This window comes from Cobetia sp. 4B, assembly GCF_018831605.1.
Lineage (GTDB): Bacteria > Pseudomonadota > Gammaproteobacteria > Pseudomonadales > Halomonadaceae > Cobetia > Cobetia amphilecti.
Genome location: NZ_CP059843.1, coordinates 688,159 through 745,829, shown reverse-complemented (window position 1 = coordinate 745,829; position 57,671 = coordinate 688,159). Strand labels below are relative to the sequence as shown.

48 protein-coding genes and 1 pseudogene (2 of these 49 only partly in view) are annotated in these 57,671 nt (G+C 64.0%); 28 read left to right on the top strand and 21 right to left on the bottom strand.

What is annotated here, in order from left to right; genetic code table 11:
* The 7 genes from ugpB to H2O77_RS03105 all read left to right on the top strand — a co-directional run.
* A protein-coding gene (gene ugpB, locus H2O77_RS03135; protein ID WP_215823888.1) for a sn-glycerol-3-phosphate ABC transporter substrate-binding protein UgpB crosses the window boundary here: on the top strand, positions 1 to 972 show its 3' portion. It extends 399 nt beyond the left edge of the window; only the last 972 of its 1,371 coding nucleotides appear in the window; its start codon lies off the left edge, out of view; its stop codon occupies positions 970 to 972.
* 200 nt (positions 973 to 1,172) lie between these two features.
* Positions 1,173 to 2,048, top strand: coding sequence for a sn-glycerol-3-phosphate ABC transporter permease UgpA (ugpA, locus tag H2O77_RS03130; protein WP_043335922.1), 876 nt, complete (start codon positions 1,173 to 1,175; stop codon positions 2,046 to 2,048).
* Positions 2,048 to 2,893 carry a sn-glycerol-3-phosphate ABC transporter permease UgpE gene (ugpE, locus tag H2O77_RS03125; protein WP_043335925.1) on the top strand — a complete coding sequence of 282 codons (846 nt, stop codon included), beginning with the start codon at positions 2,048 to 2,050 and terminating at the stop codon, positions 2,891 to 2,893. Before ugpA ends, ugpE begins: the two co-directional genes overlap by 1 nt.
* A 102-nt stretch (positions 2,894 to 2,995) precedes the next feature.
* A complete protein-coding gene (locus H2O77_RS03120; RefSeq protein ID WP_215823887.1) occupies positions 2,996 to 4,117 on the top strand; it encodes a sn-glycerol-3-phosphate import ATP-binding protein UgpC in 1,122 nt (373 codons plus the stop codon).
* Positions 4,118 to 4,297: 180 nt separating this feature from the next.
* Entirely contained in the window at positions 4,298 to 5,125 is an 828-nt protein-coding gene (locus tag H2O77_RS03115) for a glycerophosphoryl diester phosphodiesterase (protein ID WP_215823886.1), read from the top strand.
* Positions 5,122 to 5,943 (top strand): DeoR/GlpR family DNA-binding transcription regulator, encoded by an 822-nt coding sequence (locus H2O77_RS03110; protein WP_215823885.1) that lies wholly within the window; start codon positions 5,122 to 5,124, stop codon positions 5,941 to 5,943. The genes H2O77_RS03115 and H2O77_RS03110 overlap by 4 nt, the downstream gene beginning before the upstream one ends.
* A gap of 105 nt (positions 5,944 to 6,048) precedes the next feature.
* Positions 6,049 to 6,867, top strand: coding sequence for an HAD-IIB family hydrolase (locus tag H2O77_RS03105; protein ID WP_107335461.1), 819 nt, complete (start codon positions 6,049 to 6,051; stop codon positions 6,865 to 6,867).
* 135 nt (positions 6,868 to 7,002) lie between these two features.
* Here the strand turns inward: H2O77_RS03105 and trpC are convergent, their stop codons facing one another.
* From trpC to H2O77_RS03080, 5 genes are all read right to left on the bottom strand, one after another.
* Positions 7,003 to 7,827 (bottom strand): indole-3-glycerol phosphate synthase TrpC, encoded by an 825-nt coding sequence (trpC, locus tag H2O77_RS03100; protein WP_215823884.1) that lies wholly within the window; start codon positions 7,825 to 7,827, stop codon positions 7,003 to 7,005.
* Positions 7,827 to 8,873, bottom strand: a complete 1,047-nt coding sequence (trpD, locus tag H2O77_RS03095) for an anthranilate phosphoribosyltransferase (protein ID WP_043335260.1) — start codon at positions 8,871 to 8,873, stop codon at positions 7,827 to 7,829. The genes trpC and trpD overlap by 1 nt, the downstream gene beginning before the upstream one ends.
* A gap of 77 nt (positions 8,874 to 8,950) precedes the next feature.
* Positions 8,951 to 9,586, bottom strand: a complete 636-nt coding sequence (locus H2O77_RS03090; RefSeq protein ID WP_107336649.1) for an aminodeoxychorismate/anthranilate synthase component II — start codon at positions 9,584 to 9,586, stop codon at positions 8,951 to 8,953.
* A gap of 322 nt (positions 9,587 to 9,908) precedes the next feature.
* Positions 9,909 to 11,396 (bottom strand): anthranilate synthase component I, encoded by a 1,488-nt coding sequence (gene trpE, locus H2O77_RS03085; protein ID WP_043335326.1) that lies wholly within the window; start codon positions 11,394 to 11,396, stop codon positions 9,909 to 9,911.
* Between the two features lie 187 nt (positions 11,397 to 11,583).
* Entirely contained in the window at positions 11,584 to 12,288 is a 705-nt protein-coding gene (locus tag H2O77_RS03080) for a phosphoglycolate phosphatase (protein ID WP_043335263.1), read from the bottom strand.
* A 251-nt stretch (positions 12,289 to 12,539) separates the two neighbouring features.
* On the opposite strand from H2O77_RS03080, the gene H2O77_RS03075 reads away from it, so the two are divergent.
* Positions 12,540 to 13,841 (top strand): NAD(P)/FAD-dependent oxidoreductase, encoded by a 1,302-nt coding sequence (locus H2O77_RS03075; RefSeq protein ID WP_153635139.1) that lies wholly within the window; start codon positions 12,540 to 12,542, stop codon positions 13,839 to 13,841.
* A gap of 87 nt (positions 13,842 to 13,928) precedes the next feature.
* Here the strand turns inward: H2O77_RS03075 and H2O77_RS03070 are convergent, their stop codons facing one another.
* A complete protein-coding gene (locus tag H2O77_RS03070) occupies positions 13,929 to 14,249 on the bottom strand; it encodes a GIY-YIG nuclease family protein (RefSeq protein WP_346428198.1) in 321 nt (106 codons plus the stop codon).
* Between the two features lie 19 nt (positions 14,250 to 14,268).
* Positions 14,269 to 14,976, bottom strand: coding sequence for a ribulose-phosphate 3-epimerase (gene rpe, locus H2O77_RS03065; protein WP_043335268.1), 708 nt, complete (start codon positions 14,974 to 14,976; stop codon positions 14,269 to 14,271).
* A gap of 367 nt (positions 14,977 to 15,343) precedes the next feature.
* On the opposite strand from rpe, the gene ggt reads away from it, so the two are divergent.
* The 3 genes from ggt to H2O77_RS03050 all read left to right on the top strand — a co-directional run bounded on the left by ggt (position 15,344) and on the right by H2O77_RS03050 (position 19,354).
* Positions 15,344 to 17,104: a gamma-glutamyltransferase gene (gene ggt, locus H2O77_RS03060; protein WP_215823882.1), complete on the top strand. Its 1,761-nt coding sequence runs from the start codon at positions 15,344 to 15,346 to the stop codon at positions 17,102 to 17,104.
* Positions 17,105 to 17,269: 165 nt separating this feature from the next.
* Positions 17,270 to 18,553: an MFS transporter gene (locus H2O77_RS03055; RefSeq protein ID WP_240548694.1), complete on the top strand. Its 1,284-nt coding sequence runs from the start codon at positions 17,270 to 17,272 to the stop codon at positions 18,551 to 18,553.
* Positions 18,554 to 18,748: 195 nt separating this feature from the next.
* The gene (locus H2O77_RS03050) at positions 18,749 to 19,354 is read left to right on the top strand and encodes a YajG family lipoprotein (RefSeq protein WP_052384762.1); all 606 of its coding nucleotides are present in this window, start codon (positions 18,749 to 18,751) and stop codon (positions 19,352 to 19,354) included.
* A gap of 136 nt (positions 19,355 to 19,490) precedes the next feature.
* Here the strand turns inward: H2O77_RS03050 and tmpT are convergent, their stop codons facing one another.
* The gene (tmpT, locus tag H2O77_RS03045) at positions 19,491 to 20,162 is read right to left on the bottom strand and encodes a thiopurine S-methyltransferase (RefSeq protein ID WP_225996460.1); all 672 of its coding nucleotides are present in this window, start codon (positions 20,160 to 20,162) and stop codon (positions 19,491 to 19,493) included.
* Positions 20,163 to 20,202: 40 nt separating this feature from the next.
* Positions 20,203 to 20,901: a TIGR04211 family SH3 domain-containing protein gene (locus H2O77_RS03040; RefSeq protein ID WP_082388145.1), complete on the bottom strand. Its 699-nt coding sequence runs from the start codon at positions 20,899 to 20,901 to the stop codon at positions 20,203 to 20,205.
* A gap of 834 nt (positions 20,902 to 21,735) precedes the next feature.
* On the opposite strand from H2O77_RS03040, the gene miaB reads away from it, so the two are divergent.
* The 6 genes from miaB (at position 21,736) to H2O77_RS03010 (ending at position 28,786) form a co-directional block, all read left to right on the top strand.
* The gene (miaB, locus tag H2O77_RS03035) at positions 21,736 to 23,085 is read left to right on the top strand and encodes a tRNA (N6-isopentenyl adenosine(37)-C2)-methylthiotransferase MiaB (RefSeq protein WP_215823881.1); all 1,350 of its coding nucleotides are present in this window, start codon (positions 21,736 to 21,738) and stop codon (positions 23,083 to 23,085) included.
* A gap of 273 nt (positions 23,086 to 23,358) precedes the next feature.
* Positions 23,359 to 24,468, top strand: coding sequence for a PhoH family protein (locus H2O77_RS03030; protein ID WP_131431329.1), 1,110 nt, complete (start codon positions 23,359 to 23,361; stop codon positions 24,466 to 24,468).
* A 113-nt stretch (positions 24,469 to 24,581) separates the two neighbouring features.
* Positions 24,582 to 25,289: an rRNA maturation RNase YbeY gene (gene ybeY / locus H2O77_RS03025; protein ID WP_240548782.1), complete on the top strand. Its 708-nt coding sequence runs from the start codon at positions 24,582 to 24,584 to the stop codon at positions 25,287 to 25,289.
* Between the two features lie 128 nt (positions 25,290 to 25,417).
* The gene (locus tag H2O77_RS03020; RefSeq protein ID WP_052384764.1) at positions 25,418 to 26,326 is read left to right on the top strand and encodes a transporter associated domain-containing protein; all 909 of its coding nucleotides are present in this window, start codon (positions 25,418 to 25,420) and stop codon (positions 26,324 to 26,326) included.
* Positions 26,327 to 26,412: 86 nt separating this feature from the next.
* Positions 26,413 to 27,930, top strand: a complete 1,518-nt coding sequence (gene lnt / locus H2O77_RS03015; RefSeq protein ID WP_215823879.1) for an apolipoprotein N-acyltransferase — start codon at positions 26,413 to 26,415, stop codon at positions 27,928 to 27,930.
* A 103-nt stretch (positions 27,931 to 28,033) separates the two neighbouring features.
* Positions 28,034 to 28,786, top strand: coding sequence for a YdcF family protein (locus H2O77_RS03010; protein ID WP_043335281.1), 753 nt, complete (start codon positions 28,034 to 28,036; stop codon positions 28,784 to 28,786).
* 124 nt (positions 28,787 to 28,910) lie between these two features.
* On the opposite strand, the gene H2O77_RS03005 is transcribed toward H2O77_RS03010, so the two are convergent.
* Complete coding sequence (locus H2O77_RS03005) at positions 28,911 to 30,128, bottom strand: hypothetical protein (protein ID WP_215823878.1); 1,218 nt, start codon at positions 30,126 to 30,128, stop codon at positions 28,911 to 28,913.
* Positions 30,128 to 30,808 carry a zinc ribbon-containing protein gene (locus H2O77_RS03000; protein WP_324691608.1) on the bottom strand — a complete coding sequence of 227 codons (681 nt, stop codon included), beginning with the start codon at positions 30,806 to 30,808 and terminating at the stop codon, positions 30,128 to 30,130. The genes H2O77_RS03005 and H2O77_RS03000 overlap by 1 nt, the downstream gene beginning before the upstream one ends.
* 319 nt (positions 30,809 to 31,127) lie before the next feature.
* Here H2O77_RS03000 and leuS point away from each other — a divergent pair, with 319 nt between their 5' ends.
* The 4 genes from leuS (at position 31,128) to H2O77_RS02980 (ending at position 36,218) form a co-directional block, all read left to right on the top strand.
* Positions 31,128 to 33,728, top strand: a complete 2,601-nt coding sequence (leuS, locus tag H2O77_RS02995; protein ID WP_215823877.1) for a leucine--tRNA ligase — start codon at positions 31,128 to 31,130, stop codon at positions 33,726 to 33,728.
* Positions 33,729 to 33,913: 185 nt separating this feature from the next.
* A complete protein-coding gene (gene lptE / locus H2O77_RS02990; RefSeq protein ID WP_215823876.1) occupies positions 33,914 to 34,459 on the top strand; it encodes an LPS assembly lipoprotein LptE in 546 nt (181 codons plus the stop codon).
* Between the two features lie 328 nt (positions 34,460 to 34,787).
* The gene (gene holA / locus H2O77_RS02985; RefSeq protein ID WP_043335288.1) at positions 34,788 to 35,846 is read left to right on the top strand and encodes a DNA polymerase III subunit delta; all 1,059 of its coding nucleotides are present in this window, start codon (positions 34,788 to 34,790) and stop codon (positions 35,844 to 35,846) included.
* Positions 35,847 to 35,867: 21 nt separating this feature from the next.
* Entirely contained in the window at positions 35,868 to 36,218 is a 351-nt protein-coding gene (locus tag H2O77_RS02980) for a DUF6482 family protein (RefSeq protein ID WP_215823875.1), read from the top strand.
* Between the two features lie 237 nt (positions 36,219 to 36,455).
* Here the strand turns inward: H2O77_RS02980 and H2O77_RS02975 are convergent, their stop codons facing one another.
* The 3 genes from H2O77_RS02975 to fadB all read right to left on the bottom strand — a co-directional run bounded on the left by H2O77_RS02975 (position 36,456) and on the right by fadB (position 41,002).
* Positions 36,456 to 37,388: an amidohydrolase family protein gene (locus H2O77_RS02975; protein WP_107335475.1), complete on the bottom strand. Its 933-nt coding sequence runs from the start codon at positions 37,386 to 37,388 to the stop codon at positions 36,456 to 36,458.
* A gap of 191 nt (positions 37,389 to 37,579) precedes the next feature.
* A complete protein-coding gene (fadA, locus tag H2O77_RS02970) occupies positions 37,580 to 38,758 on the bottom strand; it encodes an acetyl-CoA C-acyltransferase FadA (RefSeq protein ID WP_043335293.1) in 1,179 nt (392 codons plus the stop codon).
* 93 nt (positions 38,759 to 38,851) lie between these two features.
* Entirely contained in the window at positions 38,852 to 41,002 is a 2,151-nt protein-coding gene (fadB, locus tag H2O77_RS02965) for a fatty acid oxidation complex subunit alpha FadB (protein ID WP_215823874.1), read from the bottom strand.
* 425 nt (positions 41,003 to 41,427) lie between these two features.
* Here fadB and H2O77_RS02960 point away from each other — a divergent pair, with 425 nt between their 5' ends.
* Positions 41,428 to 42,540, top strand: coding sequence for a DUF5924 family protein (locus H2O77_RS02960; RefSeq protein ID WP_043335301.1), 1,113 nt, complete (start codon positions 41,428 to 41,430; stop codon positions 42,538 to 42,540).
* A 217-nt stretch (positions 42,541 to 42,757) separates the two neighbouring features.
* The gene (gene slyA / locus H2O77_RS02955) at positions 42,758 to 43,204 is read left to right on the top strand and encodes a transcriptional regulator SlyA (RefSeq protein WP_043335305.1); all 447 of its coding nucleotides are present in this window, start codon (positions 42,758 to 42,760) and stop codon (positions 43,202 to 43,204) included.
* A gap of 124 nt (positions 43,205 to 43,328) precedes the next feature.
* Here slyA and H2O77_RS02950 read toward each other — a convergent pair whose 3' ends face one another.
* Positions 43,329 to 43,877: a preprotein translocase subunit YajC gene (locus H2O77_RS02950; RefSeq protein WP_215823873.1), complete on the bottom strand. Its 549-nt coding sequence runs from the start codon at positions 43,875 to 43,877 to the stop codon at positions 43,329 to 43,331.
* A 209-nt stretch (positions 43,878 to 44,086) separates the two neighbouring features.
* On the opposite strand from H2O77_RS02950, the gene H2O77_RS02945 reads away from it, so the two are divergent.
* Positions 44,087 to 44,539 carry a universal stress protein gene (locus H2O77_RS02945; protein WP_043335309.1) on the top strand — a complete coding sequence of 151 codons (453 nt, stop codon included), beginning with the start codon at positions 44,087 to 44,089 and terminating at the stop codon, positions 44,537 to 44,539.
* 167 nt (positions 44,540 to 44,706) lie between these two features.
* On the opposite strand, the gene H2O77_RS02940 is transcribed toward H2O77_RS02945, so the two are convergent.
* On the bottom strand, positions 44,707 to 46,644 hold the full coding sequence (locus H2O77_RS02940; RefSeq protein ID WP_215823872.1) for an ATP-binding cassette domain-containing protein: 1,938 nt from the start codon (positions 46,642 to 46,644) through the stop codon (positions 44,707 to 44,709).
* Positions 46,645 to 46,970: 326 nt separating this feature from the next.
* Here H2O77_RS02940 and H2O77_RS02935 point away from each other — a divergent pair, with 326 nt between their 5' ends.
* Both H2O77_RS02935 and H2O77_RS02930 read left to right on the top strand, forming a co-directional pair.
* On the top strand, positions 46,971 to 47,921 hold the full coding sequence (locus tag H2O77_RS02935; RefSeq protein ID WP_215823871.1) for a TatD family hydrolase: 951 nt from the start codon (positions 46,971 to 46,973) through the stop codon (positions 47,919 to 47,921).
* 48 nt (positions 47,922 to 47,969) lie between these two features.
* The gene (locus tag H2O77_RS02930; protein ID WP_240548693.1) at positions 47,970 to 48,536 is read left to right on the top strand and encodes a hypothetical protein; all 567 of its coding nucleotides are present in this window, start codon (positions 47,970 to 47,972) and stop codon (positions 48,534 to 48,536) included.
* A gap of 583 nt (positions 48,537 to 49,119) precedes the next feature.
* On the opposite strand, the pseudogene H2O77_RS02925 reads toward H2O77_RS02930, so the two are convergent.
* From H2O77_RS02925 to H2O77_RS02905, 5 genes and pseudogenes are all read right to left on the bottom strand, one after another.
* Positions 49,120 to 50,277 (bottom strand): annotated as a pseudogene (locus H2O77_RS02925) (DEAD/DEAH box helicase); the annotation flags it as partial.
* A gap of 216 nt (positions 50,278 to 50,493) precedes the next feature.
* A complete protein-coding gene (locus H2O77_RS02920; RefSeq protein WP_166019098.1) occupies positions 50,494 to 51,030 on the bottom strand; it encodes an HPP family protein in 537 nt (178 codons plus the stop codon).
* Positions 51,031 to 51,143: 113 nt separating this feature from the next.
* On the bottom strand, positions 51,144 to 52,952 hold the full coding sequence (locus H2O77_RS02915) for an iron ABC transporter permease (protein ID WP_240548692.1): 1,809 nt from the start codon (positions 52,950 to 52,952) through the stop codon (positions 51,144 to 51,146).
* A 141-nt stretch (positions 52,953 to 53,093) separates the two neighbouring features.
* A complete protein-coding gene (locus tag H2O77_RS02910) occupies positions 53,094 to 54,140 on the bottom strand; it encodes a Fe(3+) ABC transporter substrate-binding protein (RefSeq protein WP_225347558.1) in 1,047 nt (348 codons plus the stop codon).
* 236 nt (positions 54,141 to 54,376) lie between these two features.
* Positions 54,377 to 54,949: an elongation factor P hydroxylase gene (locus H2O77_RS02905; RefSeq protein ID WP_107335481.1), complete on the bottom strand. Its 573-nt coding sequence runs from the start codon at positions 54,947 to 54,949 to the stop codon at positions 54,377 to 54,379.
* A gap of 378 nt (positions 54,950 to 55,327) precedes the next feature.
* Here H2O77_RS02905 and H2O77_RS02900 point away from each other — a divergent pair, with 378 nt between their 5' ends.
* Both H2O77_RS02900 and H2O77_RS02895 read left to right on the top strand, forming a co-directional pair.
* The gene (locus H2O77_RS02900) at positions 55,328 to 56,767 is read left to right on the top strand and encodes an MATE family efflux transporter (protein WP_240548781.1); all 1,440 of its coding nucleotides are present in this window, start codon (positions 55,328 to 55,330) and stop codon (positions 56,765 to 56,767) included.
* A gap of 317 nt (positions 56,768 to 57,084) precedes the next feature.
* On the top strand, positions 57,085 to 57,671 hold the 5' portion of the coding sequence (locus H2O77_RS02895) for a hypothetical protein (RefSeq protein WP_215823868.1). 148 nt of this gene lie beyond the right edge of the window; the window shows 587 of its 735 coding nt (coding positions 1-587); it begins with the start codon at positions 57,085 to 57,087; the stop codon falls past the right edge of the window.

Below are 57,671 nucleotides of genomic sequence, written 5' to 3'. Positions count from 1 at the left end.
GCCTTCGACCCGAACGCCTACCTGTCTGCCGTCACCGGCTATTACACCGACACCGACGGCAAGATGCTGTCGATGCCGTTCAACTCCTCCACGCCGGTGACCTACTACAACAAGGACGTGCTGGCCAAGGCGGGCGTCGACTCCCTCCCGCAGACTTGGCAGGAAATGGGCGCCGCGCTCAAGAAGGTCGTCGATTCCGGCGCCGCCAGCTGTGGCCTGACCACCACCTGGCCGTCCTGGGTGATGCTGGAAAACTTCTCGGCGCGCAACGATGTGCCCTTCGCCAGCCAGGCCAATGGCTTCGCCGGCACCGATACCCGCCTTGAATTCAACACGACCGCCGTGGTCGACCACATCCAGCGTCTCGATGACTGGCAGGCCGACAAGCGCTTCGTGTTCGGCGGTCGCTTCGATGACGCGGCACCCAAGTTCTACTCCGGCGAGTGCGCGATGATGATGGGCTCTTCCGCCAGCTATGCCGGCGTCAAGGAAAGCGCCAAGGGCTTCGAGTTCGGCGTGGCACCGCTGCCCTATGACAGCGACGTGATCGAGACACCGCAGAACTCCATCATCGGTGGCGCCTCGCTGTGGGTGCTGTCCGGTCACAGCGATGAGGAATACCAGGGCGTCGCCAAGTTCTTCCAGTACCTCTCAAAGCCTGAAGTGCAGGCCGACTGGCACCAGTTCACCGGCTATCTGCCGATCACGACTGCCGCGGCAGAACTGACGCGCGAACAGGGCTTCTACGCCGAGAACCCGGGCACCGACGTCGCCATCACCCAGATGACCTCCGCGACGCCGACCGAGAACTCCAAGGGCCTGCGCCTGGGCAACATGGTGCAGATTCGTGACGTGATCAATGAAGAGCTGGAGAAGATCTTCTCCGGCAAGGAAAGCGTGCAGGACGGTCTCGACAACGCCGTCAAGCGCGGCGATTCGCTGCTCGAGAAGTTCGAACGCGCCAACGGCTGATCATCGCCACACCGGGGGCGGGCCCATGCCGGGCTCGCCCTCCCGCTATTTTCTCCAGCCAGAGAGCGGAAAGCGCATCCGACATCCGGTGTCCTTTCCCTTCTCTCACGGCTTGATGGCGCAGGAGCGGCCGAGACTTGCCGACTCCGTGCTACCGACGGAACCACCCAGTCCCTCCTTGCTTGCGAGACCCCTGCTGCATGGCCCATTTCAATCGACACCCCATCACGCCCTGGATACTGCTGGCGCCTCAGCTGCTGATCGTGGCCGTGTTCTTCTTCTGGCCGGCCTACCAGGCCATCGAACAGGCCTTCTATGTCGAGGATGCCTTCGGGCTCTCGCGGGAATTCACCGGGCTGAGCAACTTCGTCAGCGTGCTGAGCGAGCCGGAATATCTCACGACACTATGGACGACCACCTATTTCTCCTTTGCGGTAGCCTTCGGCGCCATGGCACTGGCGCTGGGACTGGCCGTACTGGCGGACCGCGTGCTGCGCGGCGCACACGCCTACAAGACCCTGCTGATCTGGCCCTACGCCGTGGCGCCCGCCGTGGCCGGGGTGCTATGGCTGTTCCTGTTCGACCCGACGCTGGGCATTCTGCCGGAGCTGCTGTCCGCCATCGGCATCGACTGGAATCACAAGCTCAATGGCGATCAGGCCATGTTGCTGGTGGTGCTGGCCTCGATCTGGAAGCAGATGAGCTACAACTTCGTGTTCTTCCTCGCAGGTCTCCAGGCGATCCCCAAGAGCCTGCTGGAAGCGGCCGCGATGGACCGCGCCGGCCCCTGGCGGCGTTTCTGGACCATCACCTTCCCGCTGCTCTCGCCGACCAGCTTCTTCCTGCTGGTGATGAACGTGGTCTACGCCTTCTTCGAGACCTTCGGCACCATCGATGCCACCACCCAGGGCGGCCCGGCCGGCTCGACCCGTACCCTGGTCTACAAGGTCTATGAAGATGGTTTCGTCGGGCAGGACCTGGGCTCGAGTGCTGCCCAGTCCGTGCTGTTGATGGTCATCGTCGGCGTGCTGACGCTGATCCAGTTCAAGTATGTCGAGAAGAAGGTGCAGTACTGATGCGCTACAACCGCCCCGGGCTTGATATCGCAAGCCATGCCCTGCTGATCGTCGGCTGCGCACTGTTCTTCCTGCCGGTCTGGATCGCCTTCAGCGCCAGTACCCACGAGATGGGTGACCTCTACTCCAACGTCGCCCCCGTCTGGATCGGCGAGGCTGGCCTGGACAACTATCGCCAGCTGCTGGCAGACCCGGTCAGCAGTCTCGGCGCCGACGTGATGACCCTGCTGTTCAACTCGATGCTGATGGCACTGGGCATCGCCATCGGCAAGATCATCATCTCGGTGCTGGCCGCCTACGCGATCGTCTTCTTCGAGTTCCGCTTCCGCAAGCTGTGCTTCTGGCTGATCTTCATCACCCTGATGCTGCCGGTGGAGGTGCGTATCCTGCCGACCTTCAAGGTGGTGGCCGACCTCAACATGCTGGACAGCTACGCCGGCCTGATCCTGCCGCTGATCGCCAGCGCCACCGCGACCTTCCTACTGCGCCAGTTCTACCTGACCATTCCGGCGGAACTGGTCGAGGCCGCGCGCATCGATGGCGCCGGGCCGTGGCGCTTTCTCAAGGACATCCTGCTGCCGCTGTCGAAGACCAACATCGCGGCACTGTTCGTGATCATGTTCATCTACGGCTGGAATCAGTATCTGTGGCCACTGTTGATCACCACCGATGCCGACTACCTGACCATCGTCGTCAGCCTCAAGCGCATGCTGACCACCGGTGATGGGCTGGTTCCGTGGCAGGACGTCACCGCCACCACGCTGCTGGCCATGGGCCCGCCGGTACTGGTGATCCTGTTCATGCAGCGCTACTTCATCAAGGGCCTGGTGGACAGCGAGAAGTAATCTCGCGCTCCGACCCGCGACACATCGCCCCAAGCCCCCTGATTCCGTTACGTCGTGATGGACAGACTTGCCCGTCACGCCACCGCTCTGGATACACAACTCATGGCAACACTGGCGCTCAAGCAGCTCAAGAAGCAGTACCCCAATGGCTACAAGGCCCTGCATGGCATCGATCTGGCCTTCGGCGAAGGCGAGCTGATCGTCATCGTCGGCCCTTCCGGCTGTGGCAAGTCGACCCTGCTGCGCACTCTGGCGGGCCTGGAGGACATCTCCGAGGGCGATCTGGAGATCAACGGCAAGCGCGTCAATGAGCTGGAACCCGCCGAGCGCGACATCGCGATGGTGTTCCAGAACTACGCGCTCTACCCGCATATGAGCGTGTTCGACAACATGGCCTACGGCCTCAAGAACCGGCGCACGCCCAAGGACGAGATCCAGCAGCGCGTCAGCGAGGCCGCCGAGCTGCTGGGCCTGACCGAGCTGCTCGATCGCCGCCCCAAGCAGCTCTCCGGCGGCCAGCGTCAGCGTGTCGCCATGGGACGCGCCATCGTGCGCAAGCCGCAGGTCTTCCTGTTCGATGAGCCACTCTCGAATCTGGACGCCAAGCTGCGTGTGCAGATGCGTCTCGAGATCCGCCGCCTGCAGAAGCGTCTCAAGGTCACTTCCGTCTACGTGACCCATGATCAGACCGAGGCCATGACCCTGGCAGACCGCCTGGTGGTGATGAATGGCGGCCATGTCGAGCAGTTCGGCACGCCGATGGCGCTCTACGATCAGCCCGCCAGCCAGTTCGTCGCCGGCTTCATCGGCTCGCCGGCGATGAACTTCCTGAGCGCCACCCAGGCAGAGGCAGGCCTTGCGCTGCCGTGTGGCGCAACCATTGCCCTGCAGGGTGAGGGCGAAGGCCTGGCCACGGGTGATGAGCTGACCCTCGGCATTCGCCCCGAGCACCTGCAGGTGCTGGAAGCAACCGACGCCCTGCCCGCAGGGGCCGCGGAGCTTGAGGCGCGCATCGAGCTGGTCGAGCCGCTGGGCGCGGACACCCTGGCGTACTGCCGACTGCAAGGCCAGAGCGAGCCGCTGGTGGTGAGACTGGATGGCGAGCACGCCGTCGCGGAAGAACAGACGCTGCGCCTGGCAATCCTTCCGGCGCGTGCCCATCTGTTCGGCGCCGACGGCAAGCGGCTGGCAACCCGCGAGCAGGCGACAGCGGCCATCGAATGAGCGCTTTCGTACTGTCGCGGGCCGACGGAACCCCTTGCCCTGATAACGTCATCATTGGATGGTAATGCTTGAGACCTGCCCTGATCAGTCTCGCGCCTGAGCATCAGTGATCCGCCTCGACCGATCAGCGCCACAGCTGCGTAGCGGGCAGACATGCCATTCTTTCTGTGAGGATTCACCATGGTTTCATCGTCACATTCAGCCGACGCATCACATTCAACTGACAGCGTCCTGTCCCTGCCCCTGGCGATCGCACATCGCGGCCTGTCGGCCTATGCGCCGGAAAACACCCTGGCCGCCATTCAGGCGGCGCATGAGGCAGGCTTTCAATGGGTGGAACTGGACGTGCAGTTGCTGGGCGATGGCACGCCGGTCATCTGGCACGATGCCGGCGTGAATCGCTGCTCGGATGGGCGTGGCAAGCTCAAGAATCTCGATTGGGACAGCGTGCAGACCTTCGATGTCGGCAGCTGGTTCAATGCGTGCTTTGCTGGTGAGCGGATGGCCTCGCTCAAGCAGGCGCTGGAGCTGATCGCACGCCTGGACATGCGCCTGAATCTGGAGCTCAAGCTCAGCCCTGGCCACGATGCCCAAGCGCTGGTCGATGCCGCCATCCCGATGGCCAGTGCTCATCTGCCCGCCTCACATCTGATCATCTCGTCGTTTGATCCCCAGGCGCTGCGGTTGACGCGTCAACGCGACCCGCAGGTGCATATCGGCCTGCTCTACGATGACATCCCCGACGACTGGCAGAGCCTGGCCGATGAGCTGAACGCAAGTTCCGTGCATGCCGATTGGCGCGCCCTGACTCGCGCCGCGGCCAGTGACATCACCAGCCGTGGCCACAAGCTGCTCTGCTATACGCCCAACGATGCAGCCGCCTTTGCACCGCGCTGGGCCTGGGGTGTGGATGCCGTCATCAGCGATGACCCGGCCATCTTCAGCGAGGAGGATCGCGAGCCCACTCTACCGAACGACACCACCACGCAAGGGCTACCCCAGACATGACCCCGGGCATCGAGCGCGACAGTCGCAGCGTCGAACACGCAAGCAATGAGGCATTGACGCCGCGCCAGCAACAGATTCTCGAGCGACTGGCCCGCGAGGGCCAGCTGGCCGTCGACCCGCTGGCCCACGCCTTCGACGTCACGCCCCAGACCATCCGGCGCGACCTGGGCGTGTTGTGTGAGCGCGGGCTGGCGCGGCGGCGCCACGGCGGCATCGAGCGCCCACCGGGCGGCTACAACCTGGGACACACCCAGCGCATCATGCTGGCGCGCACTGCCAAGCAGGCCATGGCCGCCAGCGTGGTCGCCGAGATTCCCGATGGCGCCACGCTGGCGCTGGGCATCGGCACCAGCGTGGTGGCGGTCGCCGAAGCCCTGCTTGCCCGGCGCGGCCTGCGCGTGATCACTAACAATCTGCAGGTGGCGCAGGCGCTCTCGACTCATCCGGATGTCGCCGTCCAGTTGGCGGAAGGACAACTGCGCCCGCAGGATCTCGACGTGGTCGGCAGCGCCACCGTGGCCTTCTTCGCGCGTCATCAGGTCGATATCGCGGTCCTCGGCTGTGGCGGTCTCGATGCCGGTGGGCTGCTCGATTTCGATCCGGAAGAGGCCGCGGTCAGCCGTGCGCTGGTCCATCACGCCCAGCGCCGGATTCTGGTCGCCGATGCCAGCAAATGGGGGCGCGCCGCCATGTGCCGCATCGCCCCGCTCGAGGAGATCGACCTGCTGGTCACCGATGAGCTGCCCCATCAGCCCGATTATCGCAGCGCGCTTGAGGCTGCCAGCCAGCAGAGCCTGTCGGTGCGCTTCACTGCCTGAACAGAGGCGCGTCGCGCAAGCCGGCACGCATCGACGATACTGAAGGGACACGCGACTGATGACAGCCGCGCGCCCGCTTACCTTCTGAGGATTTCTGGAATCACCATGCAAGCCTTCGCCCACTGTCCTGCCAGCACCCTGTCGGGTATCCGGTATCTGTTGACCGATATCGATGACACCCTCACCCATGAAGGGCGTCTCGCGGCATCGACGCTGGCGGCGCTGGAGCGTCTGGATGCCGCCGGCATCAAGGTCATCCCCGTCACGGGCGGCTGTGCGGGCTGGTGCGATCACATCGCACGCGCCTGGCCGGTCGCCAGCGTGATCGGTGAGAACGGCGCCTTTGCCTTCCGCCGTCAGGGGCAGCGTATCCTCACCACCTGGTGGGAAGACGAGCAGCGCCTGCGCGCTCGTCAACGCCATGTCATGACCGTCGCCCGCCAGCTGCTGCTCAACCATCCACGCGCAGCACTGGCCCAGGACCAGCCCTTCCGCTTCGCCGATGTCGCGGTGGACCACTGTCAGGCGGTCGGCCCGCTGGCCCAGAGCGAGATTCGCGCCATCATCGCCGGCTTCACGGCCGCCGGTATTCAGGCGCGCGCCAGCTCCATCCACATCAATGCATGGCAGGGCGAGTTCGACAAGGCGCGCATGGCGGTGCGGGTCCTCACCGAGACCTTTGGCCTGGACCGCATGCAGCTGGAACAGGAGGTGATGTACGTCGGCGATGCCCCCAATGATGCGCCGATGTTCGCCACCTTCCGCCACACCGTGGGCGTGGCCAACATCATCCAGCACCGTGCGGCACTGGGCTGGGAGCCCAGCTGGGTGACACGCCACAGTCATGGCGCCGGGGTCGAGGAAATTGCCGAGGCTCTGCTCACGGCACGCAAGGGAGTCGAGAGCGTCAAGACAGACGCCTGAGCCTGTGACTGATGGCGGCCACAGGCCTTTGGACAGAAGACAGAAGACAGAAGACAGACATGAAAAAGCCCGCATGGCAATGCCATGCGGGCTTTTGTTATCCATAAGATAACAAGTGGCGTTAACTGCCGACCATCAGTCAGCGAAGAACAACCCCCGCAGACCCTCGCCCGGATCATCAAAGCGCATGAAGGCCTCCCCTACCAGGAAGCCGTGGACGCCAGCGTCGCGCATCTTCGCCACATCGTCACGGGTATGGATGCCGGATTCGGTGACCACGCGCACGCCCTGCGGCATGTCGGCCAGCAGGTCCAGCGTCGTCTCCAGCGACGTCTCGAAGGTGCGCAGGTCGCGGTTGTTGATGCCGACCAGTTCGATGCCCAGCGCCAGTGCACGCTTGAGCTCTTCGCCGTCATGCACCTCGACCAGCACATCCATGCCCAGCTCGCGCGCCTGACGATACAGAGCGCTCAGGCGCGCATCGTCCAACGCCGCAACGATCAACAGGATACAGTCGGCACCGATGGCACGTGCTTCCAGCACCTGATACGGGTGGATGATGAAGTCCTTGCGAATCACCGGAATCGAGACGGCGTCGCGCGCCTCGATCATGAAGTCCTCATGCCCCTGGAAGAAGTCGGCATCGGTGAGCACCGACAGACAGGCGGCGCCGGCCTGCTCGTAGGCCACGGCGATCTCGGCGGGCACGAAGTCTTCACGGATCACGCCCTTGGAAGGGGACGCCTTCTTCACTTCGGCGATGATGGCCGGCTCGCCACGGTCGATAAGCGACGTCAGCGCCTCGATGAAGCCGCGCGGCGCGCTCTGTTTCTCGATCAGGGCCTGCAGGTCCGCCTCGCTCACCGCGGCGCTGCGCTCGGCGATCTCTTCTTCCTTGCGCGCCAGAATCCTGGCCAGGATGGTCGGCAATGCCTTGTCAGTCGTCTGCTCGGTGCTCATCAGCGGGTCGCTCCTTCATCATTGACCTGGGCGTAGACACGGGTGAAATCCGCCAATTCCTTCATCTTCTCGAACGGCAGCTTGCTGGCCTGCACGTCCTCGGCAATGCTGACACCCTCCTTGAGACTGTCCGCGATGCCCGCCACGTAAAGGGCCGCACCGGCATTGAGTGCCACGATGTCACTGGCCGGGCCTTCATCACCGCGCAGCGCCTGCTGCACCAGCTTGAGGCTGGCGTCCGAGGTCTCCACCGCCAGACTTTCCAGCGACTGGCGCGCGATGCCGAAGTCTTCCGGCGCGATGCGGTATTCGCGGATCTCGCCATCCTTGAGCTCATTGACCAGCGTCGGTGCCGCCAGCGAGATCTCGTCCAGACCATCATCGCTGTGCACCACCAGCACATGCTCGGCCCCGAGGCGCTTGAGCACCTCGGCCATCAGCGGCACCAGCGCCGGGTCATAGACCCCCAGCACCTGACGGGTGGCGCCGGCCGGATTGGTCAGCGGACCGAGGATGTTGAACATGGTACGCACACCCATCTCGCGGCGCGGGCCGATCACGTGCTTCATGGCGGCGTGATGATTGGGCGCGAACATGAAGCCGACCCCGATATCATCGATGCAGCGTGCGACCTGCTCGGCGTCCAGCGCCAGATTGATGCCGGCCGACTCAAGCAGGTCGGCACTGCCGGACGATGACGAGACACTGCGGTTGCCATGCTTGGCCACATGACCACCGGCGGCCGCCACCACGAAACTTGCCGCCGTGGAGACATTGAACAGGTTGGCACCATCACCGCCGGTGCCGACGATATCCACTGCATCGGTGGCACGCACCGTGACGCGCGTCATCAGCTCACGCATCACCTGGGCGGCGGCGGCCAGCTCATCGACGGTCTCGCCCTTCATCGACAGCGCCATCAGCAAGGCCCCGATCTGCGCCTGGGTCGCCTCGCCGGTCATGATGGCCGTCATGACCGCATGAGTGTCGTCGTAGCTCAGGTGCTGGCGGCGCATCACGGCGCCAATCGCCTCACGCATCTGCATGTTGTGTCTCCGCAGGCGCCAGCCTCGGCGGCTGACGCATGAAAAAATAGGATGTGACTCTTGCAATCAACGCCCGCTCAGGCGGCTTTCGCAGCCTCGCCGCGACGCAGGAAGTTAGCCAGAAGCTCATGACCCTGCAATGTCAGGATCGACTCAGGGTGGAACTGGACGCCTTCGACATCCAACTCGCGATGGCGCAGGCCCATGATCAACTGCGGCGTGACATCGTCATCATCCGTCCAGCTGGTGACGATCAGACACTCGGGCAGGCTCTCACGATCGACCACCAGCGAGTGATAACGCGTGACTTCCAGCGGCTCGGCCAGCGCAGCGAAGACACCGCTGTTGTCGTGACGCACGGCAGAGGTCTTGCCGTGCATCACCTGGGGCGCACGTACCACCTTGCCACCGTAGACCTGACCGATGGCCTGGTGACCGAGGCACACGCCCAGAATCGGCAGCTTGCCGGCGAAGTGGCGAATGGTTTCCAGCGTGATGCCGGCCTCGTTGGGCGTACACGGGCCCGGGCCCAGCACCAGATGTGATGCACCGAGCGCCTCGATCTGCTCGAGCGTGATGGCGTCATTGCGCACGGTCAGCACTTCCGCGCCCAGCTCACTCAGATACTGGACGATGTTGTAGGTGAAGCTGTCAAAGTTGTCGATCATCAGCACGCGTGGCGTGCTGGCGTCCTGCGAAGTGAATGTCTGCATGGTCAGTGTCCATTCTCGGGAGCGGATCATGCGCCGTGATTGACCGGCCTGCCCGCTCTCCTGTGGTGTCGTTCCCGCCGTCCAGCAACAAAAATGCCGCCCTGGTCGGCGGCATTCTTCTGGTCGTACGTCCTCGAACTTCAGACATGCGAAAGCCGCCCCCTTGTCAGGAGCGCCACCACTGCTGGCTGAGGTCGTGCGGGTTACGTAGCGTCATGGGTCAATAGTGCGTTGAGCTGCCAGGAGTGTCAATCACATGCGCCGTTGCAGGAAGTGACCCGCGAACACTGGCGAGTCACTCCCGAAATGCGTGGCGCGCCGATCAGTCCAGATTGTCCAGACCGCGCTCCGCCATCGCCACGGCACGGAACAGGGCACGCCCCTTGTTGAGTGTCTCGTCCCACTCGGACTGCGGCACGGAATCGGCCACGATGCCGGCGCCGGCCTGAACGTGCAGCACCTTGTCCTTGAGCACCGCGGTGCGGATCGCGATGGCGGTATCCATGTTGCCGTGCCAGGAGAGATAGCCCACCGCGCCGGAATAGATGCCGCGCTTGACCGGCTCCACCTCATCGATGATCTCCATGGCGCGAATCTTCGGCGCGCCGGACAGGGTGCCGGCCGGGAAGGTGGCCCGTAGCACGTCCATCGGCCCCAGGCCTTCCTTCAGCTTGCCGGTGACGTTGGAGACGATGTGCATGACGTGGGAATAGCGCTCCACCACCATCTGGTCCGTCACCTTGACGCTGCCGGTCTGGCTGATGCGACCGGCATCGTTGCGACCCAGGTCGATCAGCATCAGGTGCTCGGCGACTTCCTTGGGGTCTGACAGCAGGTCCTTCTCCAGCGCCAGGTCTTCCTCTTCGGTGGCGCCGCGCACGCGGGTACCGGCGATCGGGCGCACCGCGACCTCGCCATCCTCGAGACGCGAGAGAATCTCCGGCGACGAGCCGATGACATGGTGGTCATCCAGATTGAAGAAGAACATGTACGGCGAGGGATTCAGGCTGCGCAGTGCACGGTAGAGATCCAGCGGCGCGGCGCGGTAGGGAATCGACATGCGCTGCGACGGCACGCACTGCATGACATCACCGGCCAGCACGTATTCCTTGATCTTCTCCACTGCACCCTTGAAGCCTTCCTCGGTGAAGCCGGAGGTGAAGTCGGTCTCCTTGACCGGCTCGCCGCCGGTGCCGGGGCTGACGGTATTCAGGGTCGCGCTGCGCAGCTGGATCTCGAGGCGCTCGAGACGCTCGCAGGCGGCCTCGTAGGCGTTCGGCGTTGCCGGGTCGGCGTGGGTCAACAGCGTCAGACGCCCGGACAGGTTGTCGAAGATCACCAGCTCGTCGGCGACCATCAGCAGGATGTCCGGCACGCCCAGCGGGTCCGGCTTCTCGACGCCGCGCAGGCGCGGTTCGATATAACGCACGGTGTCATAGCCGAAGTAGCCGACCAGGCCGCCATTGAAGCGCGGCGCACCGTCGATGACCGGCACACGGAAGCGGGTCTGGAACTGCTCGATCCAGTCGAGGGGGTCCTCGACCTCGGTCATGCCGGTCTGCTCGCCATTGATCAGATGCGAGACCACCTGGCCACGCACCTCGATGCGCTCACGACACGGCAAGCCGATGATGGAGTAGCGCCCCCACTTCTCTCCGCCCTGCACGGACTCCAGCAGGAAGGTCCACGGCATGTCGGCCAGCTTGAGATAGGTAGACAGTGGCGTGTCGAGATCCGCCAGCACGTCACGGGTGACGGGAATGCGGTTGTAACCGGCTTCGGCCAGTTCAGCGAAGTGTTGTGGGGTCATCATGACCTGCAGTTCCTTCCACGGAGGGTGCGTTGCCGACACGGGGCCGGCTTGTCTGGGACTCAGTCTATCATCGCGGATCGCTGGCGGCAGCGCTGGTGGAGGCAAGTTCTGCCATCTCATGCCTCACTGTGCGCCCGAGCGGGACACCAGCCTCGCTCTGTCAATTCCCATCAATCAGCGTCACTCAGCCAGCCACGACCAGCTCGGCGAGTGAGTCGACGAGGTAGTCCGGGTGGCTGCGCGAGATCGGCTCGCCATGGTTGTAGCCGTAAGGTACCGCCAGGGTGCGGAAACCGGCGGCGCGGCCTGCCGCGATATCGTGACGCGAGTCACCGACCATCAAGGCCTGACGCGGCAACACTCCCAGCCGCTCGGCGGCGAACAGCAGGGGCGCGGGGTCCGGCTTGCGCGTCGGCAGGCTATCGCCGCCCAGCGCCAGCGCGAAATGCTCGCTCAGCGCGAAGTGCGAAAGCAGCGGCTCGATGAAGGCTTCCGGCTTGTTGGTGATCAGCACCAGCGGGATCCCGGCCTGGCGCAGCCCCTCCAGGCATTCCCGCACGCCGGGATAGAGTCGCGTACGCGAGCTGGGGTCGGCGGCGTAATGTGCCAGGAAGCTCTGATGCGCCTGCTCGACCCGCGCCAGGTCATCGGTCGCCAGGCCATGTGCTGCCAGGGCGCGCTCCACCAGTACCCGCGATCCATTGCCGACAAAGTCGCGTACCCGCGCCTCGCCCAGCGCCGCCAGGCCCTCTTGCTCAAGCATGCAGTCGATCGCATGGGCGAGGTCCGGCACCGAGTCGATCAGGGTGCCATCGAGGTCGAAGGCGACCATCTCGATCGCCCTGAGCGACGGATGTACCGGACCTGTGAATGTGGGATGATCGTGCATCCTTGCTCCTTTTCAGCGACAGAATTCGTGTAGGTGCCAAAAGCGCAACACCGAGTTCTCGCGTGCTCATGGCGAATATACGTAAAATAACGACATCTCGCGCATGCAGCACTATTTAGCACGCTCATTATATTGTTATCATAGCGGTATCGCGACGCCAGTTATCGACTCCGGGCCTTGCATGTTCTGACTCGATAGCCGGCCGACACTTTTCACACCTTCCCATCAATCTTGTCACTGAGGAGCACTCAATGGCCATTCCCCGCATCGTAGTCGTTGGCGGAGGCGCCGGCGGTCTGGAACTCGTCACCAAACTGGGCCACAAGCTGGGCCGCAAGAAGAAAGCCGAGATCATTCTGATCGACCGCAATTCCACGCACATCTGGAAGCCGCTGCTGCACGAAGTGGCCACCGGCGTGCTGGATTCCGGTCTCGATGAAGTCTCCTACCAGGGCCATTCCAAGGCCCACGGCTACAAGTTCCAGCGCGGCACCCTGGAAAGCCTGGAGCGTGAAGAGAAGCAGCTGACCCTGGCCGCCATCCACGATGCCAAGGGCAACGTGCTGCTGCCCGCCCGCCAGCTCAGCTATGACTATCTGGTCCTGTCACTGGGCAGCGTGTCCAATGATTTCGGCACCGAAGGCGTCGCCGAGCATTGCCACTTCCTGGATAGCCCGCAGCAGGCCGAGAAATTCCGCCGCGACATGCTCGACACCTTCCTGCGCTTCAGCGCCAACGGCGAGGAATGTGAGCGCCAGCAGCTCAACGTCGCCATCATCGGCGCCGGTGCTACCGGGGTCGAGCTCTCCGCCGAGCTGTTCGATGCCTCCAAGATGCTGCACAGCTACGGCTTCTCCTCGCTGGAAGACCGCCAGGTCAAGGTCCACCTGATCGAGGCCGCACCGCGCATCCTGCCCGCCCTGCCGGAACGCATCGGCAAGCCGGTCGCCAAGGAGCTGACCAGGCTGGGCGTCGATATCCACGTCGATACCCGAGTGACCTGCGCCGACTCACGCGGCATCACCACTGCCGATGGCACCCTGATCGAAGCCGACCTGAGCGTGTGGGCCGCCGGTATCCGTGCGCCCGCCTTCCTGTCCGAGCTGGGTCTGTCCACCGAGCGCAACCATCAGGTCAAGGTGCACCAGACCATGCAGAGCATCGATGATGAGTTCATCTTTGCCCTCGGTGACTGTGCCAGCTGCCCGCAGCCGGATGACAAGCGCGTCCCGCCGCGCGCCCAGGCTGCTCACCAGCAGGCCAGCCTGATGGTCAAGAACCTGCGCGCCGCGATGGCCAACAAGCCACTCAAGGACTTCGTGTTCAAGGACCACGGCTCGCTGATCTCGCTGGCGCACTTCGATGCCGTCGGCTCGCTGATGCGCGGTGCCTCGGCGCGTTCGCTGTTCATCGAAGGTCGCCTGGCCAAGTTCTTCTACGCCTCGCTGTATCGCATGCACCAGATGGCGATCCACGGCGTGGTCAAGACCGGCATGACGGTGGTGGTCGATGGCCTGAACCGTTACCTGCGTCCGAAGATGAAACTGCATTGATCGCTCGCCAGTAACGCAAAACGTAAAACGCCCCCAGCGGTCTCCGCTGGGGGCGTTTTCGTTTCACGCATTCAATCAAGCAGATCGTCAGTCGAGCAGGCTGTCCAGCGCAAGCTCACCGGCGATCAAACGGCGCTTGGCCGCCACACTCAACTGCTTGACGCGATACTCGAGCTTGAGCGCCCGCGAGCGATCGCCGACCACCTGTTGATAACACAGCGTCAGCGGCCCCTTGCCGCGCAGCGCTCGCGCACCGCGCTTGCCGCCCTCATGCTCGCTCAGGCGGCGCGCCACATCGGTACTGATACCGGTATAGAGGCGCCCCTGGGCCGTCTCGAGCACATACAGCGACCACTCGCTGAGCGCCGCGGCGTGAGCCGAGTCGTCGGCCGCTCCCAAAGCTCTCACGCTGTCATCCGTCACGCGATCAGCTGCGCACGCTGGCAAGCTCGGCACGCAGCTTCGCCAATACGCTGTCGTAGCGGTTGGCATCGCTGTCACTGCGCGCATTGAAGATGGCGGAACCGGCCACGAAGGTATCGGCACCGGCACGCGCGATCTCGGCGATGTTGTCGACCTTGACGCCACCATCGATCTCGAGACGGATGTTGTAGCCGGAGGCATCGATGCGACGACGCGCTTCACGCAGCTTGTCGAGGGTGCCGGGGATGAACGACTGACCACCGAAGCCCGGGTTGACGCTCATCAACAGGATCATGTCGACCTTGTCCATCACGTAGTCGAGATAGGACAGCGGCGTGGCCGGATTGAATACCAGCCCGGACTTGCAGCCCGCATCACGAATCAGCTGCAGCGAGCGATCGACGTGGTCGGAGGCTTCCGGATGGAAGGTGATGTAGCTGGCACCGGCCTCGGCGAAGTCACCGATCATGCGGTCGACCGGCGTGACCATCAGGTGGGCATCGATCTCGGCGCTGATGCCGTAATCACGCAGCGCCTTGCACACCATCGGCCCGATGGTCAGGTTGGGCACGTAATGATTGTCCATCACGTCGAAGTGGACGATATCGGCCCCGGAGGCCAGCACATCCTCGACCTCCTGCCCCAGGCGGGCGAAGTCAGCGGACAGGATCGACGGGGCAATCTTGAAGTCATTCGGCAGTAGTTCAGACATATCATCAGGCGCCAGCGAGAAGTGGAAGGGGCATTTTACGCCACCCTCTCACAAAAGACAGGCGCTGTGTGAATGTGCACCGCCAGCCTGCCGGTCCGTCGCTGCCGATCCGTCGCCGCCGGCCCACGCCAGGCACCCCACTGCGACTCACACCCTCAAGCCGCCCTCACACCAAGCCCTCATTACCCTTCCAGATCAGACACCAACAAGAATATTGCCGTGCAAAGTTGAAATTGGTGCATTAGCAACTGATAGTTAAGCTGTTCTCTCGGCCCAGTGAGCAGCTCGCTGGCCTTCTGCGCATGTTCCTCGCACTGCACGCGTCATGTCGCATCTCTTATAACGATAACAGGAACCGACACCTCTCATGTTCGACACCTCTCTCGCAAACCGCAGACATCTCAAGGCGCTGGCCGCCGCCGCACTGTTGCCGCTGGCCGGCCTGCTGCCGACGGCGATTCCCGCCGCCTTCGCCGAGTCTTCCGCGATTCTGGAAGGCGAGCGCTTCCACCCCCAGGAAGGTCAGCACGGCATGGTCGCGACCAGCCACTATCTGGCCTCTCAGGTCGCACGCGATGTGCTGGCCGATGGCGGCAACGCCGTCGACGCCGCCGTGGTGGCAGGCTTCGCGCTGGCCGTGACCCAGCCGCGCTCCGGCAATATCGGTGGCGGCGGCTTCATGCTGGTCTCCGATGAGAAGACCGGTGAAGTGGTGGCCATCGATTACCGCGAGAAGGCCCCGGCGGCGGCCAGCGAGGCGATGTTCCAGGACGAGAATGGCGAGGCGGTCTCCGAGTGGTCACGCTTCACCCACCGCGCGGCAGGCGTGCCCGGCACCGTCGCTGGCCTTGCCAAGGCGCTGGAAGACTACGGCACCCTGAGTCTCGAGCAGGCCCTCGCCCCGGCCATCAAGCTGGCCGAAGACGGCTTCGTGATTCCGACGCGCTTCGCCAAGGGCTTGAGCGATGCCAAGGACCGCCTGGCCAAGTGGGACAGCACCGCCAAGGTGTTCTACAAGCCGGATGGCAGCAACTATCAAGCCGGCGAGCTGTTCAAGCAGCCGGAACTGGCCGCGACCCTCAAGCGCATCGCCGCCAATGGTCCGCGCGAGTTCTACGAAGGCGAGACCGCCCGGCTGATCGTGGCCGAGATGGAGCGCCACGACGGCATCATGACGCTGGATGACCTCAAGGCCTACGAGCCGGCCATCCGCGAGCCGGTCCACGGCACCTATCGTGGCTATGACATCTTCTCGATGAGCCCGCCCTCCTCCGGCGGCGCGCACATCGTCGAGATTCTCAACATGCTCGAAGGCGATGACATCCAGGCGATGGGCTTCAATTCCGCCGCCACCATCCACGTGATGGCGGAAGCGATGCGCCGCGCCTACGCCGACCGCTCCGAGTATCTGGGCGACACCGACTTCGTCGATGTGCCGCTGTCGGGCATCATCTCCAAGGACTACGCCAAGGAATTGCGCGCCCAGTTCGAGCTCGACAAGGCAACGCCCTCCAGTGAGGTCAAGCCCGGCAAGCCGCAGCCGTATGAGTCCAATCAGACCACCCACTTCTCGATTGCCGATGGCAATGGTCTGGCCGTCTCCAATACCTACACCATCAACTTCAGCTACGGCTCCGGCATCGTGGTCGATGGCGCAGGTTTCCTGCTCAACAACGAGATGGATGACTTCTCCGCCAAGCCGGGCGTGCCGAATGCCTATGGCCTGATCGGTGGCGTCGCCAACAAGATCGAGCCGAACAAGCGCATGCTGTCCTCCATGAGCCCGACCATCGTGATGAAGGATGGCAAGAACTTCCTCGTCACCGGCAGCCCCGGCGGCTCGCGCATCATCACCACCACGCTGCAGGTGATCATGAACGTGATCGACCACGGCATGAACATCCAGTCGGCGGTCAGTGCGCCGCGCATCCACCACCAGTGGCTGCCGGACGAGATTCGCATCGAGGCGGGCATCAGCAAGGACACCATCCGTCTGCTCGAGGCGATGGGCCACAAGGTGGTGACCAAGGACGCCATGGGCGCCATCCAGTCGATCATGATCGACGACGGCACCTTCTACGGCGGTGCCGACCCGCGTCGCTCCACCTCTTCGGCCATGGGGCTATAGACGACGGCTGCGACGGGGTAGTCTCTGCATCGCATCGCCGAGCTGCCCCATCAATGACGCCTTGACCCCATTGATGGGGCGGGCTATCTGTGACGGGCGACACTTCGGTGTCGCCCGTTCGCGTCTTGCTGCGCCATCACGCCATCTGCCCTACAAGGTGCCCTCGTGTCCTCAACCAAGTCACTCACGCCGCCCATCTCTGGCTGGCGGCAATGGGCCAACCGCTATCCGGTCGCCTTGATCGCCCTGGCGCAGCTGTTCGGCACCAGCCTGTGGTTCACCCCCAATGCAGTCCTCACGCCGATGTTGGCGAGCTGGGGCTTCGCCGGCGATAGCGCCGCGGCACTCGGCCAGCTGACCTCCTCGGTGCAGGGCGGCTTCATCGTCGGCACCCTGGTGCTGGGGCTTGCCGGCCTGGCGGACCGTTTCGCGGCGCGCCATCTGTTCATGGCTTCCTGCGTGCTGGGCGCGCTGACCAATCTGGCGCTGTTGGTCGCGCCGGGGCTGCTCAGCGCCTCAGGCCTGCGCGTGCTGACGGGACTGGCACTGGCCGGCATCTACCCCATCGGCTTGAAGCTGATGGTCCAGACCGCACCGGACCGTGCCGGTGCCGCGCTCGCCTGGCTGGTCGGCATGCTGGTGCTTGGCACCGGGCTGCCGCATGCACTCGCCGCACTGCAACAGGGCGAAGGCATGCAGCTGCCGTGGGGCGCAGCCATCAGCACTGCCTCGCTGCTGGCCATCGTCGGTGCCGGTCTGGTCGCCTTGTTGGCACCGCCGGCGGCGAAAGCCACCTCGGCGCCCCGCCAAGCAACAGCGGCGAAAGACGGCCGTAACACCTTTCTCGCGCGTGCCACACGAGGCCTGGCGGCCTGGCAATATCCCGGCTTCGTGCGCGGTGCACTGGGCTACTTTGGCCACATGTGGGAGCTATACACCCTGTGGGCACTGACGCCTCTGCTGCTGACCCAGATGGCCAGCGCGACAGGCGTGACGCTCTCTCCTGCCACCCTGGCCTGGCATAGCTTCCTGGTGATCGCCATCGGCGCGCCCGGCTGTGTCATCGGGGGCTGGCTCTCGCGCAGTCGCGGCAGTCTGTGGGTGGCGCGTCTCGGGCTCGCCGGCTCGGTGACACTGACGTTGATCTTCGTCGCTGCTACGCAGCTTGAGGCCGGTTACGGCGTGCTGCTGGCACTGCTGGCGCTGTGGAGCCTTCTGGCCGTGATCGACTCGCCACAGTTCTCGGCACTCGCCGCGGGCGGCACGCCGGTCGAGCTGCAGGCCAGTGCCCTGGCGATGATGAATGCCTTCGGCTTCAGCCTGTCGCTGGTCTCGATCGCCTTGCTCACGCCACTGATCGCCGGCCACGGCAGCCTGCTGCTGCTGGCCTTGCTGCCCGGCCCGCTGCTGGGCCTGCTGGCCTTGAGTAGACGCGTCGACGGCGCATGAGCTATGGGCCATGAACCTCAACCACTGTCGCTTGCAGAGGACAGCCGTGAGCCTGAATTTCCACTACGCTCAGGCGCCATTCTGGCCCTATACTCGCGCCATTGCGCTCCGGCCATCCCGCGCTGCAGGCGAGATATTGGCAACGGATGGCCGAGATGACTCCCATGACAACCGGCCTCAGGCCCAGGAACCCCGATGATGATGCACAAGTTGCGCACCACCTGCATGAGCGTGGCACTGATCGCCACGGCGGCACTTCTCAGCGCTTGCGGCACCAGCCCGCAGCGCCTGTACGTCAATCCGCAGGTCGGCGAGATGGGCGTGGTCGGCCACGGGCAACAGGTGGTGGTGGACGTGCTCGATGAGCGTCCGTCAGAGCGCATCGGCTCTCGCGATGGCGCCACCAATGCCTCGAGCTATCTGGTCGTGCCGACCGGCGACCTGACGCCCAAGCTTGAGGCCCAGACCGTCAGCGCCCTGCGCCGCATGGGCTTCGTGCCGGTATCCGCCGAGCAGGCCAACCAGGGCGCAGCAGAGCTGACCATCTCGCTGACCGAGCTGGCCTATGGCGTGAAGCGTGGCGGCCTGATCACCGATACCGCGACACTCAATGGCGTGATCAAGGCCGTCGCCGTGTCCGGCAAGCAGCGCTATACCGGCAGCTACACCGCGACGCGTGATCAGGGCTATGCCCTCAAGCCGAGTCAGGAGAAGAACACCGAGATGGTCTCTGAGGTGATCGGCGATGCGCTGACTCGCGCTTTCCAGGACACTACGCTGATCCGCCAGCTCGACCAGTAGGCTCGATCAATAAGTTCGACAGCAGCTCGCCACCAACGAAAACGCCACCGCCGCCCATTGGGCGGCGGTGGCGTTTTTCATGAGGACTAAACCTTCATGAGGACTGGAACTGACTGACAAGGTCACCCCTGAGTCGTCAACGACGCGGTCCCTTGCGCACCAGACTCCATACCGTCTCACGCAAACCGCGCTCATCCGGGGCGCGACGCTCCAGCACCTCAAGCGTGAAGTTGGCGCTCAGAAGCTGACGAATCTCGTCTTCGGCGACATGGAACGGCGGACCCTGATGCTGCTCCGTCTGCCGCTCGAGACTGATCAACAGGCCACGCGCCCCCGGGGGCAGCAACTGCGCCAGATGGAAGGCGTAACGCTGCCGGGTGGCCGGCGGCAAGGCGATCAGCGCGGCGCGATCATAGAAGGCGTCCAGATGATCGACATGGTCGATATGGAAGTGGAAGAAGTCTCCGCACCACAGCTCGACCATGCCCTGGCGGAAGCATTCGAAGTGCTCCAGCCGATAGCGCGAGACATCCCCGGCGCCTTCGGCGACGAACTGCTCGCAGGCCTGGCGTGCAAGCTCGATGCCCAGCACCGGATAGCCCTGCGCCGCCAGCCAGCGCATGTCGAGACTCTTGCCACACAACGGCACCAGCACCTTGGCGCCCGCCGCGATCTCAAGCCGCGGCCACCAGCGCTCCAGCGCCGAATGCGTGGCGGGCAGATGAAAGCCGATCCGCCCTTCCTGCCATCGCGCCAGCCAGGGGTCACTGGCCGGCGTCGCGTCCATCGTCGTGTCTTGTGCCGACATGAGCTGGCGCACTCCCTCTGCTATCGGTGACCGGGATGCCTTACAGGAAGCCGTGACGCTTCTTCTTGCGACGCGGCAGGTGCGGCACGATCAGGCCGACCAGCAGGCCGACCCCAGCCACGCCACCGCCGTACATGAAGTAGCGCATCAGCAGGTCCTGCTTCTTGGTATCGAGCTTGGTTTCCATGTCCTGCATCTTGCTGCGCGCCTGGGCAAGCTCGGCTGACTGGCTGTTGCTGGCCTGCTCAAGCTCTTCGATGCGCGCCTGACGCGTCTCGAGGCCGGTCTTCATGTCCTCGACACGGGTTTCCCACTCTTCATTGATGCCATCGAGCTTGGCAGTCAATTCCTTGACCCTGGCGCTCAGCTCGGGCACCCGGGCATTGACGCTCTGGGTGTCCTGCAGGTCAGCGGAGGGAATCCACACCACGTCGCCGCTGGCGGTGCGGATCTTGCTGTAGTCATTCTGGACCTCGAGCAGCTCGACCGGCTGGCCGGCTTCCACCGTGCCCACGATGCGGTAGCCATCCGTCGGGCCACTGCGCACGAAGGTGGTGAGGTCATCGGCGACCCAGCGGTCGGTGGCCGCATTGGCCAGCGGTGCGCCCAGCAGCAGGCTGCCGGCGACGCCAGCCCCCAGCACCACACGGCGCAGTGAGCGCGCAAGCGTCGAACACGGCGATCGGGGTGACAGGAGACCGAAAGATGAAGGGGTGCTGGTAATGGAGAATCGCGTCATATCGTGTTCTTCATGGCTGTCTAAGGGCGTAAGCCGACCGTGTCAGGCGTGTGGGCACGAGGAGCAAGCGCGCTGAATCCTGCGTCCCCACATGCCGAACATGATCGACCGCTTTTGGGCGAAGGAAGGCTCGCCCTGTCTGCCCATGCGGTGTCTGCCAGGTTGCGCAATGCAAGGCGTCCTGCCTGGCATCGCTGTCGCGCTTGGACGTACGGTAACGAAATTGCCGCGAGAAAAATCCGAGACTGTCATTTCAGTGTCTTCAGACATCCACACTTTCTGTGGATAAGTCTTGGGACAACCTCAAAGGGGCAGGTCTGCGCACGGCGAAATGCCTGCCCCGCCAACAAATCGATCAAATTTTAACCAGCTCAGGCAGCCGGGCTATCGGCATGAAAACCTCAACAAATCAAGCCATTGACAGCCTGATGTGCGTTGCGCAACACCTGCCTGATAACTATGAAACATGCCAAGCCCCTGTTGTAGCGTCAGGGCATGCGCGGGCTTTCTCGTGAGGATACCACAGCCACCATCAGGCTGAACCGGTGGTTGGCAGGCATCCTCCTCATTGCTGACAGCGATGCGACAGGGCTGGCCGCATGGCCGGCAGACTCCTATACTGTGCCGTCCCGATTTTGGCCTCGACCCGATCAGCGTGCCGCTTGGCACAGTATCGTCGCGCCCTCGATTCCCGGCCAGCCATCGGCGCCGGGGCTCATTCATTACAAGTCGCGCCCGCTTCTCCTGACCGCTGACGCTGCCCGCCGCCATCATGTGCCCGGGCGCGAGGCGCACGAAGCCCGGGCGCGCAGCTCAGAGCGTTCACACAAGGCAATGGCGAAGAAACTCTTCATCAAGACTCACGGCTGCCAGATGAACGAGTATGACTCCGCGCGCATGGCGGATCTGCTCGGCGAATCGCATCAGATGGAAGTCACCAGCGACGAATCCGAAGCAGACGTCATCCTGCTCAACACCTGCTCCATCCGCGAGAAGGCGCAGGAGAAGGTGTTCCACCAGCTGGGACGCTGGAAGAAGCTCAAGGAAAAGAACCCGGAGCTGGTGATCGGCGTCGGCGGCTGCGTGGCCAGTCAGGAAGGCGACAACCTGCGCAAGCGTGCCCCGCATGTGGACATGGTGTTCGGCCCGCAGACCCTGCACCGCGTGCCGAAGATGCTCGACACCCGCCGCGACAGCCTCAAGCAGATTTCCGTGGTCGACGTGACCTTCCCCGAGATCGAGAAGTTCGACAACCTGCCCGCGCCCAAGAGCGACGGTGCCAGCGCCTTCGTCTCGGTGATGGAAGGCTGCTCCAAGTACTGCACCTTCTGTGTGGTGCCCTACACCCGCGGTGAGGAAGTCTCGCGTCCCTTCGAGAAGGTGATGGATGAAGTCATCCATCTGGCCGACCAGGGCGTGCGCGAGATCAACCTGCTGGGCCAGAACGTCAACGCCTACGCCGGCCTCAATCAGCTGGGCGAGGAGATCGACCTCGCCGAGCTGATCAGCTGCGTGGCGCAGGTCGAGGGCATCGACCGCATCCGCTTCACCACCTCGCATCCGCTGGAGTTCAAGGACTCGCTGATCGAGGCCTTCGGTGAGATCCCGGAGCTGGTCAGCCATCTGCACCTGCCGGTGCAATCGGGCTCCAACCGCATTCTGGCGGCAATGAAGCGCGGCCACGAGCGTGACCTCTACATCGACAAGCTCGAACGCATCCGCGCGCTGCGTCCGGACATCAGCTTCTCCTCCGACTTCATCGTCGGCTTCCCGGGCGAGACCGATCAGGACTTCATGGACACCATGGACCTGATCGGCCAGATCGGCTTCGATCACTCCTTCAGCTTCATCTACTCCGCGCGTCCGGGCACCCCGGCGGCGAATCTGAAAGATGACACCCCGGAAGAAGTGAAGAAGGAGCGCCTGCTCATCCTGCAGGATCGCATCAACCAGCAGGCGATGCAGATCGGTCGCAAGATGGTCGGCACCACCCAGCGCATCCTGGTCTCCGGCTTCTCGCCGCGTGACCCGGGCCTGCTGTCAGGGCGCACCGAGAACAACCGGGTGGTCAACTTCCGCGCCGCCAACCCGACCGAGCTGATCGGCTACCTGGTGGATGTCGAGATCACCGAGGCCTACCCCAACTCGCTGCGCGGGGAGCTCAGCTCGCCCTACCGCTATTGATCGCTCGTCGCTCCCGACATTGACGAGGCGCCATCAGCCCCCACTATCAAGCAGATAGCCACGCTGGCCGTACAGGACAATTGCCCTGTACGGCCATCGCGCATTAAGCTCTCTTGAGACTTCGGCAACGCGTCACCATTGACACTGAAATGGCGCCGTCATGCGCCGTGGCGGGCAGAGCGCCCCGTGCATCACGCGCAGGTATCCGTCATCGCGGCTGCCCCTCATCGCCCAGCATCATCGTCACTCATCACTATCAGGATATTCGACGCCTTGAGCCACCAGTCACAGCAAGCCAATCGCATTCTCAACATGACGCTTGAGCCGGCAGACCCGCAGCGTCTGGCCAGCCTGACCGGCCAGCGCGACGAGCATCTCAAGCTGATCGAATCCCGGCTCGGTGTCACCCTGCGCAATCGCGGCAACGACTTCCAGATCGCAGGCCCTGCGGCCGCCGTGAAGGCGACCGCCAACGTGCTGGAGCATCTGTATCGCGAGACCGGTGCCGGCGAAGTCGATGCCGAGACCGTTCATCTGTTCCTGCAGGAATCCGGCGTCGAGGCGCTGGTCGAGGCCGCCGAGGACCAGGGCGCCACCTACGGTGATGTGGTGATCCGCACGCCCAAGGTGCTGGTGCGCCCGCGCGGCTTCAACCAGCAGGGCTATGTCACCGAGATGCGCAATCACGACATCAACTTCGGCATCGGCCCGGCCGGTACCGGCAAGACCTATCTTGCCGTCGCCGCTGCCGTGGAAGCGCTCAACAACAACGAAGTGCGACGCATCCTGCTGGTGCGTCCGGCGGTCGAGGCCGGCGAGAAGCTCGGCTTCCTGCCGGGGGACCTGGCCCAGAAGATCGACCCCTACCTGCGCCCGCTCTACGACGCCCTGTATGAGATGCTCGGCTTCGAGCACGTCAACAAGATGATCGAGCGCCAGATCATCGAGATCGCGCCGCTGGCCTACATGCGCGGCCGGACGCTCAACAACGCCTACATCATTCTCGATGAGTCCCAGAACACCACGCGCGAACAGATGAAGATGTTCCTGACGCGCATCGGTTTCGGCTCCACCGCCGTCATCACCGGTGACGTCTCGCAGGTTGATCTACCGCGTGGCACCCAGTCAGGTCTCGCGCACGTGATGGAGGTCCTCAAGGACACCCCGGGGATCAGCATCACGCGCTTCCTGGCCAAGGACGTCGTGCGTCACCCGCTGGTGCAGCGCATCGTCGAGGCCTACGACACCTTCGAAGCCGCGGAAGAGCAGCAGGAAGGCGAGCGTCGCGAGCAGCGTCAGGCCGAGCGCGAAGCCCGCATGGCGGCGCTGAATGCCCAGAGCAACGTGCCGCCTGCCAGCACCCCGGCGGGAGGTAGCCAGTGAGCGAAGCCCCCGCAGTCGTCGTGGACCTGCAACTGGCCATCGGCGAGAGTGAGTTCGATGGCCAGCCCCTGCCGGCCAGCCATCAGCTGGAAGCCTGGGTGGCGGCTGCGCTGCTGGCCGCCGCGGAAGACGGCGCGCTGGAGCGCGATGCCAGCGACGCCGCGGCGCCGTACGAGCTGACCGTGCGTCTGGTGGAAGAAGCCGAGAGTCAGGGCCTCAATCGCGATTATCGCGGCAAGGACTCCCCGACCAACGTGCTGTCCTTCCCGCATGAGCCGCTGGATCTCGATGACTTCGCCCTGCCGCCGGAACTGGCCGCGCGCTTCGCCGAGGAAGGCGATGACGACAGCCTGCCGCTTGCGGGCATGCCGGAGGGCAATCTGGACGCCGGCGAAGAGGAAGGTCTCGACGGTCACAACAGCGACGATGTCATGCTGGCGTCAGACGCCATGAGCGAAGCTGATGAGGCAGACGTCTCTGATGCCGCGTCTTCTGGCTTCTCGACTTCTGGCGCCGCGTCTTCTGCCCTCGGCTCTGCGGCTCCCGAGACCGCGGCTGAGCAGGCTATTGATGAACAACGCCAGGATGAGCAGCGCTTTCTGGGCGACCTGATCATTAGCGTGCATGTCGTCGCCCGCGAGGCGCGGGAACAGGGCAAGTCGCTGGAAAATCATTTCGCCCACATACTGGTCCATGGCACCTTGCACTTGCTCGGCTATGACCATATCGAGGACGATGAAGCCGAACGCATGGAAGCGCTCGAGCGTCATGTGCTGGCAGGGCTCGGCGTCGCCGATCCCTACCGGGAAGAGAATCACTGATGCCGGCGCCCCTGCGCATCGGCAGCACCCGCCGTCGGGTGGCTCGGGGCTTGTCCCCGGGTCACTCGGCTGCCCCGATACCACCACGACAATGGGGTATCGCCACCGAGGAAAAGAGAAACTAACGCATGAGCGAAGACCGATCGGGAAGCCAATCGAAAACCTGGCTCGATAAGCTGTTCGGCGCCTTCTCAAGCGACACCGACGAACCCAGCTCCCGTAGCGAGCTGCTCCAGTTTCTGGCTGAGGTAGGCCCACGCCTCAACCTCGATCAGGACGCCATCGCCATCATCGAAGGCGCGCTGGAAATCAGCGACCAGCAGGTGCGCGAGGTGATGATCCCCCGCTCCCAGGTGCAGGCCATTCAGGTAGATCAGCGCCCGGAGGAGTACCTGCCGCTGATTCTCGAATCGGCTCACTCCCGCTATCCCGTCATCGACGAGAACCTCGACGAGGTGCTCGGCATCCTGCTGGCCAAGGACCTGCTGCCGCTGATTCTGCAAAATGACAGCGAGCGCAAGCGCTTCGATCTGCGCGAAGCGATCCGTCCGGCGATGTTCATCCCCGAATCCAAGCGCCTCAACAGCCTGCTCAAGGAATTCCGCGAGACCCGCAATCACATGGCGGTGGTCATCGACGAGTACGGCGGCACGGCAGGCCTTGTCACCATCGAGGATATCCTCGAGCAGATCGTCGGGGATATCGAGGATGAGCACGACACCGATGAGGATGAGGACATCCGCGAGCTGGGCGATGGCCAATTCGCCGTCAGCGCGCTGACCACCATCGATGACTTCAATGAGCACTTCGATACCGACTTCTCCGATGAGGAATTCGACACCATCGGCGGTCTGATGATCCAGCGCTTCGGTCACATGCCGCGCCGTCAGGAATCCACCGATTTCGCCGGCTGGCGTTTCACGGTGCTCAATGCGGACAATCGTCGCATTCGTCAGGTACAGGTATGCCGTCTGGAAGATGCCACCGGTGACGCGCCGCCCTCGGCCGAGCATCGTGCGCACATCAGCGGCGAGTGATTCATGGCCTGATCACAGGCTGACCCGATAGAGGACAATGCCAGACACATCCGCCGATGTGTCTGGCATTTTACAAGGAGAGCGGCATGTCAGATTCCCCCCGCGCGAGGAGCTTCCCGGGCGCCTCGTTGCTGGCCAATGTACTGGCGATCATTGCCGGGGTACTGGTCACCCTGAGCTTTGCCCCCTTCGAGCAGTGGTGGCTGGGCCCGATCGGCGCAGGCCTGCTCTACGGGGCGCTGCGCATGGAAGGCGGTGGCTTCCTGCGCGCCTGGTGGTTCGGGGTCGGCCTGTTCGGCAGCGGGGCCAGCTGGGTCTACGTCTCGATCCATGATTATGGCTATACCGGCATGCCGCTGGCGGTGCTGCTGACGATGCTGTTCGTGGCCTGCATGGCGCTGTTCCCGATGCTGTGGATGGGCCTGTGGCAGCGCTTCTGCTCACGCAAGCTCGATGTGCTGTCATTCGCCGCGGTATTCGTGCTCAGCGAGCTGTTCCGCACCTGGGCCTTCACCGGCTTCCCGTGGCTGCTGCTGGGCAACAGTGCCGTGGGCTCACCGCTGGCCAGCTGGGTGCCGGTGCTTGGCGTCTACGGTATCTCGCTGATCATCGCGCTGTCCGGTGCGCTGCTGTGGAATCTGGCGCTGCGTCGCCGCTGGTGGGCGATCGCGCCGCTGCTCGTGCTGTGGAGCGCAGGGCTGCTGCTGCCGACCGGCTGGACACAGTCCGGCGGCCAGCCGGCGCGCGTCGCCCTGCTGCAAGGCAACCTGCCGCAGTTGATCAAGTGGAGCGCCGAAGGGCAGCGTCGTGCGGCCAATACCTACGCCGCGATGACGCGCGCCGTGCAGGACGATGCCGACCTGATCGTCTGGCCGGAGACGGCACTGCCGATGCTGCGCGATCAGGCCGAGCCCTTCCTCGAGCGCATCCAGGCAACTCTGCCGCCCAAGACCGGTCTGATCACCGGGATCGTCGAGCGTGACGCCGACAATCGCTTCTACAACAGCGTGATTCCCATCGATGACCCGTCGGCCCAGTATCGCAAGGAGCACCTGGTGCCCTTCGGCGAGTATGTGCCGCTGGAAAGCTGGTTGCGGGGCATCATCGGCTTTTTGGACCTGCCGATGTCGAGCATGCAGTCAGGCGACAGCCAGCAGCCGCCACTGATGGTCAGCGGTCTGCGTATCGGCGTGGCGATCTGCTATGAGATCGTCTATCCGGAGCTGGTCCGCCAGCGCGCCTTGAGCTCTACCGTGCTGCTGACCGTCTCCAACGACACCTGGTTCGGTCACTCCATCGGCCCGCTGCAGCACCTGCAGATGGCTCAGCTGCGCGCGCTGGAAAACGGCCGCTATCTGCTGCGGGCCACCAGCAATGGCGTGACGGCGATCATCTCGCCGCAGGGTGAGATCATCGCCCAGGCACCCCAGTTCGAGGAGGCCACCGTCACTGGCGATATCCGCCTGCAACTGGGCATGACGCCCTGGATGCACTACGGCCTGCTGCCGGTGTGGATCCTGATCGCGCTGCTGCTGGCGCCGGGCCTTGTGCTGGGCATCAACGAATGCCTCAAGGCGCGCCGTCAACGCCCGCAGGACGCCTGAGGTCCAGAACGTGTGAGTCCCCAGGGCCTCAGACGCTTGAACGCTCAACCTTACCCGTTGCCGGGCCGATGCCCGGCACTGCCTCTGCACAAGCGAGACCACAATGGGCATCACCGAGTTACTCGGCATCATCAAGGACCTGGTATTGCCGCCCGGCGGGCCTCTCCTGCTGCTGTTTCTGGCCATGCTCGTGCTCAAGCGCTGGCCGGGCCTGGCACGCGCCATGATGGTCGTGGCCATCCTGGGCATGTGGCTGCTGTCCTCGCCGGTCGTCTCCACGCGCCTGATGTCAGGGCTGGAGCGCATTCAGCCCAGTGAACCGGCAGAGTGGATCCAGGCGCAGGCCGTGGTCGTGCTTTCCGGCGGACGCTACTACGACGCCCCGGAGCTGCAGGGCCGCGATCGCATCAATGGCGAGACGCTCAGCCGCCTGGACGAAGGCGTCCGCGTGGCCCGCAACGCGGAGCTGCCGATTCTGCTCACCGGTGGCAAGGTATCGTCCTCCGATGACGGCACCCTCGCCGAGCTGATGCAGCGCTCGCTGATCGATGAATTCGACTACCCGGCGCGCTGGCTGGAGAATCGCAGCGAGAACACCCAGCAGAATGCGCTCTTCACTCGCGAGATGCTCGAGCAGGACGACATCAACAAGATCGTGCTGGTGACCAGCGCCTGGCACATGCCGCGCGCGATGCGCAACTTCCAGAATCAGGGCTTCCGCACCATCATCCCGGCGCCGGTGGGCTACACCACGGTCTCCGGGCTGGGCATCGATGCCTGGATCCCCAACAGCTCCGCGCTGACCCAGTCGCGCTGGGCACTGCATGAATGGATCGGCTGGCTGGTGGGTCGCTAGCCCCGACAGCACTGCTGGCAAGACAAGCGAAGGACTGCTGGCAAGACACACGAAGGGCTGCCCATGGGCAGCCCTTCGTGTGTCTATATAACCCGCTCAGCAAACGCTTATCGCAGGATTGCGCTCAGACCTCGCTGTCACGCATCCAGCTGGCCTCCTTGAGCCATGGCCCCAGCTGGCGGAGCTGGAAGGCGCGATCGCGCGTCCACTCGTCACTGCCGACATGCGCCGTGCCGCCAGGTGCTTCTCCCAGCACATCATCCGGGAACTTCAGGCTGTCGCGCCCCTTGATCAGCAGCGAGTAACACCGGTCGTGGCTGACCAGACTTTCGCGCAGGTAGCGCCACACGCATTCCTTCATGAACCACTGATCGATATTCGGCGTCTCGACATGCTGTGGCTGCCACTGGGCCAGCAATGTCTCGAGTGGCGGCAGGACACCGGCCACCCCGCCCCACAGCCCCGCCAGCACCAGATCGGTATGACTCCACCAGTCACGCATGACATGGAAGAAGCGCCCAGAGGTCAGCCACATCTGCACCGCGCGCACTTCGCGCAGACTGATGACGCTGTCGCAGTCGCGGACCACGAAGTAGCCCACCGTCGGGTCATCGGCGACCGCGAAGCGCCAACACAGCCGCTGTCTCAGGGTGTCACTGGAGGGACGCTCACACAGCTCGGCGTCCAGTTCCCGCGCCAGGGCCAGGAAATCATCGGGCACGCTGTCATCGTGATAGAGCCGAACCCGCCACCCCGGATACAGCACCGGCGCCAACAGCAGGTTATGCAGCATGCCGTTCAAGTAGCGCGGCCCCTTGCCCCAGAGGCCGAAGGACAGCACGCGCGTCTTGCCGGCGGCGACTGCCGAGGGGGATTCAGCGGGCAGCCGCCAGCCCTTCGCCAACGGCAGGCTCCCATGCTGCTCGTCCTTGAGCGCCAGGGCGCGACTGCCATGCTCGCGTGCCTCGTCATGGCGCTTGAGTCTGGCCGCGCTGCTGGCCAGCGAGTCGAACAGCACCGGATTGAGACAGCCTCGTGCGGCCAACGCCTCACCGGCCGCCAGCGAGCCGGCGGCATCATTGGCGCGCGACAGACACACCACCTGATTGAGCGCGATCTCTTCATCGGCCGGACACTCCACATGCCCCTGGGCCAGAATCTGGCTGGCCGAGCGATAATCCGCGAGCAGAAACAGGTAATAGGAGATCTGCTTGAAGAGGCCCGCCTCACGTGGACGCGGGCGCTGATTGAAGTGATCGATCAGCTGTTGCAACGCCTTGTGGCGCTGACCGGCGCTCCAGGTGGCATGCGCCGGGGCGAACCAGTCTGACGGTGTCGCCATCAGCCCTGATCACTCTCATCGGCCGCGGGAGGCTGACGAGTGACGGGCGGCGCGCCACGCGAGAAGAAACGATGTCCACAGGCATGGCAGGGTTCCAGCACGCTGGGGCGCGTGAGCGTGGTGGTCGATTCACAGTGCACGCAATGCAATAGCCCCGGCGCGATGACCTCGCCGCTGGTGTAGTCGGCGCGCGCGGCCTCGAGGTCTTCCTCGAAGTGGGCGCGGTCCACCACGGTGCGGTCCGCGATCGACATCAGCGCGGAACTGACACTGCGCGACAGCACCGAGAGATCGATCCCCAGCCAGCTGGCGATCCCTTCTCCGCCGGTCGCCAGATGGCGGCGGAATTCACGCATGTCACGCTCGACCCAGGCACGCAGCAGCGCCAGCTCGTCGAGCGTGAATTCCTCGACCTCGGCCTCGAACTTGACCGCCTCATCCAGCTCGGCCTTGAGGCCATCCCACGACAGCTCACCGCTGCTGTCTTCCAGCCGCGTCAGGATTCGCCCATAGGCATCGCCGAGACGTCCTTCACCTTCGCCCTGCGGCTGGCTGGAAGCTGAGCGCGAGGGCATCGGCGTATCTTCAAAGCCACTGTCGTGCGAGGACGTGGCAGCCGTATCACGATCCGTGGCGCTGATCGGCTCATGGGGATCGCGGGGTTCACGTGGTTGGCTCATGGACTCTCCTTGTGTCTTCACCTTCTCCCGTACTGCGGGAGGGCATGGCGCTCTACCTTCAGCATGGTGGCGTTGGCGTTGCGACACAAGCCACACGCTTCCACTCCCTGACACGCATCAAGCGCGTGGCACTGGCAGCATGAAGCGCATTCGCCTGGCGCCACAGCGCTCGCCTCCCCTACCTGAGTCCTGGCGTCTGGGGTAGACTTGACCCCATCGCAGACAGCGGCGGCCCATCCCGATGTGACCGCCCACCTCTTCACGCCCTGCCTGTCCCTGGTGACGGGTAGCGGCCAATGCCAAGGTAGTGACGGACCCGATGGATTCACAGGATACTTCTCAACAGTACGCTCCCGATCAGATCGAACAGGCTGCCCAGCAGTACTGGGAGAAAAATCAGTGTTTCAAGGCGGTGGAAGATGCCAACCGCGAGAAGTTCTACTGCCTGTCGATGTTCCCCTACCCCAGCGGCAAGCTGCACATGGGTCACGTGCGCAACTACACCATCGGTGACGTGATCTCGCGCTTCCAGCGCATGCAGGGCAAGAACGTCATGCAGCCGATGGGCTGGGACGCCTTCGGCCTGCCGGCGGAAAACGCCGCGATGAAGAACAACGTCGCGCCGGGCAAGTGGACCCACGAGAACATCGCCTACATGCGCGATCAGCTCAAGGCGCTGGGCTTCGCCTACGACTGGAGCCGTGAATTCGCCACCTGCGACCTGGAATACTATCGCTGGGAGCAGTGGTTCTTCGCCAAGCTGGTCGAGAAGGGTGTCGTCTACAAGAAGAGTTCCATCGTCAACTGGGACCCGGCGGACCAGACCGTGCTCGCCAATGAGCAGGTCATCGACGGCCGTGGCTGGCGTTCCGGCGCGCTGATCGAGCGCAAGGAAATCCCGCAGTGGTTCCTGCGCATCACCGATTACGCCGAAGAGCTGCTGGCCGACCTCGACAAGGTCGAGTGGCCGGAGCAGGTCAAGACCATGCAACGCAACTGGATCGGCAAGTCACGCGGTGTCGAGCTGAGCTTCGGCCTCGATGCCAAGGCCAGCCAGGTGCAGGAATCCCTGACCGTCTTCACCACCCGTCCGGACACCCTGATGGGCGTGACCTACGTCGGCGTCGCCGCCGCTCACCCGCTGGCCAAGGCCGCGGCGGAGCACAATGCGGAGCTTGCCGAGTTCAACGCCGAGTGCGCGCGTGGCGGCACCAGCGAAGCCGACATGGCGACCATGGAAAAACGCGGCATGGATACCGGCTTCAAGGCCATCCACCCGCTGACCGGCCGTGAAGTGCCGGTCTTCGTCGCCAACTTCGTGCTGATGGAATACGGCACCGGTGCCGTGATGGCCGTGCCGGCCCACGACGAGCGTGACCACGAATTCGCCACCAAGTACGACCTGCCGATCGAAGCCGTGATCGCCGATGCCGACGGCAATGCGCCTGACGTCAGCGAAGCTGCCTTCACCGAGCACGGCGTGCTGATCAACTCCGGTGACTTCGATGGCCTCGACTTCGAGAGCGCCTTCGATGCCATCGCCGCGCGCCTGGTCGAGCAGGGTCGTGGTGAGGTCAAGACCAACTTCCGTCTGCGCGACTGGGGCGTCTCCCGTCAGCGTTACTGGGGCGCACCGATTCCGGTCAAGAATGGCCCGAACGGTGAATCCATCCCGCTGACCGACGACGAACTGCCGGTCGCTCTGCCGCTGGAAGTCGAATTCGACGCCTCCGGTGGCTCGCCGATCAAGAAGATGCCGTCCTTCAGTGACCTGGGCGATGGCTGGCAGCGCGAGACCGATACCTTCGACACCTTCATGGAGTCCTCCTGGTACTACGCGCGCTTCTGCTGTGCGGACAACGCCGATGCCATGCTGGACGAGCGCGCCAACTACTGGCTGCCGGTCGATTACTACATCGGTGGCATCGAGCACGCCATCCTGCACCTGCTCTACTCGCGCTTCTTCCACAAGCTGATGCGTGACTTCGGCCTGGTCGACAGCGACGAGCCGTTCAAGCAGCTGCTGACCCAGGGCATGGTGATCGCGGACACCTACTACCGCATCAACGCCAAGGGCGGCCGCGACTGGTTCAACCCGCTGGACGTGGACGTCGAGACCGACGACAAGGGCCGCGCCATCAAGGCCGTACTGAAGTCCGATGGTCTGCCGGTGGAAATCGGTGGCACCGAGAAGATGTCCAAGTCCAAGAACAATGGCGTGGACCCGCAGTCGATGATCGACCGCTTCGGCGCCGACACCGTGCGCCTGTTCATGATGTTCGCCGCGCCGCCGGAGCAGTCGCTGGAATGGTCCGATTCCGGTGTCGAGGGCGCACACCGCTTCGTCAAGCGCGTCTGGCGTCTGGTCCACGAGCATGTCGCCGCCGGCACTCCGGGCGCGCTGGATGTGACCGCCCTGAACGATGATCAGAAGGCGCTGCGTCGCAAGACACACGAGACCATCGCCAAGTGCAGCGATGACATCGGCCGCCGCACCACCTTCAACACCGCCATCGCGGCCGTGATGGAGCTGGTCAACGCCATCAGCCGCTTCGAGGATACCTCCGAGCAGGGTCTGGCCGTCAGCCGTGAAGCCGTCGAGGCCTGCGTGCTGCTGCTGTCGCCGATCATCCCGCATGCCAGCCACTCGCTGTGGTCGACACTGGGCCACGACGAAGCCGTGATCGACGCCAGCTGGCCGGCCGCCGATGCCGAGGCGATGAAGAAGGACAGCATCGAGCTGGTCGTGCAGGTCAACGGCAAGCTGCGTGCGCGCCTGTCCTTCGCCGCCGATGCTGATCGCGACGCCATCGAGGCCGCGGCGCTGGCAGATGCCAATGTCACCAAGCACACCGATGGCAAGACGGTGCGCAAGGTGATCGTGGTGCCGGGCAAGCTGGTCAATATCGTCGCCAACTGATAGCGACCCGACCAGATCGAGCAAGATACCGGCGGCCCGAGTCGCCGGTCCCGTCAGAGCCCGACAGGCAGCTGGAAGGATGTCGGTCTCTGACGGCCATATTCCGTGCGCTGCGTGATGCTGACAGGCACCACGCAGCGCTCTCGCAAGATATTCATGACACTCGTTCATGACAGGAGGTCACGGTGACGCAAGCGAAGTCTTCCAGTGTTTCAGCAGACACATCAGAGCGTGCATCCCACGGCCTCGGCCGCCGTCGTGTGCTGGCCGCTCTAGGCGTCGGCCTGGCGCTGACACTGAGCGGCTGCGGCTTCCAGCTGCGCGGCGTGAACGATGCGCCGATGGCCATCACCGAGCTGGACGTCCAGGCACCGATCACCAAGACCCACGACGCCCTGCGCGATGCTCTCGAGCGTGCCGACGTCCAGTTGAGCGACAGCGCCCCGCTGGCCCTCAACCTGGGCAAGGTTCGTGAGAACGTGCAGCAGATCACCTACGGCGATGCCGGCAGCATCAAGCGTGAACTGACCTATCGCCTGACCTACTCGCTGCAGCGCAAGTCCGATGGGGCCTACTTGGCCAACCAGCAGGAGCTGCAGGCCAGCAGCCTCTACTACACCAACGATGACGACCTGCTCAACACCGATGACCTGCGTGAGCGCGCGGCCAAGGAAGTCAATCGTGACCTGAGTCGTCAGTTGCTGGAGCGCCTGCGCGCAATCAAGCCCTGAGCTCCACGCTCCCGCACTGAGGCGCCCCGTTCGTAAGTCATGAGTCGTGAATCGTGATCCATAAGTGCTGAAAGGCCAGACGATTGACGACAAGATGATTGACGACAGGCGAAGCCGGGAGAAGTGGAAGAAAGCTGGCAGCAGTTGGTAGAGATTGGAAATCGCAACGTTCGCCAGGCACGGCTCCACGATATCGGGCAACCGATCATCATGGGGCCGTGCCTGTTCAGGGCCACCATCACGCCGGGGCTAGCACCCTGCTCGTGACTGGCCGCCCGAGCCTTAGGCGCACTTGCCCACCAGACCCGCGCAGTATCGAAGGACATTCATGAAGGTCTATCCCGACAAGCTCGACGAGCAGCTCAACAAGCGCCTGTCTCCCGTCTACATCGTGGCCGGTGATGAGCCGCTGATTCACCAGGAAAGCTGCGACGCCATCCGGCGTGCGGCGCGCGCTGCCGGTGTCGAGGAGCGTGAGGTACTGCATGTCGAGAACGGCTTTCAGTGGGGCCGTTTGACCGAGTCTGCCGCCAGCATGTCACTGTTCGCCTCGCGCAAGCTGATCGAGCTGCGCATGGGCACCCAGAGTGCCGGCCAGGAAGGCAGCAAGGTCCTCAAGGCCTACGCCGAGCGCATCGAGAAGGATGGCGACATCCTGCTGATCACCGCAGCGCGTCTCGATCGCAAGGTGCAGCAGACGGCGTGGTTCAAGGCATTGGAGAAGGTCGGCGTCTTCATCGCGGTGTGGCCGGTGGACCATTCCCGCCTCGGCTTCTGGATTCGCGACCGCGCCCGTCGTCACGGCCTCGAGCTGAATCAGGACGCCGCCCGCCTGCTGGCCGAGCGCATCGAGGGCAACCTGCTGGCCGCGGATCAGGAGCTGCAGAAGCTGGCGCTGCTGCACCCGCCGGGCGCACGCCTGGATGGCAATGCCATCGTCCAGGGCGTCGAGGACAATGCCCGCTATGATGTCTTCACGTTGGCCGATGCGTGTCTGAAGGGGGAAGTCGAGCGCAGTGGTCGCATCGTGCTCGGGCTGCGGGGAGAAGGCGTCGAGCCGCCGGTGATCCTGTGGGCACTGACCCGCGAGCTGCGCACCCTGCTCTCGCTGCGCCAGCATCTCGATCAAGGCCAGAGCTTCGAGCATGCCTGCAAGGCGCAGAAGCCGATGATCTTCGACAAGCGTCGCCCCTTCTATCAACAGGCGCTCAACCGCCTGCCCCACAAGCGCCTGCACAAGCTGCTGCTGTTCTCGCAGCGACTCGACATGGCGATCAAGGGCGGGATGACGCTGCCCATCTGGGACGGGATGGTCGATCTCGCCCTGACGCTCGCCGGCGGACGCGGCCCACTGGCCGAACTGCCTCACGCCTACAAGGTGGTGTGATTCAGACACCTGGGAGAACACATGCAGACCTCCTCCAGCACGCTTGGCGAAGCCGTCGACGTCGAGACCCTGCGGCGGTGGCTCGCCGAAGGCAATACTCTGACAGTGGAAGTGCAGACGCTGGATCAGGGGCTTCATGTGGTTCGCCTGCATCACGCCGCAGGCATCAGTCGCCTGGTCGATGACAACGGCCAGTCTCTGCGTTTCACCGGCACCCAGTGGATCAGTCGCCTGCTGTTGCCGCTGGGGCTGACCCACGGCGTGCAGACCTGGGCGGAAGTACAGGATGAGATGATCGGCCTGCCCACGACGCCGATCGACAATGCCAGCCTGCTGGCCCATGGCACGCGCGTGGCCTTCCAGACCCGCTAGACGCTGCGCGCCACATCTCTCCTTGCTTGTCTTTCTCCCCAGCTCCTCGCTTGTCTTGCTCCCCTGCTCCTCGCTTGTCTTTCTCTTCAGCTCTCCTCGCCTATCATCAAGACGCCCCCACCAGCAGGCTGATGGGGGCGTCTTGTCATTCGGCTTCTGTGCCTTATGCGGCTTTTCGGCTTATACAAGTGATGCCGCGTCACTCAACTGCGCCCTGCAAGCGTGGCAACTCTTCGCTCAGTGCGCCGCATCCGCCTTGGACTTCACGAACGCCTTGTAGCCATAAAGCTTGCGCGGGTTGTCTCGGAAGATCTTCTCGCGCATCTCGCGCTCCGGCAACCAGCGCTGCATCAGCTCGGCCAGGGTGTCCTCTTCCGGCATCTCGACGCCGATATAGGGATGCGGCCAGTCACTGCCCCACACGACGCGCTCCGGATTGGCCGCCACCAGCGCCCGCACCAGCGCCGTGACATCGGAGTAAGGCAAACGACCACGCGTGGTCAGTCGGTAAGGCGCCGACAGCTTGACCCAGGTGCGCCCCTGCTTGAGCAGTCGACACAGCGCGGCAAAGCCGGGGCATTCAGGGCCACGCGTGGCTGCCAGATGTCCCATGTGGTCGATCACCACCGGCACCGGCAAGCTGCCGAGGCGCGCTTCCATGTCACGGAAGGTCGAGACATCGATCAGACATTCCAGGTGCCACTTGAAGCGTGCCAGGCGATCCGCCAGCAGCACCACATCACGCCAGCGCAACCCGCCGGCGAAGATCAGGTTGAGGCGAACACCACAGACTCCAAGCTCGGAGAGCCGCTCTAGCTCGGCATCACTGATGTCGGGCGTGACAACCGCCACGCCACGGTAATCCAGCCCACGCTCACGACAGCTCTGCAGGCTGTCGCACAGCAGGCGATTGTCATAGCCATAGACACTGGGCTGTATCAGCACGCCATGGCTGGCGCCCAATGCATGATGCATCTCGAGTGCTTCATTGAGCCCCACGGGGGCCGGGTCATAGGTTCTGTCCGCCGCCAATGGGTAACGCACCGGGTCACCAAACAGGTGAAGGTGACAATCAATACTGCCCGCCGGCAACCGGAAGGTCAGGGGGTGTGGCAAGGGTCTGGGCGGCGTGGCGCGCGGCAGATCCTGCTCGACATGATTCCAGTCCATCGATGCGACTCCCTCGCGTAACCTCAATCATCAAGCCCGGGGCGACGTCACGCTCGATCGCCCACTGCCACGATACTGCGCCGCCCCTCTCGTTTCCAGACAAAAGCCTGCCGACGAAAAAGCGGCATGTCCGAAGACATGCCGCTTGAGGTATCAGGCGAGGCCTGATCGCTGACCGAAGACGCTGACGTTCAGTCGAGGCGCTCGAACACGGTCGCGACGCCCTGGCCCATGCCGATGCACATGGTCGCCAGGCCCAGGCGCGTGTTCTGCTGCTTCATGACGTTGAGCAACGTGGTGCAGATACGCGAACCGGAGCAACCCAGCGGGTGGCCCAGCGCGATCGCGCCGCCGTTGAGGTTGACCGCCGTATCGACACGCTCCAGGAGGCCAAGATCCTTGAGTACCGGAATCGACTGCGCCGCGAAGGCCTCATTGAGTTCGACGGTCTGAATGTCCTCGATGGTCAGGCCTGCCGCCTTGAGCGCCTGCTTGGAGGCCGGCACCGGCCCGTAACCCATGATGGAGGCGTCACAGCCCGCCACACCAGTGGACAGCACACGAGCGATGGGCTTGAGGCCCAGCGCTTCGGCGCGCTCGGCACTCATCACCGCCATGCCCGAGGCGCCCACCGACAGCGCGGAAGAGGTGCCCGCCGTCACGCTGCCGCCCTTGGGATCGAACACCGGCTTGAGGTTGCCCATGGATTCCATGCTGGCATCGCCACGGATGACCTCATCGCGGGTCACCATCACGCGACGCCCCTCGGCATCATGGCCCTCGACGCCGATGATCTCGTCATCGAAGCGACCTTCATCGGCGGCGGCCTGGGCACGCTGATGAGAGCGCACGCCGAACTCATCCTGCTGCTCACGACTCACGCCATGCATCTTGCCGAGCAGTTCCGCGGTCAGGCCCATCATCATAGCCGCCTTGGCCGCATGCTTGCTGGCCGCCGGGTTGACGTCGACCCCGTGTGCCATCGGCACGTGCTCCATGTGCTCGACACCGCCGATGATATAGAAATCGCCCATGCCGGCCTTGATGTTGGCGGTAGCGATATGCAGGGCGCTCATCGAGGAACCACACAGGCGGTTGACCGTCTGCGCCGGCACGGTACGCGGAATGCCGGTCATGATGGCGGCATTGCGCGCGATGTTCATGGACTGCTCCAGGGTCTGGTTGACGCAGCCCCAGATGATGTCGTCGACCTCGGCCGGCACCAGGCCGGGATTGCGATCGAACAGCGCCTGCATCACCGCGGCGGACAGATTCTCGGCGCGCACGTGTCGGAAGGCGCCATTCTTGGCCTTGGCCATGGCGGTACGCACGCCATCGACGATTACCACATCTCTCGGATTCAGATTCATTGTCTGGCTCCCTCATGGCCCTCGCTGTCGCGAGAGCCGAAAATTCTGGTCGGATAGTGCTGGCGGCCACTCGGGCGCTCAGCCATCAAAGGCTCAGGAGTAGAAGGCTTCGCCACGCTTGGCGCGCTCGCGCAGCGCCTCGGTCGGGCGATACAGCGGCCCCAGCTCATCGGCCAGGCTGTCGGCCAGCGCGACGAACTCGGCCACGCCCATGGCATCGACATAGCGCAGCGCACCACCACGGAACGGCGGGAAACCGATGCCGTAGATCAAGGCCATATCGGCCTCGGCCGGGCTGCCGACGATGTCGTCTTCCAGGCAGCGGATGGTTTCCATGCACAGCGGCACCATCATGCGCGCGATGATATCTTCATCGGAGAACTCGCGCGTCTCGCTGACGACCTGGGCCACCAGTGCCTGAGCTTCATCATCCGCCAGCTTCTTCGGCTTGCCCTTGCGGTCTTCCTCGTAGCGGTAGAAGCCCAGATCATTCTTCTGGCCGAGGCGCTTGTTGTCGTACATCACCTGGATGGCGGTCTTGCCGTCTCGCGCCATGCGGTCCGGGAAGCCTTCCGCCATCACGGCATTGGCGTGCACCGCGGTATCCATGCCGACCACATCCAGCAGGTAGGCCGGGCCCATCGGCCAGCCGAACTTCTCCATCACCTTGTCGACGCGCTGATAGTCGGCGCCCTTCTCGACCAGCAGGCTGAAGCCACCGAAGTAGGGGAACAGCACGCGGTTGACCAGAAAGCCCGGGCAGTCGTTGACGACGATCGGCGTCTTGCCCATCTGGCGGGCATAGGCGACGGTCGCGGCGATGGCCGCATCGCTGGACTTCTCGCCACGGATGACCTCGACCAGCGGCATGCGGTGCACCGGGTTGAAGAAGTGCATGCCACAGAAGTTCTCGGGACGCTTGAGCGACTCGGCCAGCCGCGTGATGGAGATGGTCGAGGTGTTGGAGGTCAGGATGGCGTCCTCGGCGACGTTGCCCTCGAGCTCGGCCAGCACCGAGGCCTTGACCTTGGGATTCTCGACCACCGCCTCGACGACCAGGTCCACATTGCCGAAGTCACCGTAGGACAGCGTCGGGCGAATGTTGGACAGGCCCTGCGCCATCTTCTCGGTGGTCAGCTTGCCGCGCTCGACGCCCTTGCCGAACAGCTTGCGTGCTTCCTTGAGGCCCAGTTCGATGGCCTCGCCGTTGATGTCCTTCATCAGGATCGGCGTACCCTTGCTGGCGCTCTGATAGGCGATGCCGCCGCCCATGATGCCGGCCCCCAGCACGGCGGCCTGCTTGATCTCACCGGCCTGCTTCTCGTAGCCCTTGGCCTTCTTCTTGACCACCTGATCGTTCATGAACAGGCCGACCAGATTGAAGGCCACGTCGGTCAGCGCCATCCTGGCGAAGGTCTTGGCCTCGATGGCCTGGGCACGCTCACGCGATTCCCCCGCGCCCTTCTGGATGACCTTGATGGCCTCCACCGGCGCCGGATAGTGCGGACCGGCCTTGCCGGCCACGAAGCCCTTGGCGGTCTCGAAGGCCATCATCTGCTCGATGGCATTGAGCTTGAGCGGCGAGGTCTTCTCGAGACGACGCGCCTGATAGTCCAGCTCACCGGCATTGGCACGCGCCAGAATATCGAGTGCCGCCGCGTCCAGCTCGGCCACGGGCAGGACGGCATCGACGGCGCCCACTGCCAGCGCCTTGTCGGCACGGTTCTCGGTGCCACCACAGATCCACTCGATGGCGTTGTCCGCCCCGATCAGGCGCGGCAGTCGTACACAGCCCGCCCAGCCGGGGATGATACCGAGCTTGGTTTCCGGCAGGCCGATCTTGGCGCTGTCGGCCATGACCCGGAAATCGGTGGTCAGGGTGATCTCGCAGCCACCGCCCAGCGCCAGCCCATTGATGGCAGTGACGGTGGGGAACGGCAGGTCCTCGATGGCATTGAAGATGCCATGGATGTTCATGTTCATGTCGATGAGGAAGGCTTCATCCTTCTCGAACATCTGATGGAACTCGGTGATATCGGCTCCGACCACGAACGCTTCCTTGGCGGAGCGGATGACCAGCCCCTTGAGATCGGCCGTCGCCTTGATGGCCTCGACCGCCTCTCCCAGCTCCTTGAGTACGTAGCTGGCCAGCTTGTTGACCGATTCGCCTTCAAGATCGAGGGTCAACAGGGCGATGGCGTCCTGATTGGCCTCGACGGTTAGCGTTTTGCCTGAATAGATCATCCACGGATCTCCACAAGAGAAAGAGGTGAAGGGGCTGCCCGGCGCTCGAGGGTCACTGCCATTTGGCGTTGGTCATGAGGGCGCTGGCAACCGGCCTCGCCGGACTCGCCGCTGGCAGAGGCACCGCGCGAGAGTCATCTCTCATCACAGCGCTTCATACAAGCGTTTGAATACAGCCAGCTTGGGCCAGTGACGGGCAAAGATCAAGCCTGCGGACATTAGCGAAAGGTCGGGGGTCACGGGCCATCTGTATACTGGTCCGGGCTGACTGGCGCAGGCCATCGACAGCCGATGTAGGCAAAGATCGACGCTACACCGCACAAGGCAGCCGCGTTACCCTGAACGCTTTCCCAACCCGCAGGCTGGCCGCGACACCTCCTCGCGCGCCAGCAGGCTTTCAAAGGCCTCATCGATATCATGCTTTCATGAGCAGCACTCTCACCGCCCTGTATCTGCGCCTGACCGGCCTTGTCGAACGCACCAAGCGCTGGCACTGGCTATGGCCGCCCATCGGCTTCGCCGCCGGCATCTGCAGTTTCTTCCTCGTCAATCGTCAGCAATGGCTGGGCGGCATGCTGGCGCTGGGCATGATGCTGGCCTGGTTGATCCTGATCGCCGAAGGCCTGTGGAGCCGTCTGCGCCGCCATCGCGGCCAGAATGCCCTGCCCCGCAAGCTGGCGACTTTCGTGGCCCAGCTGATCCAGCAGGAGACACTGTGTTTCACCTTGCCGTTCTTCCTGGCGACCACCGACTGGGCCAGCGGCCAGGCGGGCTTCACGCTGCTGCTGTGCGGCGCGACCCTGCTGTCGATTCTCGATCCCTTCTACTACCGGCTGGCCGAGCGCCATCGCTGGCTGTACTTCGGCTTCCACGCCCTGTGCGTGTTCGTGGTGGTACTGGTCACCCTGCCTCTGCTGCTGGAGCTGACCACGGGCGAGAGCCTGCTGGCCGCCTGTGCCGCCATGAGCCTGTTCGCGCTGCCCAGCGTTGCCAACCTGCGCATCGCGCGTGGGGTGGTCGGCGGTCTGGCGATGATCGGCATCAGCGTGATGCTCGGGGTAGGCGCATGGGGGGCACGCGCCTGGATTCCGCCCGCCACGCTGTGGATCAATGCCAGCAGCCTGTCGCCGGACTTCGATACCGCGGCGCGCGCACCGCGTGGCGAGATGCAGCTGACACCTGCGCAACTCTCCGCCCGTGGTCTCTACGCCTTCACGGCCATCCGCGCGCCGCGCGGCCTGTCGGAGAAGGTCTATCACGTCTGGCGTCATGACGGCGAAGTCGTCGATCGCATCGCCCTGAACATCAACGGCGGGCGCAGCGAAGGCTACCGCGCCTGGACGCACAAGACGGCCTTCCCGCAGGGCAGCGAGGGCGAGTGGCGCATCGATGTCGAGACGATGAACGGACAGCGCATCGGCAGTCTGCGCTTCGTGGTCAGCGATGATCCGCAGCAGGCGACCCTGGCCGACAGCACCATCAGCCAGCCGCCCGGCATCCCCGGCTGGCGTATCACCAACCTGATTCCGGGTTTGTGACAGTCGCCATCATGAGCCACTCCGCAAGCGGGAACGCTGAGTTACTCGACCTTGGACGTAAAATTCGTTCGCAGGCTTGTAATTATCCAGACTGCCTAGCATGCTGATGTGAAGGGCGGCGCGCGCAAGGAATCAGTCTCATACAGGTTTGAGTGATACTGGACGCGCGCCAATGACAAAAGCCCCTTCACATTTGCACTCAGCGGACGACCTATCCATGCATGAAGATATCGGACTCAAGCTTTCCCGCCTGCCGCGCCTGTGGCGCGCCATTCTGGACCAGCGACTGTCCCCACTAGGGCTGACCCAGACTCGCTGGATGACGCTGGTACACCTGTGGCGCATGGGCGATGGTCAGCCCCAATGTGATCTGGCTCGCTCCATCGGTATCGAAGCCCCGTCGCTGGTTCGCACCCTGGACCAACTGACCGAACAGGGCCTGGTCGAGCGCCGTGCCTGTGAGGAAGACCGCCGCACCAAGCGCATCTTCCTGACCCGCAAGGCGCTGCCACTGATCGAGAAGATCGATGCCATCGCCGAGCAGACTCGCATCGAGATGCTCGAGGGCCTGAGCGAGGCGCAGGTCGATCAATTCTGTGAATGCCTGCGCGTCATGGAGCGCAATGGCCTGGAAATCTCCGAGAAGGTGCCGGAGAGCGCCTGAGACTACACCCCGACCGGAAATGGCCGGCCGCGCCAGCAGGACATGAGCGCAAGCGGAACATGAAAAAGCCCACATCGAGTGACTCGATGGGGGCTTTTTTCTGCGGGCAGGAAGGCTGCGCGTGTCAGGCGTCCGGCATCTTCGGCTCGGTGCCCACCAGCGGACGACGCTTGTGCGAGATAGGCGCCTTGTCGATCAACAGCGCATGCAAGGCCTCGAATTCGCGCCGCCAGTCGTGGCAGTTCTCCACATCCAGACTCTCGCCCCACCACAGCGTCAGGCCGGAGAGCGACGACTCCAGCATCAGGGCATCCTCCGGCAGCGTGCGCGTGAAGCGCAGCAGCGCCGCGGCAACGTCCGGATCATCCGCCAGGCGGCTCTCTTCGCGCCAGCGATAGCCCGGCACCGCCTCACGCAGGGCATCACTGGCCCATTCATCCTGCACCAGAATGAAGGGCGTGACATCGCGCTCGGTCGGCCAGGGACGGCGGTAACCGACGATGCCCTTGGGCGCGTCAGAAAGCGCCGGCGCCTTGAGGTCCACCCGCATGCCATCGGCGATCACCGCCTTGCGGACCAGTGAAGTGCGCGTCTCGCGTTTGCTGGGGCGTAGCCAGGTCAGCGGCGACAGCATCGCCAGCACGACAAAAATGATGATCAGCGCAGTCGTCATCGTCTATCCAACGGTTGTCTATTCAAGGGTTTCATCAAGCAGGACGTGGCGTGAAAGCGCAGGATAGGCTATGCAGCCCCGCAGTGTTGCGTCTCACGCACTGCCATTACGTTGATGTAAGTCATTGTGTTCAAGGGGGCGGCAAGCCTAGCATGGAAGCAGGTGCACGACGCCACTCGAATGGCCAACCTCTGCGGGAGGACCTCAGGATGAGCAACGAATACAAGCATGTACTGGTCGCTGTCGACCTGACCAAGGATTCCCATCTGGTGCTGGAGCGGGCACTGCCGATCGCCAAGCGCAACGGCGCCAAGATTTCCATCATCCATACGCTGGAACCGCTGGGTTTTGCCTATGGCGGTGATATCCCGATGGATCTGACCAGCATCCAGGACCAGCTGGATTCCCACGCCCGTGAACGGCTTGGCGAGATCGCCTCCCCTCATGATATCGCCGCCGAAGACCAGTACGTGGTGGTCGGCATGCCGGACAGCGAGATTCATCGCTTCGCGGCCGAACACGACGTGGACCTGATCGTGGTCGGCTCGCATGGTCGACATGGCTTTGCGCTGCTGCTGGGCTCCACCTCCACGGGTGTCCTGCACGGTGCCCAGTGTGACGTGCTGGCGGTGCGCGTCGGCGCGGATGACAGCGAGGAATGATGGCGGCCGGCTAGACGACACCTCATGCCAGACGACACCTCACGTCGATGACATGTGAGGGACGACAAGAGGGCTGCCCATGGGCAGCCCTCTTGTGTGTTCAGCTGAGGGGCTTTCTGCGCCGCACGGCCCTCAAGCATCGTCACTCATGACCGTCACTTGCGGCTTCAGCCTTCCTGCATGGCCTCAAGCTCCATCCAGCGCTCCATCGTCTCTTCCAGCACCTGCTGCTTGTGGCTGAGCTTCTCCAGCGTGTTCTTCACCGTCTTGGCATCCCCGGTGTAGAACTCCGGCGCCGCGATCTCGGCTTCCAGCGTCGCGATCTCCGCTTCCAGCTTCTCGATGGTCGCCGGAATCAGGTCCAGCTCGCGCTGGAACTTGTAGGGCAGCTTGACCTTCTTGTTGGCCTGCTGCGCCTGGGCGGCCTCACGCTTGCGGCGCTCGTCTTCTGCCTGGGCATCACGACGGTGCTTTTCCTCACGCTCACGCTCGACTTCCCACGGTGCCGGCGGCAGATGGCCGCCCTGACGTATCCAGTCGCTGTAGCCCCCGACATACGGCTTGACGACCCCGTCGCCCTCGAAGGCGAGGATGTTGGTGACCACGTTGTCCATGAAGGCACGGTCGTGGGAGACCAGCAGCACGGTGCCGTCGAAGTCGAGCAACAGCTCCTCGAGCAGCTCCAGCGTCTCGACATCCAGGTCGTTGGTCGGCTCATCGAGCACCAGCACGTTGGCCGGCATGGTGAACAGACGCGCCAGCAGCAGACGGTTGGACTCGCCCCCTGACAGGGAGCGAACCGGCTGACGCGCGCGGTCCGGCGTGAACAGGAAGTTCTGCAGGTAGCTCATCACGTGCATGTCACGCCCGCCAACCGTGACACGGTCGCTGCCGCGCGCCACGTTGTCGTAGACGGTGGCTTCCATGTCGAGGCCCTTGCGCAGCTGATCGAAGTAGGCGATCTGCAGCTTGGTGCCTTCGATGCGCTTGCCTTCGCTGGCTTCCAGCTGACCGAGCAGAATGTGTAGCAGCGTGGTCTTGCCCGCGCCGTTGCGCCCGAGCAGGCCGACCTTGTCGCCGCGCTGGATCTCGACGCTCAAGTCACGGATGACCCACTGCTCCTGCGCCTCGTCGTAGCGATAGCTGACGTTCTCCAGCTCCACCACCCGCTTGCCGCTGCGCTCGGCGGAGTCGACGGCGATACGCGCACGGCCCTGCACTTCACGCCGCTGGCCACGCTCGGCACGCATCTTCTCCAGCGCACGCACACGGCCTTCATTGCGGGTACGACGCGCCTTGACCCCCTGGCGGATCCAGGTCTCTTCCTGGGCCAGTTTCTTGTCGAACTCGGAGTTCTCCTTGGCCTCGACATCCATCTCGTGCTGCTTCTGGGCCTGGTAGGCCGCGTAATCGCCCGGGTAACGCCCGAGACGGCCACGGTCCAGCTCCAGAATCTGGGTCGCGAGGCGCTTCAGGAAGGCCCTGTCGTGGGTGATGAACAGCACGGCGCCGGAGAAGGCCGCGACCTGCTCTTCCAGCCAGGCGATGGTATCGAGATCCAGATGGTTGGTCGGCTCATCGAGCAGCAGCAGGTCCGGGTCGGACACCAGCGCACGCGCCAGCGCGACACGACGACGCCAGCCGCCGGACAGGTCTTCCATCATGGTGTCTTCCGGCAGGCCCAGGCGGGTCAGCACGGTATCGATACGCTGCTGGAACTGCCAGCCATCGACGCTTTCCAGCGCGACCTGCACGTGCTCGAGACGCTTGAGGTCCGGCTCGGGATCGCTGATCAGGTGATGGTACTCCGCCAGCAGCGCGCCCGCCTTCGGCAGGCCTTCAGCGACGATATCGAAGATGGTGCGTCCTTCGGCGGCCGGCAGGTCCTGCGAGAGCACGCCGATCTTGAGGCCCGGCGCCTTCCACAGCTCACCGGCATCTGCCTGGAATTCGCCGGTGATCAGCTTGAGCAGGGTCGACTTGCCGGTGCCGTTGCGGCCGACGAGCGCCAGACGCTCGCCGCGCTCGACGACAAGGTCCGCCCCGTTGAGCAAGACGTGATGGCCATAGGCCAGCTGAAGATTTTCCAGTCGTAACAATGCCATGTGCAGCAGCAACTCGTGACGGGTCCACGGCCGGGAAGGCCACGGAGGAAGTGGGAGTCAGGCGGACAGGCCGCCGCCAGCGACGCGCGCCGGAGAATGCTGCCATTCTACCCGAGGCGCAGCGTGCAGGCGATGGAAGACGCCGCAAGGGCTGAAAGACGCAGGCGCCTTGGGTAGAATGGCCGACCGCTTGAAATCACGTCACGTGCCCTGCACTGCCAAGGCCCGCCTGGCATGCAGCGCTATCGAGTGCCAGGCCGACGGGCTGTCGCCCGGCCTTGCGCTGTCACGTGTCTTCTCCCTCACCGCGATCCCAAGGGTGTCCGATGTCCGCGCTTCCCCCGCATGCCGATCCTGCCTCCCTGCCTTACTATGATAGCGAGCGGCTGTCCGACGAGACGCTTGCCGCCTTGTGTGACGACCTTGAACTCGGCGAGGCCGATATCGCGGCCGCGCTGACGCTGCTGGCACCGGAGCTGCGTTTCGCCAGCCCCTCTGCGCTGGTCGACATCGGCGTCAACCTGACGCATGAGAGCTACGCGCGCGACATCGAGGGCACCTTGCTGCGAGCACGCGCGGCGGGCGTCAGCCAGCAGATCCTGACCGGCACCAGCCTGGATGGCTCGCGTGAGGCCCAGGCGCTGGCGGCACGCTATCGTGGCCTTTCTGCCACCGCCGGTGTGCATCCGCATGATGCCAGCCAGTGGAACGATGGCGTCGAACGCGGCATCCGCGAGCTACTGGCGCAGCCGGAGGTCGTCGCGGTGGGGGAATGTGGCCTCGACTTCAATCGCAACTTCTCGACGCCCGCCGAACAGGCCCGAGCGTTCGAAGCGCAGCTGACGCTGGCCGCCGAGACAGGCCTGCCGCTGTTTCTGCATGAACGTGACGCCGGTCGCCAGATGCTCGAGATGCTCAAGCACTGGCGCGACGATATCAGTCACGCCGTCGTGCACTGTTTCACCGGTGAGCGTGAGACGCTCTACGGCTATCTCGATCTCGACCTGCACATCGGCCTGACCGGCTGGCTGTGTGATGAGCGCCGAGGCGAACACCTGCGCAGCCTGTGCCGCGAGATTCCCCTCGAACGCCTGATGCTGGAAACCGATTGCCCCTATCTGGTACCGCGCAATCTGCCCGCCAAGCTCAAGGGGCGCCGTCATGAACCCTCACTGCTGGTGTGGATCATGGCGGAGGTCGCGGCGCTGCGCGGTATCGACATGGAAGAACTCGCAGAGGCCACCACCGCCACTGCCACACGCTTCTTCCGCCTGTAATCGGCATCAACGACTTTCCCTGCACGCATCCCTGCTCTGGACATCACCATGCACGAATATGAACCCGAAACAGGGGACTTCCCCGCCTTCATCGCCGTCGAGACCGGCGAGGACTCCAGTCTGCCGCTGGCCATCGCCTGGGCGCTGCCCGATGGCCAGATGAAGCATGTACTGATCCAGCCGGATGACGAATGGCTGGATGGCGAGATGCTGGAGCTGGGCGACTACAGCCTGGACGACCTGCGCAGCTTCGGCGTCAGCCCCCTCGATGTGCTCAAGGAGCTGGAGCAGGACTACTACCAGACCACGCTCTATACCACCGGCGTCATGGATGACGAGCAGGCACTGGCCCGCCTGTTCGACGCCTACAACATGGACCCCTTCATCGAGTTCGCGCCGGCGGAAGGCCTCTACCCTGAGCTTTCCCCGGGTGACTGGGCGCGCGAGCGCAACAACATGCTGTTCGAACAGGGCCTGCAGCCTTTCCGTCCGGACAACGAGGTGCTGGTGATGCTGGCCATCCATACCCGCCTGCGCGGTGATGGCGTGCGTGGCGAGCAGGACATCCAGGGCACTGGCCCGGATTACGAGATCGACTGGGAAGAAGACGTCTGATCAGACGCTCTCGCTCCTGACACGCAAACGCCCCGACAACCGCAAGGTTGTCGGGGCGTTTGTGTTCAAGCCTTGGCATCTACGGCGCGGCTCAGCCGTTGGAGCGGCCACCACCGTTGCCACCGCTGGAGCGGTTGCGACCACCACGTGAGCGGCGACGCGGGCGCTCATCATTGCTCGGCGCGTTCGGCGCACGGTTGCCGTTCACTTCCGGCTGCGGCGCGACGCGATTGCCATCGACTTCACGCTGCACCGGTGCACGGTTGCCGCGGTTGTCATCGTCGACACGTGCGGTCTGCTGAGGCTTGCCGCCAGTGCGTTGACCTTCAGAGCGCTGGCCGCCCGAACGCGCGCCACCAGAACGCTGGCCGCCATTGCCACGACCTTCACCGGCAGGCTTGCTGCCAGTACGCTGGCCGCCAGAACGCTGACCTTCAGAACGCGCGCCGCCCGAACGCTGGCCGCCAGAGCGCTGGCCGCCATTGCCACGGCCTTCAGCGGCAGGCTTGCCGCCAGTACGCTGGCCGCCAGAGCGCTGACCACCACGCGGCTGACGCGGCTCACGTTCCGGCTCGACATCGACTTCCGGCACGAAACCTTCCACTTCGACGCGCTTGAGCTTGCCCTTGAGCAGACGCTCGATGCCGCCGAGTTCCTTGCGCTCATCGCTGGAGACCAGCGAGATGGCACGCCCACTGGCGCCGGCACGGCCGGTACGTCCGATGCGGTGCACGTAGTCTTCCGGCACGTTGGGCAGTTCGTAGTTGACGACCTGCGGCAGCTGCTCGATATCCAGACCACGCGCCGCGATGTCCGTCGCGACCAGCACTCGCACTTCGCCGTTCTTGAAGCCGGCCAGTGCCTTGGTACGCGCATTCTGGCTCTTGTTGCCGTGAATCGCCGCAGCACTGATGCCGGACTTCTCGAGCTTGGTCGCCAGACGGTTGGCACCGTGCTTGGTACGGGTGAAGACCAGCACCTGGTGCCAGTTTTCCTTGATGATCAGGTGCTTGAGCAGCGAAGGCTTGTGGCTCTTCTCCACGGTGTGGATATGCTGCTCGACCTTCTCGGCCGTGGTGTTGCGCGGGCTGGCTTCCACCGCCACCGGGTCATTCAGCAGCTTGTTGGCCATGCCGCGAATCTCATCGGAGAAGGTCGCGGAGAACAGCAGCGTCTGACGCTTGGTCGGCAGCAGCTTGAGCAGACGGCGGATGTCGTGGATGAAGCCCATGTCCAGCATGCGGTCCGCTTCATCCAGCACCAGCGTCTCGAGATCGGAGAAATCGATGGCCTTCTGGGAGTGCAGGTCCAGCAGACGGCCCGGCGTGGCGGTCAGGATCTCGACGCCAGAGGACAGGCGGCTGATCTGCGGGTTGATCTTCACGCCACCGAATACCACGGCATTGCGCAGCTTCAGGTGACGGGAATAGGCAGTGACGTTCTCGTCGATCTGCGCGGCCAGTTCACGCGTAGGCGTGACGATCAGGGCCTTGATCTTGCGGGCACCCGCGGGAGCGCTCTGTGAGAGGCGCTCGACCAGCGGCAGGGCGAAACCGGCGGTCTTGCCGGTACCGGTGCGCGCGGCAGCCATCACATCACGGCCTTCCAGCACGGCAGGAATCGCACCTGCCTGGACGGGAGACGGCGTGGAATAGCCCATCTCGGCGATCGCTTTCAGGACAGGAGCGGACAGCCCCAGGGAGGCAAACGCCGGGACGGAATTGGCAGTAGTCTCAGTCATCAATATCTCTTCGGCTGACCGGCCACGTGCTGGTCGATCATTAAGGAATGGCGCCTGGCCGGGCACGTGCCGGGAGAGGGAGCGAGGCGTATCAGGCGCAGAGAAGAAAGAGTCGGTCAGAGGGACCTCATCCGGCTGCTGCCAGTCGCTCGCGTCAGGCGATGGCCCAGTCTACCATCTTCCGCCGTCGCCTGCAGAAACGCGCATCCGATGGGCTCAATGCCAGTGCAGCGGATAGCGACGATGACGCGCCAGATTGTTGATCAACACCGCCAGCACCAGCATCGCCGCACAGCCAAGCCCCACCGGCAACAGGGCGTACCAGTAGCCCAGCTCGTGCAGCGGCTGACCGCCGATCACCGCGATCAATGCCGTGGCGCCGCCCGGCGGGTGCAGGGTGTGCGTCAGCTGCATGACCAGCAGCGCCACCGAGACCGCCATGGCCGCCGCCAGCCAGCCATCGCCCAGCCAGTGATAGCAGGCGACACCGACCAGTGCCGACAGCATGTTGCCGCCCAGTACATTGCGCGGCTGGGCCAGCGGACTGTGCGGCGCGCCGTAGAGCAGCACCGAGGTCGCGCCGAAGGACCCCACCAGCAACAGCGAGCTGACCGCCAGGTAGTGCGAGGACAGCCAGCCGATCAACGCCATGCCCAGAAAGGCCCCGAGCCACGACCACAGGGCATCGGCAACATGCGGCCTGCCCCGCTTCAGGGGGCCACCACGCATCTTGGCTACGTAAGGCTTGAGCATCGTGCGAACCATCTCCGGCGTTGTCCTGTCAGTGTCGAGCGCTGCACCCTAGGCGATCTCCACACAAGGAACAACTCCCGTTTGGCAATAAGCTGATGCCGACGCTGTCGTCGTCATGACTCGCTGCGCGAGGCCACGATGGTGCGCGAGATCACGATCACCGGCAGGATGCCGACCACCACGATCACCAGCGCCGGCAACGCCGCCTGCTCGAGCATTTCATCCGAGGCGTACTGATAGACGTGGGTGGCGAGCGTGTCGAAGTTGAAGGGCCGCAGCAGCAAGGTGGCCGGTAGCTCCTTCATGGCATCGACGAACACCACCAGCGCCGCGGTCAGCAAGCCGGGGCGGATCAAGGGCAGGTGCACCCGGCGCAGTGTCGAGAAGGTGTTCTCGCCCAGCGAGCGCGCCGCCATGTCCATCGAGGGCGTGACCTTGTCGAGACTCGATTCGATGGAACCCGCGGCGATGGCGAGGAAGCGCACCACATAGGCGATGATGATCGCGCCCATCGTCCCCGTCAGCAGCAGGCCGCTGGAGAACCCGAAGTTGGCGCGCAGGAAGCTGTCCAGCGCATTGTCGAAACCCGACAGCGGCACCAGCACGCCCAGCCCCAGCACGGCGCCCGGCATGGCATAGCCGAGGCTCGAGAGCTTGAGCGCCTGCTGTACGCTGGCGGTGCGATCCAGCCGCTTGGCGTAGGCCAGCAGCACCCCGATGATCAGCGTCAACACGGCAGCACTGACCGACAGCATCAGGCTATTGAGCGCGTAACCGGCGAAGTCCGGCGTCCACGACTCCTCGAAGTAGCGAATGGCATGCCGCGTCAGCAGCCCCACCGGCAACAGGAAGCCGAACAGCAGCGGCAGCAGGCAAGCCAGTGTCGCCAGTCCGGCGCGCCAGCCATGCAGGGTCGGGCGACGATAGCGACGATAGCGATCGCCCTTGCCGAACTGACGCTGCCGGCGCCGGGCATGCCGCTCCAGCCAGATCAGCGTGACCACGAAGATCATCAGGCACAGCGCGATCTGGGCCGCACCGCGCAGGCTGCCCATGTTGAGCCACACATTGAAGATGCCGGCGGTCAGCGAACGCACCGCAAAGTAATCGACGGTGCCGAAGTCGTTGAGCGCCTCCATCATCGCCAGCGCCAGTCCGACGGCGATCGCCGGGCGTGCACTGGGCAACGCCACGCGCCAGAAGCTCTGCCAGCCATTGCAGCCCAGGGTGCGGCTGGCATCACGCAGTGACGGTGATTGATCGAGAAACGCCGAGCGCGCCAGCATGAAGACATACGGAAACAGCACCAGCGACAGCATCAGGATGGCGCCGCCCAGACTGCGTATCTCGGGGAAGTAGTAATCCTGCGGCGAGTCCCAGCCGAACAGCGCACGCAGCGCGCCCTGGAAAGGCCCGGCATACTCGAAGACATCGGTGTAGATGTAGGCGATGACGTTGGCGGGAATCGCGAACGGCAGCAGCAATGACCACTCGAAGGTGCGCCGCAGCGGGAACTGATACATGGTGGTCAGCCACGCCGACACTACGCCCATGCTGCCGCTGAGGACCGCCACGCCGGCCACCAGCGCCAGACTCGTCATGACGTAGTCAGGCAGCACGGTGGAGACGAGGTGCGGCCAGATGCCGTCACCGGCCTGATCACTGCCATCATCGCCGAACAACGCCAGCCAGATGACGGCCAGCACCGGCATCACCACCAGCGCGGCGACCCCCCAGGCCGTCGCGAACCACCCCATGTGCGTGCCCAGGCGCCGCTGACGGCGCCTTATCGCCGCGTCTTCGGCGCCTGACGTGCTGTGAGTCGCGCGCTCCAGGGCGAGCTCCGTCGCGCTGGTTGCCGTGCAGGCTTCCTCTTCAAGGCTCGCACCTCGCTTTGCCAACAGCCGCTTGCCTTGCGTCATCTGTTCTTCCTCACTGACCTGCCAACTGCAATTGCGTCTATTTTACATTGTTCACTCAAACGAAGAGGGGCTGTCGCATCGCGACAGCCCCTCTTCGTTCATGACATCCCACCCGATGGCTTACGCCAGCGGTGAGTGCCGTTACTGGTTGAAGCCGACTTCATTGACCATCTGAGCAGCACGCTTGCGGTATTTGGCGACCTCGGTCAGCGAGAGGTCATCCTGCTTGAACTCGCCCCAGGACGTCAGCAGCTCCGAGCTTTCGGCAGCCGGGTTGGCCGGGTACTCGAAATTGACCTCGGCATACATGTGCTGGGCGGTCTTCTCGGTCAAGAAGCGCATCAGCTTGAGCGCATTCTCTTCGTGCGGCGCGTACTTGGTCATCGCCATGCCGGAGATGTTCATGTGCGTGCCGACACCGTTCTGGTCCGGGAACTCGATGCGTGCCTTCTCGGCCCACGGACGCTGCTCGTCGTTGTCGAGCATCTTGCCGTAGTAGTAGCTGTTGCCGATGGCCACGTCACAGACGTTGTCACGAATCGCCTTGATCTGGTCACGGTCCCCGCCCTGCGGCTTGCGCGCCAGGTTGTCCTTGAAGCCTTCCAGCCATTCGCGGGTCGCTTCCTCGCCGTTGTGGGCGATACGCGAGGCGATCAATGCCACGTTGTAGGGGTGATCACCGGCACGCGAACAGACACGGCCCTTGAGGCTCGGGTCCGCCAGGTCGTCATAGCTTGCGACCTGACCGGCCTCGAGACGCTCGACGCTGGTGTAGAGCACGCGTGCACGGGTGGTGATACCGAACCACTGGTTGTCAGGACCGTGATACTGCTCGGGCAGGTTGGCTTCGATGACGTCGTCATTGACGCTCTTGACCAGCTCTTCGTCGACCAGCTCCTGCAGGCGACCGATATCCACCGTCAGCAGGACGTCAGCCGGCGTGTTGCGACCCTCACGCTTGAGACGCTCGGCCAGACCTTGCTTCGCGAATACCACGTTGACCTTGACGCCGGTCTCCTCGGTGAACTCCTTGAGGAACGGCTCGATCAGATAGGCCTGACGATAGGAGTAGACGTTCACCTCTTCCTGGGCTTGCGCCGGCATGGCCGTGACAGCCGTCACGCCGACCAGCGCACTCAACAACAGCTTGCGAGCGGAGGATGCAGAAATCATGGATACAGCAGTCATCGAATACCCCTGTTCAAGGTGTCCTGTCCTGACGAGGACTGCCATGAGCAGACCTGCAGGACAGTAAAAGCGGAACCATTGTGTCAATGCGAATCATTCTAATCACAAAGCCCTGACACCTGCAACGTGAGTGCAACGCTGATTTGCAGATAATGCAATCCCGCTCAGGGAGGTGAGTACCGGGAGGCAAGCCCAGCGGGCGACGCCACTGCCGCCTGGCATGCTCAGACAAGGCATCACGCCAGTCGGCCGTCCTCCCCCACCGCAGGCAACAGGGGCCTGGCATGGGCGATGGCCTGCTCAAGCGGCATCCCCTGCTGCCAGACACCGGCGAGTGCGTGACGGAAGGCAGCGGCCCGGGCGGGCAGGCCGCGCTGCTCGACATCGGCAGCGCGCTGCATCACACGTTGCGCGAAGGCGTCTCGATCCACCTCCAGCTCAAGATTGTCGACGCTGACATGAAACGGCTTGCCCACCGCCCGGTGAAACAGCAGTTCCAGCGCTTGCGGCGCGACCTCGACACTCTCGAAGGCACGCTGCTGCTCGGCGTCGCGGCCATCCGGTGCATACCAGTAGCCGTAATCTTCCTCGAGCCGCCGTCTGGCGCCTGCGATGCACCAATGGCTGATCTCATGCAGCGCGCTGGAAAAGAAGCCACGTGCCAGATAGATGCGGTGATAGCCAAGCTCTGATTCCGGGACATGCCTGCCTTCCCCCTGCATGCCGGCCGGAAGATACAGTGGCTCTTCGGGATCACAGCGCAGCAAGGTGTTGAAGGTGTCGCCGAACAGGCCGTCGAACAATGCCATCAAGGTGGCGAGGTCATGCGCACGACGGGGACTCCCGCTGGCGGAATCAGAGCAATGGACGGCAGGTAGGGACTCATGGGACGACACGGCAATTCTCGGCAAGCGCTGGCAGTGTGTGGGCATTCGATGGCGGCAGGAAAACCTGCTCTGTCGAATGGCTCATTGTACGTGGCTAGCGTATAGCGCGTCATTTCAGCTGACAGTGTCGCTCACAGCCGTGATAATTCATCAGCTTGCGTTCATGAAACCTGCTTATCTGCTAGGATGGCGCGCCAAGCAAGAATGATTCTCGATTACTAGCAGGAGCCTGCCGTGCCCCCCGCCGATTCATCCACCCCCTCCAAGCCTCAGACGGCCCCTGGTTCTCCGCCTCCGCCACTGATTCCCCGCGTCAGAGCGGAAACCTCACGCCTGCTGACCCTGGCGCTGCCGATCTGTGGCGCGCAGCTGGCTCAGGCAGGCATGAGTGCCGTGGACGTGTTGATGACAGGGCGTTCCTCGGCCACGGACCTGGCAGCCGTGTCGGTGGGCTCAAGCCTGTGGGTGCCTCTGCTGCTGCTGATGGCGGGCACACTGATGGGCCTGACGCCGGTGGTCGCGCAATTGATGGGGGGCAATCGCAGCGGTGAGGTGCGTGGCAACGTGCATCAATCGCTGTGGATCTCGCTGGTGCTCGGCAGCCTGTCCGGGCTTGCGCTGTGGTATCTGGCCGCGCCGATCTTCACGCTGATGGAGGTGCCTGAGGCCGTGGCCGAGCAGGCGACCCTCTACCTGATGGCCATCGCCTGGGGCATGCCGGGTGCCGCCTTCTATCAGGTCCTGCGCGCCTACTCGGACGGCATGAACCATACCCGCCCGGCACTGATCATCAGCCTGATCGGCCTGATATCGAACATCCCGCTCAACTACGTGCTGATCTACGGGTCTGCAGGCGTGGATGACCTGCTGGGGATCACCCTGCCGGGCCTGTTGGGCGACATTCCGGCCATGGGCGCCGCCGGCTGCGGTATCGCCACTGGCCTTGCGATGTGGATCATGTGCCTGAGCATGTTCGCCTACACGCGTTACAGCAGCGCGTATCGCGCCGTGGCGCTGTGGTGCCAGCCCAGCGCCCCCCACTTCAAGCAGATGGGCGAACTGCTCAAGGTCGGTCTGCCGATCGGGATCGCGATCTTCTTCGAGGTCACGCTGTTCACGGTCATCGCCCTGTTCGTGGCCAGCTTCGGCGAGATCAAGGTCGCGGCCCACCAGGTCGCGCTCAACTTCACCTCGCTGCTGTTCATGCTGCCGCTGTCGATGGCGATGGCCCTGACCGTGCGCGTCGGTCACACCATCGGCCGTGGCGACATGCGTGAAGCACGTTTCGTGGCCTGGAATGGCGTGGCCTTCTCGCTGGTGGTGGCGCTGGTGAATGACATCGTGATCTGGGTACTGGCCGAGCCGGCCGTGGCGCTCTACACCAGCAACCTCAAGGTCCAGGCCCTGGCCATGTCGCTGATCACCCTGGCGATGCTCTATCAGGTCTCGGACTCCCTGCAGGTCGCCATGGCAGGCGCACTGCGCGGCTTCAAGGACACGCGCATCATCATGCTGATCACCATGTTCGCCTACTGGGTGGTCGGGCTGGGAGGCGGACACCTGCTGGGCGTCGGCAGTGAGGCCTTCCCGATCTCGCCCTGGTCCATCGAGCAGATGGGCGTCTATGGCTACTGGATCGGCATGGTGGCCGGCCTGACCGTGGCGGCGCTGCTGCTCGGCTGGCGCCTGTGGATCATCGCGCGCCGTGGCGTGCGTGACGAGGCATTGGCGAGCCAGTGATGCCTGGCGGATAGCGCCTGCATCTCAGTCTGCATCCCAGTAGGAAGCTCGGCCTGGATACTGGGCTGACAGCTGCCTGAAACGCCTTGATGAGCAAGCCCCGCGACACCCGACAGGGTGACGCGGGGCTTTTGCGTTTAAACACGAAAAAGCTGATAGACGGTCATTTCGTCCAAGGAGGGGTTACCGTCAAGGCTCTGGCTGTGCTAATGGTTATTCAAGGCAGTGCTCTCTCGCTGACGACACACATGGCAGAAGCGAGAGAACGCACCAGCACACGCCGAGGACGATCGACAAGCTGCTGAGGAGGGTTCGTCATGGGCGTACCAGTATCTTCCCCCCGCTCCGCCAAGGTCATCGACCTGAGTGTCATGCGTGACAGGATGCGTGCACGACGTCGTATTCTCCGGCTGGCGCCGGAACACGACGGGTTGGAAATGCTCTATCAGCTCGACAGCGATCCGGACAGCTATTACAGCATTCCGGTACTGGCCTGGGGGCTGCGCGAGGATGGTGAAGTCGTGGGCATGGTGCCGTGGATGGAGGGGCTGATGCCCTGCCACGAGCTGGAAGACCCCCAGCAGGGGCATTTCGTCGGCTATCGCGACCCGGAAACCGACGAAGTCTTCATGTTGGCGCCTGACCACAAGGTGTTCGAGCTCGAACATGCCGCGGCCTATTACGACTATGAAGTCTCGGACAAGACGACGCTGCTGCAGCAACTGCCGGACACGCTGGGTACCCATGCGCTGTGCATGACCAACGGCGAGACACAGTGGCAGCTCAAGCAGGTCTTCGGCTGGCGTCTCTACAGCGATGGCAACATCGAGGCCTTGCTGGTCGATGAAGCTCGCGTCACCCAGACACCGGTGCTGGCCGGCGACGACTGCCTGTACCCGGGACG

Excerpts from the sequence above, each read along its gene's own strand:
- ugpA (WP_043335922.1), top strand. The coding sequence starts at position 1,173 with ATGGCCCATTTCAATCGACACCCCATCACGCCCTGGATACTGCTGGCG.
- ugpE (WP_043335925.1), top strand. The coding sequence starts at position 2,048 with ATGCGCTACAACCGCCCCGGGCTTGATATCGCAAGCCATGCCCTGCTG.
- H2O77_RS03120 (WP_215823887.1), top strand. The coding sequence starts at position 2,996 with ATGGCAACACTGGCGCTCAAGCAGCTCAAGAAGCAGTACCCCAATGGC.
- H2O77_RS03115 (WP_215823886.1), top strand. The coding sequence starts at position 4,298 with ATGGTTTCATCGTCACATTCAGCCGACGCATCACATTCAACTGACAGC.
- H2O77_RS03110 (WP_215823885.1), top strand. The coding sequence starts at position 5,122 with ATGACCCCGGGCATCGAGCGCGACAGTCGCAGCGTCGAACACGCAAGC.
- H2O77_RS03105 (WP_107335461.1), top strand. The coding sequence starts at position 6,049 with ATGCAAGCCTTCGCCCACTGTCCTGCCAGCACCCTGTCGGGTATCCGG.
- trpC (WP_215823884.1), bottom strand. The coding sequence starts at position 7,827 with ATGAGCACCGAGCAGACGACTGACAAGGCATTGCCGACCATCCTGGCC.
- trpD (WP_043335260.1), bottom strand. The coding sequence starts at position 8,873 with ATGCAGATGCGTGAGGCGATTGGCGCCGTGATGCGCCGCCAGCACCTG.
- H2O77_RS03090 (WP_107336649.1), bottom strand. The coding sequence starts at position 9,586 with ATGCAGACATTCACTTCGCAGGACGCCAGCACGCCACGCGTGCTGATG.
- trpE (WP_043335326.1), bottom strand. The coding sequence starts at position 11,396 with ATGACCCCACAACACTTCGCTGAACTGGCCGAAGCCGGTTACAACCGC.
- H2O77_RS03080 (WP_043335263.1), bottom strand. The coding sequence starts at position 12,288 with ATGCACGATCATCCCACATTCACAGGTCCGGTACATCCGTCGCTCAGG.
- H2O77_RS03075 (WP_153635139.1), top strand. The coding sequence starts at position 12,540 with ATGGCCATTCCCCGCATCGTAGTCGTTGGCGGAGGCGCCGGCGGTCTG.
- rpe (WP_043335268.1), bottom strand. The coding sequence starts at position 14,976 with ATGTCTGAACTACTGCCGAATGACTTCAAGATTGCCCCGTCGATCCTG.
- ggt (WP_215823882.1), top strand. The coding sequence starts at position 15,344 with ATGTTCGACACCTCTCTCGCAAACCGCAGACATCTCAAGGCGCTGGCC.
- H2O77_RS03050 (WP_052384762.1), top strand. The coding sequence starts at position 18,749 with ATGATGATGCACAAGTTGCGCACCACCTGCATGAGCGTGGCACTGATC.
- tmpT (WP_225996460.1), bottom strand. The coding sequence starts at position 20,162 with ATGTCGGCACAAGACACGACGATGGACGCGACGCCGGCCAGTGACCCC.
- H2O77_RS03040 (WP_082388145.1), bottom strand. The coding sequence starts at position 20,901 with ATGACGCGATTCTCCATTACCAGCACCCCTTCATCTTTCGGTCTCCTG.
- miaB (WP_215823881.1), top strand. The coding sequence starts at position 21,736 with ATGGCGAAGAAACTCTTCATCAAGACTCACGGCTGCCAGATGAACGAG.
- H2O77_RS03020 (WP_052384764.1), top strand. The coding sequence starts at position 25,418 with ATGAGCGAAGACCGATCGGGAAGCCAATCGAAAACCTGGCTCGATAAG.
- lnt (WP_215823879.1), top strand. The coding sequence starts at position 26,413 with ATGTCAGATTCCCCCCGCGCGAGGAGCTTCCCGGGCGCCTCGTTGCTG.
- H2O77_RS03010 (WP_043335281.1), top strand. The coding sequence starts at position 28,034 with ATGGGCATCACCGAGTTACTCGGCATCATCAAGGACCTGGTATTGCCG.
- H2O77_RS03005 (WP_215823878.1), bottom strand. The coding sequence starts at position 30,128 with ATGGCGACACCGTCAGACTGGTTCGCCCCGGCGCATGCCACCTGGAGC.
- H2O77_RS03000 (WP_324691608.1), bottom strand. The coding sequence starts at position 30,808 with ATGAGCCAACCACGTGAACCCCGCGATCCCCATGAGCCGATCAGCGCC.
- leuS (WP_215823877.1), top strand. The coding sequence starts at position 31,128 with ATGGATTCACAGGATACTTCTCAACAGTACGCTCCCGATCAGATCGAA.
- holA (WP_043335288.1), top strand. The coding sequence starts at position 34,788 with ATGAAGGTCTATCCCGACAAGCTCGACGAGCAGCTCAACAAGCGCCTG.
- H2O77_RS02980 (WP_215823875.1), top strand. The coding sequence starts at position 35,868 with ATGCAGACCTCCTCCAGCACGCTTGGCGAAGCCGTCGACGTCGAGACC.
- H2O77_RS02975 (WP_107335475.1), bottom strand. The coding sequence starts at position 37,388 with ATGGACTGGAATCATGTCGAGCAGGATCTGCCGCGCGCCACGCCGCCC.
- fadA (WP_043335293.1), bottom strand. The coding sequence starts at position 38,758 with ATGAATCTGAATCCGAGAGATGTGGTAATCGTCGATGGCGTGCGTACC.
- fadB (WP_215823874.1), bottom strand. The coding sequence starts at position 41,002 with ATGATCTATTCAGGCAAAACGCTAACCGTCGAGGCCAATCAGGACGCC.
- H2O77_RS02960 (WP_043335301.1), top strand. The coding sequence starts at position 41,428 with ATGAGCAGCACTCTCACCGCCCTGTATCTGCGCCTGACCGGCCTTGTC.
- slyA (WP_043335305.1), top strand. The coding sequence starts at position 42,758 with ATGCATGAAGATATCGGACTCAAGCTTTCCCGCCTGCCGCGCCTGTGG.
- H2O77_RS02950 (WP_215823873.1), bottom strand. The coding sequence starts at position 43,877 with ATGACGACTGCGCTGATCATCATTTTTGTCGTGCTGGCGATGCTGTCG.
- H2O77_RS02945 (WP_043335309.1), top strand. The coding sequence starts at position 44,087 with ATGAGCAACGAATACAAGCATGTACTGGTCGCTGTCGACCTGACCAAG.
- H2O77_RS02940 (WP_215823872.1), bottom strand. The coding sequence starts at position 46,644 with ATGGCATTGTTACGACTGGAAAATCTTCAGCTGGCCTATGGCCATCAC.
- H2O77_RS02935 (WP_215823871.1), top strand. The coding sequence starts at position 46,971 with ATGTCCGCGCTTCCCCCGCATGCCGATCCTGCCTCCCTGCCTTACTAT.
- H2O77_RS02930 (WP_240548693.1), top strand. The coding sequence starts at position 47,970 with ATGCACGAATATGAACCCGAAACAGGGGACTTCCCCGCCTTCATCGCC.
- H2O77_RS02920 (WP_166019098.1), bottom strand. The coding sequence starts at position 51,030 with ATGCTCAAGCCTTACGTAGCCAAGATGCGTGGTGGCCCCCTGAAGCGG.
- H2O77_RS02915 (WP_240548692.1), bottom strand. The coding sequence starts at position 52,952 with ATGACGCAAGGCAAGCGGCTGTTGGCAAAGCGAGGTGCGAGCCTTGAA.
- H2O77_RS02910 (WP_225347558.1), bottom strand. The coding sequence starts at position 54,140 with ATGACTGCTGTATCCATGATTTCTGCATCCTCCGCTCGCAAGCTGTTG.
- H2O77_RS02905 (WP_107335481.1), bottom strand. The coding sequence starts at position 54,949 with ATGGCATTGTTCGACGGCCTGTTCGGCGACACCTTCAACACCTTGCTG.